The sequence below is a fragment of the Domibacillus aminovorans genome (genome assembly GCF_001643235.1).
Classification (GTDB): Bacteria; Bacillota; Bacilli; order Bacillales; family Domibacillaceae; genus Domibacillus; species Domibacillus aminovorans.
Map to the genome: position 1 here is coordinate 57,346 of NZ_LQWY01000001.1, position 49,852 is coordinate 107,197.

Below are 49,852 nucleotides of genomic sequence, written 5' to 3' on the forward strand. Positions count from 1 at the left end.
TCGGTACGTCATGAAAAGCTTTCTTGTCTACAGTGACTGGTTCCGCCATCATGTCGTACGTCTTGTCATCTGTCTGAACATCGCCTGCTTCTTCCGCTGCTTCTATCAGCTCATCTTGCAGTTCTTTCGTGCCTTTTTCAAGTTCAATAGATCCCGAAACAAGTTCTGCGGATCCATTCGCCAGCTTGTCGGCTCCGTCTGTCCATTCATGCGAGCCGCCTGCAAGTTCAGTCAAGCCGTCGGATAAATCTTTGGCGCCTTTCGCAAGCGTATCAGAGCCTTTTTTTGCTTCATTTAACTTCTCCGCCATCGTATTTAATCCTGTCACAAGATCCTGCTCACCAATTTGAAGCTGTGCTGCACCTGTATTTATACGCCCTGCGCCTGCTGCCAGTTCTCCGATTCCCGATTGCAGCTGCGTCTGTCCATCTTGTATATCACCGAGACTATTTGACAACTGGTCCATATTTTCTGTTAAGGCACGGGATACAGATTGATTGATCTCGTTTGCACCGGATGCAAGTTGACCGCTGCCCGTTTGCAATTCATCAAATCCCGCTTCAATGCTAGCATTCATTTTCTCCTGGTTCGCTTTCATGGATACTTCCATTGCTGCCATCTGTTCTTCCGTCATTACTTGTGCTAAAATTGGCTGCAACTGTTCCATCTGCTCCGTTTGAGCAGCGCTAATCTGATTTTTCAATTCTTCTTCAAACTGCGTCATGCCAGTAGTCAAATTAGCAGCACTGGCCGCGATCATGCCTGTACCTTCTGACAGAACAGGCAGTTTTTCACGAAGTTGATCCACACCTGTTTTTATAGACGACGTGCCTTCCTTTAATTCCGTCATTCTTCCATTTACCTTGTTAAGGCCTGTTTCAAGTTCAACAGCACCCGAAGCCAGCTTTTCTGTTCCCGTTTGCAGCTGTTTGCCACCATCGATAAGTTGTGATTGCCCTTCACTAAGTTGTACGAATCCATTGGATAACTGATCAGCTCCCATTGCGACATCTTTGGATCCTTCACTTGCTTTTTCAATACCTGATGAAAATGTTACTGAACTATTTGCCAATGTTTCTAGATTTTTTTTCAATTTATTCGTACCGTCTGTCATTTTCAACGCACCTTCATCAAGTTTACCTGCGCCGTCTCCTGCTTCTACGTAACCGTCACCCATTTTCTTTATGTTATCAAACATTGTTTCAGCATATGTTTTGGTTACGCTCTTCTGTAGTGATGCGCGAATTTCTTTCATCGCGGACTGGCCAATTTGTGACGAAACGAAATTATAACTTTCATTCGGAATATACGTTAATTCAAGCTTTTCCGGCTTTTCGTCCATTAACGTTGTCGCATTTTCCGAGAAATTTTTTGGAATTTCAATGACCATATAATATTCCTGCTGTTCAAGTCCATCCTGCGCTTCTTCCTGTGTCACGAAATGAAAATCAAAATTTCTGTTTTCGCGTAATTCCTTTTCCAGTTCGTCCCCGAGATCCAATTGTTCTCCTTCAAAGTCTGCGCCCGCGTCGCTATTGACAACCGCAACCGGCAGCCGGTCAAGATGTCCATAAGGATCCCAAAATGCCCATAAAAACACACCTGAATAAAGGAGTGGAATCATCATAACGGCAATCACGGAAATGAGCAGCATCCGGCTTTTCATGATCTCTTTTATTTCTTTTATAAACATATAAATACCTCCCAAATATAAAAATGACTATTTTGTTCATATGGTCATTTTTATTTAAAAATAAAAGGACAGGCATTAGATTGCCAACCCTTCAAAGACGTACAATTCAAACAAACGGGCAATTTCTTCTTTACTTAGCGCTCTGCCGCGCCGCTCCCAATCAACGACAAGCGTAACATAGAGCTTCAGCATAATAAACGCCGCAATTTCGGGGTCGCACTGCTTAATTTCATTCCTATCAATCGCCGCTGATACTTGATTCTTAATATAGCCGACAATGGCGTCTTCCATTTTTCTCACCGCGTCAATCACGGCCGGCGTACCCATTTCTTTTTCCTCCTGAAACAACTTGACAGCCAGCTGATGTTTCGTGCGGAACTGAAGCATTTCAAATAAAGCACGATGTACATTTTCATGAAAAGAATGCGTCTCTTGAACGACCGATTCTGCTGCCTGTTTCATTTCTTGGATAAGTATTGTCATAATGTCTTCAAATAGTTCTTCCTTATTTTTGAAAAACGTATAAATGGTTCCTTTGCCGACGCCCGCAAGTTTGGCGACTTGATCCATCGTCGTCGCTTTGTAGCCAAACAATGTAAATGATTTTGTTGCTGCTTCGATAATGAATCTTTTACGATCAACTGCCATTCATTTCACCTCATTTTGACCAAAATAACGAATTGGTCATTTCGTTCAAAATTTATTTTATGTCTTTTCTTATTTCTTGTCAATGTAAAAAAGGGCTATCCAAAAAGTTAGAGATTATCTAACCCGAACAGCCCTTTTTCACAACCCATTTTCTTTTTTTAGCGACGAATGGATACTTTTCTGCGACAAACATTTGGCTTAAGAAATAAGCTAATAAGCCTGCTGCCGGTATTCACTACTTTTTTACAATTGTATTCTACAAAATTCGCCTTTTTAACGTTCGGCGTGTTCTTTCAAATGTTTCATGACAATATCACCGAGCGCTTCAATAAACTCTGGACGCGCATTCGGCATAGCTGGGCGATAATAGGCTGCACCCACTTCATCTGTGACGACTTTGCATTCGTAATCATTATCATATAGTACTTCAAGGTGATCCGCTATAAATCCCGCAGGCACATACATAAACGCTTTATATTTATTCGTTTTATACAAATCACGCGTTAAATCCTGCACATCTGGGCCGATCCATGGCTCCGGCGTATTACCGGCACTTTGCCAGCCAACTGCGTAACGTTCGACGCCTGCAGCACCTGCCAAAAGATCTGCTGTCTCTTTTAACTGATCAGGATATGGGTCACCCGCTGCAATGATTTTTTCCGGCAAACTATGTGCTGAAACGATTAAGACGAAATGCTCTTTTTCTTCTTCTGTCATTGAATCGACCGTTTCTTTAATTTTGTCTGACCAGTATTGAATAAATTTCGGCTCATGATACCAGCTTTCAATCGATGTAATCGACGGTCCTCCAATTTTCGCTGACTCTTCCATAGCACGGTCATTGTATGACTTTACGCTGAACGTCGAGAAGTGCGGCGCAAGAACGATAGATACCGCTTCTTCAATGCCATCGTTTTTCATTTGCCCTACAGCATCTTCAATAAACGGTTCAATGTGCTTTAAGCCAATATACATTTTGAATTCAATTTCATCTTGCATCTTATTTAAAAACGCCTCAAGTTCTGTTGCTTGTTCTTCCGTAATTTTTGCAAGAGGAGAAATGCCACCTATCGCTTTGTAGCGGCTTTTCAAGTCATCTAGCATGTCATCTGACGGTTTTCGGCCGTGACGAATGTGCGTGTAGTAGCGTTCAATATCTTCTTCTTTATAAGGCGTGCCATACGCCATTACAAGTAGACCCATTTTTTTCTTTATCATATATATCCACCTCATTATTGATTAGTTCTCTTTATTTTGACACGAACGGACTTCTAGTTCAAAGAGGAATGCTTATTTTGCGCTATATTCATGAATAAATGATGTTAAACGCTTTAATGTATCCGGACTTACTTCAGGGAAAACACCGTGTCCAAGGTTAAAAATATGCCCTGGAGCAGCCAGCCCTTGATCCAAAATTGCTTTCACACGCTCTTCAATCACTTCCCAAGGAGCCAACAAAAGGGATGGGTCAAGGTTGCCCTGCAACGTTTTCGTTAAGCCCATCGCCCGTGCTTCCTTGATCTGCAGACGCCAGTCAAGGCCTACAACATCAACTGGGAGATCATGCCATTCTTTCGCGAGATGGCTCGCACCAACACCGAACGTAATAAGCGGTACATTTTCACTGCGCAGTTCGCTGAAAATACGCTCCATAATTGGTTTAATAAATGTACGGTAATCGGCAACGTTTAATGCGCCGACCCATGAGTCAAAAATTTGAATCGCTTTTGCGCCTGCCTTTACTTGCGCACGCACATATGTCACCGTCATGTCTGCAAGTTTATCCATAAGCGCAAACCAAGCTTTTGGCTCTGTATACATAAAAGCTTTCGTTTTATTGTAGTTTTTTGATGGGCCGCCTTCGATCATATAACTAGCAAGTGTAAATGGTGCACCAGCAAATCCGATAAGCGGCACATTTAGCTGCTCTTGCGTTAACAATTTAATCGTGTCAAGAACGTATGGAACATCACTTTCAGGATCGATTTGGCCAAGCTTTTCCACGTCTGCTACAGAGCGAACAGGATTCGAAATAACGGGGCCAATACCTGATTTAATATCGACATCCACACCAATAGCAGGCAGCGGTGACATAATGTCTTTGTATAAAATTGCTGCGTCCACATTGTACTCCTCAACCGGCAAACGTGTCACATACGCACAAATTTCCGGTTGATGGGTAATTTCAAATAATGAATATTTTTCTTTTAACTTTCGGTACTCCGGCTGCGAACGGCCTGCCTGTCGCATGTACCAAACCGGTGTATATTTCGTTTTTTCTCCCCGTGCCGCTTTTAAAAAAGTCTCATTAATTTGCCTCATCTTGATTAATTGCCACCTTTCACCGATTAACATAACTATTGCCTATTATAGCCCACCATCTCAATGTTTTCACTATAAGGATGCTTTGTTCGAAAATTTGCCAAATGAACCTGTCCACAAGTGTTAAAATTGGAAGAAAGGGTTTACATTGCGGTATAATACTTGTTGAGGTGATTAGGATGAATGTATACATTACAAACGGAACGTATGATTTCTTGAAAACGATTCAAACGAAGCATACAGCAGAAAAGATCGTGCTGATGGAAGGTACAGATGGAGCCGCTCTCGTTCATGAAACGAATGGGAAAAGCGTGTTTGAATCACCGCGCCGCTATGAAGTGGTCGATGGTGCCGGGAATATAGAGGATCGTGGCTATGTTGTGTTGAATAACATTCCTGTTACAGATGAAGGCCGTCCGTTATTTGAACATCGATTTAAAAACCGGGCTGGAGCCATTGAGAATGAACCTGGTTTCATCTCAATGCGTGTATTGCGTCCGCTTGACTCGGATACGTACGTCGTTTTCGCGCAATGGGAAGACGTAAAAGCGTTTGATAATTGGAAAACATCAGATGCCTTCAATCACGCACATAAAAAACGTGGAACACAAGAAGGTCCTGATAAACAGCCAAATATTTTCTCTGGACCCTCTTATTTGAAGACCTATACGATTCCTAATGAAGATTAATGACCAAAAAAGCTGCCCGCATTAGGCAGCTTTTTTGGGTAAACGACGGTTAAGGATCGAAGCGAGTAAGAAGAAGATGGCTGCACCGAGCAGCCAGCCTGCCGCTGCATCCGTTGCATAGTGCGCTTTTTCGGCGACCCGGCTTATGCCTGATAAAAAAGCTAAAAGCAATGCCGCACTGTACGCGATCCTTTTTTTATTTGTATAAATCGATAGAAAATATGCGAGCAGCAAATAGAAAATGATACCGACCATTGCATGTCCACTCGCAAAGCTAAATCCATCTTCACCGTGTGGGAAAGCCGGACGCTCTCTCGCGACCCATTCTTTTAATGCTTTATTTAATATGTTACCGCCACCCACACCGATCAAAATTGCAATGGCACCGATGATATTGCGCTTCCAAGCAAGAAAGCAAATAAGCAGAATGGCTCCCCCGCCCAGTATCATTTCTGAGCCTAGAAATGAAAAGATTGGTAAGAATGAGTTTTCGCCCAATATTTGAAATATCTGATCATCTAATATCCCTGCCCACTCTGACTCCCACCCTGTTAATATAATGACAAATAATATGAGGCACACCACTCCACCCCAAATCATCGGACACTACTCATTTTTTCCAGCCTAGAAGGAGCATATATTTTCGTAAAAAAGATAGAAAAGACGAGTGAAGCAGCGAGTACGATCACTGCACCGGACAGCGTTCCATTTATGCTGGAAAGCCCGCCGAAAAGAATAGACTGTATCAACATGACACGCATCAGTAACTTTTGCACCGCTGCTTTTTTTTCAGTATTACCTGCCGGATAAAGACGCGGCCAGATGATATAATCGTGACGTACCGCAATCGGCATCAGCTGAAAGCCGGTTAAATAGAGGAACAAAAGTGCTGCAATGAGCTGTACAGCCATCGTGCCGCTAAACAAAATAATAAAGACTGCAATAATCGTTAAGCGAATGTACAAGCCAAAATATTCATTCATCCGCACAAAAGTCCTGAATAGCAAGTACGTGTGTGTCCCGTTTTGTGGACCTGGTAATAGTCCGTCGAGCCACGCCCGCCGGCTCACAGTCCCGCGTAAATGCGGCACATCAGTAAACATATTAGCAATTCGGTAAAAACTAGCCAGCCTTTTTTCTTCCAGCTCTGCAAGCAATTCCCACTTAAGCGGACGATTGCCCTGACGACCCATATGGAAAAGCCAGAGCAGCATGAAAAAGACAGCTAGTCCGGCAATGGCCATATAGCCGGAAAACAAAGCATATAAAAGCGCAAAATTTTGCAAAAGTCGTACGACCAGATCAATCATCCGCTTTTCATTAGACGGTAAATTAAGTGCTTCCAGCCGGCAAAATAAATTCCAAAGCTTAGCAGCCAGAAGCACCACCAGAAAGACAAAAAAGCTTCCAAATCCAGTCTGTTTCACAGCGGCATACATCGGCATTGAAAACGCAAGTAATGCCACTAAAACATAAATTTGTGCGGCAAAGCTCGTCCATACAGCTTTTTGCAAATAGGGTTTCATTTCTTCTTCAAGTGGCAATAAATACACTGTATCCGGCCGCTTTATGTATGTATATACCGGACTCCACACAAGGACAATAGCTAACACAACCGCCATTAAAAGCGGGGCTGGAAACGTTTTATCAATTGTTTGTACCCAGCCGCTGTAATAATAAAGAATGGCACCGAGCCCGAAGACGAGGACGAATAATAAATGATCATTTAACATGTAGCGCGTATATTTGCGGACTTCAGCGTAATACGACGTGACCCGTTCTTTAAAAAGCGCATCTGCTGAAAACTTCATAGCGATTCTTCCTTCGTTAACTCTACATAAATATCATCAAGCGCGGCTCCTGGCATACTGAACTCACGGCGCAGCTCGTCCATCGTCCCTTTCGCCCGTACACGTCCTTCATGCAAAATAATAAATTTATCGCAATACTTTTCCGCCGTCGCAAGAATGTGTGTCGACATTAAAATGCCTGCACCGCCTTCTTTCATTTTACCCATCCAGTCGAGCAGTGAGCGAATACCAAGCGGATCAAGTCCAACGAACGGTTCATCAATAATGTAAAGCGCCGGTTCAGTTAAAAACGCGCCCATAATCATGACTTTTTGCTTCATTCCTTTTGAAAAATGAGCGGGAAACCATTTCATTTTCGATTCTAATCTAAATTCTTTTAAAAGGGGTCCAATTCTTTTTTTATAATCTGACTCCGACAATCCGTATGCCATCGCCGTAAGCCTCATATGTTCTTCCAATGTTAATTCATCATATAAAACGGGCGTCTCCGGCACGAATGAAAATTGACGGCGGTATTCAGACGGATTTTTTTCAAGTGTCTGTCCTTTAATCGTCACCTGTCCTTTTACTGGTTCCATCAAACCAATAATATGTTTAATTGCTGTACTTTTGCCGGCACCGTTCAAACCAATGAGTCCGACAATTTCATTTTTACTGACGTCAAATGAAACATCATGCAGCACCGGTTTACGTGTGTAGCCGCCGGTCAAATCCTTTACTGTTAATAAAGACATATCACGCGTCCTCTCCTTCTTATCCATTAACTGTATTGTATCAAATAGAGAGACAGTACACACAGTTTCCCGTCCTGTCATTGTGTGCTAAAATTTTGATAATGAACCTTAAAGGAGTGTTTGATAATGAATGATTGTATTTTTTGCAAAATTGTAAACGGTGACATCCCCTCCGCAAAAGTGTATGAAGATGAGCACGTTTATGCATTTCTAGACATTAGCCAAGTGACAAAAGGCCATACACTCGTTATTCCAAAAGTACATAAAGAAAATATTTTTGAACTGATGCCTAATATGACTGCTCCTTTGTTTGAATCCGTCAAAAAAGTTGCAGACGCGATCCAAGCTACTTTTTCACCGAAAGGGCTTAATTTACTTAATAATAACGGTGAAACAGCCGGTCAAACAGTATTTCACTATCACATTCATTTAATCCCGCGTTACGGATCCAATGATGGTTTTCATCCTGTTTTCAAAGAGAATGATGAATCATACGATTTAAAAGAAATCGCGGCATCCATAAGCGCTCACCTGTAACGAAGCAATTTTACACGTTTGTAAAAGATGGGATTCGGGAAGAGCTATTCTATACATGTATGCAGTTTGGCTATAGAAATGATTAATGAGGTGAAAGTATTGAATAAAAAGTCTTTATGTATAGGATTATTAACAGGCCTCGCAGCAGGTGCAGCAACTGCTCTTTTAAATACACCTTCGAGCGGTCGTGAAACGCGCGGTAAGATGAAAGATGCACAAGTCTCAGCGAAATTAACTGCGCTGGAAGTAAAAGATAATGCCGGTCAAGTAAAGGAATCCATTAAGCGCCTCATTGATGCCGCAAAACAGGATGTACCGGAAGTGATCAGTAATGTTAAAGTGAACGCCGCACTTTGGAAAGAAAGTATAGCACCAAACAAACAGGCGCTGCAATCTGAAATTGTTCGCCTTCAAAAAACAGTAGAAGATTTGCAAGAAAGTCTTCCACACCCTGCTCCAAAGAAGTAAAAAAGCGCGCAGAAGATGATGTAAATCCTCTGCGTGTTTTTTTGTTTTCATCTATTTCGAAAATTTCGTGAATTAAACTCTTTCTATTTTTTTATTTTATTGGCATAATATAAATCAATTAGTCTATTTGATTTGGAACGGGATAGGGAAAATAAAAAAAGAAGGTGCAAATATGTCAAATCATCAATATACGATGAAAGAAGCGTTTATGTTCAGTCAGCGTATGGCACAATTGTCTAAAGCACTATGGAAAGCCGTTGAAAAAGATTGGCAGCGCTGGATTAAACCGTACGATTTAAACATTAATGAACATCATATTCTTTGGATTGCGTATCATTTAAAAGGTGCCTCCATAACGGACGTTGCGAACTTCGGCGTGATGCACGTATCGACCGCTTTTAATTTTTCGAAAAAGCTGGAAGAGCGCGGATTTTTAACTTTTTCTAAAAAAGAAGAAGATAAACGAAACACGTACATCGAAATTACAAAAGAAGGCGAGCAGCTGATTTTCGACTTAATGGAGCAGTATGACCCCGAAACAAACCTTGTGTTTTCAGGCAATGAACCGCTTCGTGAATTGTTCGGGAAATTCCCAGATCTCGCCGAACTGATGGCTATTATTAAAAATATTTACGGTGATGACTTCATGGACATTTTTGAAACATCTATCCATAATATTGAAAAAGACTTTAATGAGGAGAGCGGAAAATTAAAGCAGGCAGCACAAACAAAAACATCCGGTTAAGCAACGAGCAGTCCCGATGTTTTTATTTTTATAAAAATTACACTTGCTTTTTAAGCTCTTCCGTCGTAAATTATGTATTATTATGTACGGCGGAGGTTATGTTTTATGAAGTGCTGGCGAATTTATAATTTCGAAAAAACATATGGTTTTAATAAACTGTTTTTCGTTTCATTCGTGACGACGATGATTGTTTTTTCACTCGCCTTTTCATCTATGCAGTCTTATTATTCAGAGCCACTATATGCAACAGGTTTTGCCTGGTTTGCTGCCGGCCTTCTCGCGGTTTATCCGCTTCATAAATTGATTCACCTCCTCTCAGTGGTCACACTTCGTCCAAAAATGACGTGGGAGCTAAAATATTCTTTTTTGCCAGTTTTAACCGTGACTACTCGAAAACCGGTCTCTAAAAACCGGTTTATTACTTGCTTAATATTGCCATTTCTCATTATGACGCCCCTTCTTTTAGCCAGTGCCGCACTATTGCCGCACTATTTGCACTATTTCACAATAGCTGCGGCTTTTCATACTGGCATTTGTTCATTTGACTTTCTTTATTTAAAGACGATTGTCTCATGCCCTAAGGACTCGATCATCGAAGAAGATATGGATGGATTTGAGATTTTAATTCCCGATGAACCACCCGCCTGGCGTTGACGCCGGCGGGTTCTGTTTTCATTTTAGACAACAGTTTGATATAGTAATTGATACAGGAGAAAAAGGGGGAGGTTATACTGTGATTGCGCTTATGATTACGTTTGTTATTTTTTCAATATTTATTTTGTTCCATATAAATCGAATGACGAACTTACTATGTATCCAAAAAGAAATTCCAGAAGAGCGCCATAAAAAAATTTTCCGGACAGTGAATATTTTAATCGTCATCTTGCTGTCCACTTCTTACATTGAAATACTATACGTCTAGATCCGCCTTTCCTTTTCCATGTTCTTGAATTATGTTATAGTTGTTTGTGATATCTAGACTAAAATTTCTGTCACGATACGACAGATGATAACTAGGGAGTTGTTATTTGGATGAAGAAATGGGCACTACCTCTTTCACTAGCAGCAGGTGTTCTCGCACTTTCTGGCTGCAATGGAGACGGCAACGTCATCGCAACATCAAAAGCAGGCGACGTTACCGACATGGAATTGTATGCAGAAATGAAGGAAAAATTCGGTCCACAAATGGAGCAGGCACTGCAAGAATTAATGCAGAAAAAAGTCCTCTCTGAAAAATATGAGGTAACGGATAAAGAGCTGGAAAAAGAAATGAAAACAGCAAAAGAACAGCTCGGCGATCAGTATGAAATGTTTTTAGCACAATATAGCCTTGACGAAGACGGCTTTAAAGAATTTTTGAAGCTTGAACTTCTCCGTGAAAAAGCAGCGCTCGCTGATGTAAAAATAACAGATGATGAAGTGAAAAAATATTACGATACTTGGCAGCCTGAAATTAATGTAAGCCACATTCTCGTTGAAGATGAAGCGAAAGCGAAAGAAGTACAGCAAAAGCTCGCTGATGGTGGGGACTTTGCCAAACTTGCTAAAGAATATTCAACCGATCCTGGTTCAGCTGAAAATGGTGGAAGCCTCGGCTGGATTGATAACGCAGGACGTGCACAGTTCGTTCCCGAGTTTACAAAAGCACTTGGCACATTAAAAGTAAATGAAGTGAGTAAACCTGTAAAGTCCGATTATGGTTATCACATCATTAAAATTACAGAACAAAAAGAAAAAGGCTCTTTCAAAGACATGAAAGATCAGATGACAAATGAATTGAAAAAATCCAAAATTGATTCTGATACTCTTCAAACAAAGCTTGATAAAGAAATGAAAGCAGCAGATGTGAAAGTCACAGATGAAGACTTAAAAGGCGCATTTGAAACAGAAGATGACGCAAAATCAAAAGAAGCAAAATAAAAAAGCACCTTCACGGGTGCTTTTTTATTTTATAAACAGTGGTTTATAAAAAGATCGGTTATCAAGTGGAAAAATACGCTCGGAAAACTCACCGGGCTTCGTTCGTTCCATCGCTCGGTCAAGCATATTCATTTTCGCATCGAGGTTATCAATATAATGGAGCATTTCTGCTTCCTTAATCATCGGCGGCTTCGGACTCCCCCATTCCGCTTTCCCATGGTGGGACAAGACCACATGTTGAAGGACCATCACTTCTTCTCCTTCAATGCCAAGCTCTTTCGCCATCTGGCCGATTTCATTTACCATAATGGAAATATGGCCAATCAAGTTCCCTTCCGCTGTATATGTCGTCGCGACTGGACCCGATAATTCCGTTACTTTGCCAAGATCATGTAAAATGACGCCAGCATAAAGTAAATCACGATCCAATGATGGATAAAGATCCGCGACGGATTTCGCTAGCTTTAGCATCGATACAACGTGATACGCAAGACCAGATACAAATTCATGATGATTTTTCGTAGCAGCTGGGTATTCAAGAAATGGTTGATAGTATTTTTTCAATAAAGAACGGGTAATGCGCTGTATATGCGGATTTTTCATTTCAAAAATAAACTGCGTAATCGTCTCGGCCATTTCTTCCTGGCTAAGCGGAGCTGTTTCGACAAAGTCTCCTGCATCCATTCCATCTTGCTGTGATGCCGGACGAATTTGACGAAGTTTCAACTGCATCCGTCCGCGGTAATTTTGAATGTCACCCGCTACTTTTACAATAGTCTGCGGTGCATACATTTTTACGGTCTCATCTTTTGCATCCCATAATTTCGCTTCAATTTCTCCACTCGTATCTTGCAGCATAAGCGTTAAATATGGATTTCCATTCACGGCTGTACTTTTGACAGCCGATCTGATCATTAAAAAGCAATCCACGCTTTCGCCTGCTTCATACTGTGTAATTCCTTTATCCAAGACGTCACCCTCCTCTTTACACTCTTCTGCTAATTATATCACAGATCATACGTTCTTTTAATAAAGATCATGCTTTTTTCTTCACTGAAAATCGTATACAATAATCGTATCACGTCTACAAGGGGATTGAAAATGTATAAACTAACTGTTTTTAAAAAAGACGGAAAAAAATTGCTTGATCAATCTTTTGAAGCCAAAACGGATGATGAAGCGAAAGATCGAGGTTCACAAATTTTACACGCGCATGCATATGAAAATTATACCTATCGTTGCACATCCCCCGAAGGAAAATTACTTCTTTTCCATGAATAGAAGGAAGCGCGTTCAAAAAAATTGAATGCGCTTTTTTACTGGTTGTTAAAGATCGGCTTGCGTTTTTCTAAAAAGGCGCGAAGCCCTTCATGATGATCGTCACTTTCGCGCATTTTCAACTGTCCATGTTTTTCAAGCTCAAGTGTTTTTAAAAGCTGTGGTCTGTTTAAGTCGGCTATTATTTTTTTCGTTTTAATCATTGCCTGAAGCGGCTTTTGATGAAGTTCATTGATCAGATAAGCTACTTCTTCCTTTATCGTACCCGATGCAACAGCACGATCTGCAAGCCCCATTTCTGCGGCTTCTGTCCCACTCATTACTTTTCCATCCCAGATCACTTTTTTCGTTTTGATCGGCCCGATACGTTTCTCAAGCATAAAGTGAGCACCACCATGTGGAATTAAACCGATATCAATAAAATTCATCGCCAATTTCGAATCCGTTTCGCATAAGATAAAATCAGCTGCAAGAGCAATGCTAAGCCCAAGACCAGCAGCTGCACCGTGAATAGCTGCTATGGTCAGCTTTGGCATTGAATAAAACGCCAATGCAATGTCTGTTACTGTGTCCTTAATACCATTAAACTGTGGTTCATCTATCGTTGACATCATTTCTTTTATGTCTCCCCCAGCTGAAAAAACGGGGCCCGCACCGGATAAAACGACGATTTTCACATCACTATTTCCACTTATCTCTTTTAAATATTCACACAGTTCTTTCATCAATGCAGTATTCAACGCGTTCATCGACTCCGGCCGGTTTAATTGAATGTATGCTGTTTCCCCTTCAATTAAACAAAGTAGATTTTCCATCTTTTCGCCCCCCGTCATTCTATTTTAAGCATATAAAAAAATAAAATGAAACTTTCTTCAATAAGTGTTTACCATCCATCCCTCTTCAGTAAACGATTTTTTGTCATTTTTCACGCATACGGGGAAAAGACGCTCCCCGATCATGTAGGGAACGCCATCACAATCAGTGCTTGTACAATACCGATCAAGCCACCAAGCAAAGCGCCGAGCAGTGTTATCATTTTTAATTCACGATATGTGATATCAAGAACAATCCTTTCTAACCGGGCTATCGAGAACGTTTCAATTTGCTTGCGGACAATATCGGCGATTTTCAGTTTTTTCATAAACCCCGGAATGTATACCATCATTTTCATAATACCTTTATCCATTATTTCCGGAATGAGTACGCCAATGATTTTTTCTTCAAATGGAAGCGCATAGGCTGATACTGGCTTATTTAAAATCATTTGAATATCTAGTTGTCCGATAACGAATTTCTTCGCTTTATTCTTAACTTTCTCATCAGAAAATTGATCAAATACGTCCGCCCATTTCCACTCATTTATTTTATCCCATTCATTTTTCAAAATAACATTCAATAAGTCTTTCGTGCCCGGGCTCGTTAAAAACTTTATCATTTCCGAACGAATTTTATCTTCAATCGGCGTGTTGCCTAGCACCATTTGGATCATCCCTCCAAACTTGCCTCTTTCTCGGAGAAAATTATTGGTCATTTTTTTCACACGATAACGGCCGACTTCACCAGAAAAATATTCAACACCTTTTTGTAAAATATAAGAAGACACTTCTGGAATTTTGCTTTCCATTTTATCAAGCCATTCGACTGGCAGCGATTCTTTTACAGTTTGATCGATATAAAAATCTTTAATGGAATTGTATTTTTGATCAATCCATTCATTTATTTTTACTTCTACTTTTAAGCCAGCTTCCGGAATGTGTACTTTTTCGAAAAATTCTGTTACCGTTATGTCAGATTGGATCCACTTTTTCACTTTTGCCTGCAAAAATGATTCCATTTCACTGCGAAATTCAGATTCGTTTAATTTTTGTTCAATCGTTTCCGGTGTTAATAACTGTTCATCAACAATTTTGCCCACCTGCTTTGCCAGTTCTGCACGTCGTTTCGGGATTAATCCTGGTGTGAATGGAATACGCCATTTGCCAATATAGCGGACCTTATGGGGTCTGAAGAGCATTTGAATCGCTACTGCATTCGTGACACCGCCAATCACCGCACCAATGACACCCATAAATAAAATAAGCCAAAGATCATTCAACATTTTTCCACCTTCCATGTATGTAAAAACGATACCGATTCCCAGACGGAACGGCATCGCTTCAGCTTTCTGCTTTTTAGCCACTATATGACGCTTCTTAAATCGCATTGCCTGCTTTTTATTCCATTAATAGGTAATTATATATGGATATTATAGCATATCACCCAAAAAAATACTTGTGAGGTCTACTCCCCATTAATAGGAAACAACTACCTGCTTATACTTTGTATAAATGATTGCGTACAATCCATACTACTAGCATAATCAACAACGGGTCGCACCGGCAGCTCCGGGCGATCAATCATACGCGGCGGTGCAACTCCGTCAGACCCGGCCAAAACAAGAAAAGGGAGATGAACAGTAATGGCAAACAACAACAACAGCAGTTCAAATCAATTGGTCGCTCCAGGTGCACAACAAGCAATTGATCAAATGAAGTATGAAATCGCGTCTGAATTTGGTGTTCAGTTAGGTGCTGACTCAACATCCCGTGCAAATGGTTCTGTTGGTGGCGAAATTACAAAACGTCTTGTTCAAATGGCCGAACAGCAATTAAGCGGCTTCCAAAAGTAAATATTTAAAAGGGGAGCCATCTCAAAAGCTAGACTTTTGAGATGGCTCTTTATTATTTTTTCTTCTTTTTCTTTTCAGACAGATTCACCATTTGCAGTGGATCAATCCAGCGGTCATATTCTTCTTCGTTCAAATAGCCTGATGCAAGTGCTGCTTCTTTTAGCGTTGTCCCCTCTTTATGTGCCGTCTTAGCGATTTTCGCTGCTTTTTCATAACCGATATGCGGATTCAGTGCTGTCACGAGCATAAGCGACTGTTCCATTAATCCACGGATGACGTCGAGATTCGCTTCAATTCCTGATGCACAGCGTTCATCAAATGATCGAATTCCATCTGCTAGCAGGCGAATTGATTGGAGCGTGTTATATACGATAACCGGCTTGAACACATTTAATTCAAAATTCCCCTGACTTGCAGCAAATCCGACGGCTGCATCATTGCCGAATACTTGAACAGCTACCATCGTGAGTGCTTCACTTTGCGTCGGATTCACTTTCCCTGGCATAATGGAACTACCCGGTTCATTTGCTGGAATCGATAATTCCCCAAGGCCGCTTCTTGGACCACTTGCAAGCCAGCGAACGTCATTGGCTATTTTCATTGAATCAGCTGCCAATGCTTTTAAGGCACCATGTACAAAGACCATTTCATCATGACTCGTTAACGCATGAAACTTATTTTTCGATGAAACAAACGAATAACCGGTCTGCTTTTTTAACTGTTTCGCTGTTTGTTCACCAAATGTTGAATCCGCATTAATACCGGTTCCGACCGCTGTCCCTCCGATGGCCAGATTTAGCAGCCCTTCTTTAGCCTGGTCAATCATTTCTTCACTGCGGACAATCATATGACGCCATCCTGAAATTTCTTGACCGAGCGTTAACGGCGTCGCATCCTGCAAATGAGTACGGCCGATTTTAATAACATCCATATATTTTTTTTCTTTCTTTTTCAACGTCTTCTTAAATTGCTCCAATGCCACTTTTAAACGTTTTTCAATCTCATCGTACACTGCAATATGCATAGCCGTTGGAAATGTATCATTCGAGCTTTGTGACATGTTCACATCATCATTTGGATGAATAAATCCCTCTTTTCCCGCAAGCTCTGAAGCACGTCTCGCCACCACTTCATTCACATTCATATTGGATTGCGTGCCGCTTCCTGTCTGCCAGACGACGAGTGGAAAATGTTGATCCCATTTGCCCGCTAAAATTTCATCACACGCTTCAATAATCACGTTCATTTTGTTTTCAGGCAGCTTGCCAAGTTCACCATTTGCGGCAGCCGCTGCTTTTTTTAAATGAGCAAAAGCATAAATCATTTCAATCGGCATTTTTTCCGTTCCAATTGGGAAGTTTTCCACACTGCGCTGTGTCTGTGCCCCCCAATATTTATCTGCTGGCACTTTCATTTCACCGAGAGTATCATGTTCAATTCGAAACTCCATTATTCATTCCTCCTTCAAAATTCATCTATTTACACGTTTCCCTTTTTCCGGCACATCATGCCTTCAAAATAGAATAACGGTATAAAAATTCCAAACAGTTCATAAATCTTTCTTCTTTTTATTACTTTTTCATAAAAGGTTTATGTAGTAGAAATGACGGGAACATGATTCAAAACAGGTGCTTATGAGGTGACGTAGATATGTTAAAAACAATTTTAATGATTATTGGTGCCATTGTTGTTATTTCATGGATTATTTCGATGTTTTAACATACAAAAGAAGGATTCCTTGACGGAATCCTTCTTTTTTAGCTGTATTGTTGGCCATACACTTTTTCTTCGTATTGACGAATGTAATCTTCCTCTGTAAGAGTAACAGAAATCTCATCCCATCCGTTTAAAAGCATTTTTTTCCAGTATGGATCGATGTCGAAGTGAGCTACAAACCCATTTTCATCTTTTACCGATTGCTCTTCAAGGTCAACGTGTAAACGGTAGCCTTCTTCTTTTGAACGCTCCATAATCACCGCTACTTCTTCTTCCGTTAACTTAAGAGCAAGAATACCGTTTTTCACACTATTGTTATAAAAAATATCAGCATAGCTTGGCGCAATGATAATCCGGAATCCATAATCAAGTAATGCCCATGGCGCATGCTCACGTGATGAACCACATCCGAAATTTTCACCTGCAACAAGTATTTCGGCGCCTTCATATTGTGGCTGGTTCATGATGAAATCTTCTCGTTTATTGCCATCGTCATCAAAGCGCCAGTTATAAAAGACAAACTGACCAAAACCTTGACGCTCAATTCGTTTTAAAAATTGTTTTGGAATAATTTGATCCGTATCAATATTTGTACGGTTAAGTGGACAAACGACACCGGTAAATTGATTAATTGGCTGCATAATAGACCGCTCCTTTATTATGATTAATTGACGCTTGATAATTGGCGAACATCCGTAAAGTGACCCGTCACAGCTGCTGCTGCTGCCATTGTTGGGCTGACAAGATGTGTTCTAGCACCATTACCTTGACGTCCTTCAAAGTTACGGTTTGATGTTGATGCACAACGTTTGCCTGCCGGAACAATATCATCGTTCATCGCAAGACACATAGAGCATCCTGAGTCACGCCACTCGAACCCTGCTTCCATAAAGACTTTATCAATTCCTTCTGCCTCTGCTTGCTGCTTCACTGTTTGCGAACCCGGTACAACAATGGCTGTTACATTGTCTTTTACTTTACGACCTTTCGCTACTTCAGCTGCTGCACGTAAATCGCTAAGACGAGAGTTTGTACATGAGCCAATAAAAACGAAATCAACAGGGATATCAGTTAACTTTGTACCTGCTTCAAGGCCCATATAGTCAAGTGCAAGGCGAACCGATTCTTTATCTGCTTCACGCTCAAATTGGTCAGGTGATGGGACAGTACCTGAAATACCGCTGCCCATTGACGGATTTGTTCCCCATGTCATTTGCGGCTCGATTTCTGTTGCATCAATTTCAAGTGTTTTGTCGTATTCTGCTCCTTCATCTGTTGCCAAAGCCAGCCACTTTGCTGCTGCGGCTTCAAATTCTTCACCTTGGGGAGCATAGCGGCGTCCACGTAAGTATTCAACAGTTGTTTCATCAGGGCTTACGAGACCTGCACGTGCGCCTGCTTCAATAGACATATTGCAAATCGTCATGCGCTGTTCCATTGTTAAACTGCGGATTGCTTCACCTGTATATTCCATCACATAACCTGATCCAGCATTTACGCCAAATTTCGCAATAATCGCAAGGATGATGTCTTTTGACTGAACACCAAATCCAAGTTTTCCATTCACTTTAATTTGTAACGTTTTCGGACGTTGCTGCCAGATTGTCTGCGTAGCAAGAACATGTTCTACTTCACTTGTACCAATACCGAATGCAAGTGCACCGAACGCACCGTGTGTCGACGTATGACTGTCTCCACATACAATCGTTTTCCCTGGTTGTGTTAATCCAAGCTGTGGACCGATAACGTGCACAATCCCTTGATCTGGATGATCAATATCTGCAAGCTCAATACCAAATTCACGGCAGTTTTGCTCAAGTGTTTCAATTTGTTTTTTAGAAACTTGGTCATTAATGATGTGACGGTCAATCGTTGGTACGTTATGATCCATTGTCGCGTACGTTAAATCAGGCCGTCTGACGCGGCGTTCACTAATCCGCAATCCTTCAAATGCCTGTGGAGATGTTACTTCATGAACAAGATGTAAATCAATATAGAGAAGATCCGGTTTCCCTTCTGCTCTGTTTACAACATGATTTTCCCAAATTTTTTCGATAACGGTTTTCTTCGTCATGCCCAGTCCCTCCTCTTACATATGTGTATTTTTGATAAAAAACGGGGACCCCTTCCTTTCCTGCAATATTTGCAAGTAAGAATAGAATCCACCGTGGCTTTTCCCTTTACATATAAACGATAGTATCAGTTAAAACATCTGATCCGTTTGCTACACGTTGTGTCACGAGTTCAATCATTTTATCCGTTCCGACCACTGTACTGCCTTCCATTTGTAAATCCGGTGTGCAATATCCGTCGTTTAAGACAGACTGTACAGCACGCTCAATCGCTTCTCCTTCTTCACGCATGTTGAATGAATATTTCAACATAAGCGCAGCCGATAGAATCATCGCAAGCGGATTTGCTTTATTTTGTCCGGCAATATCCGGGGCAGAACCGTGGACCGGTTCGTATAGACCGAAGCCGCTTTCTGACAAACTTGCAGATGGCAGCATACCGAGTGAACCAGTAATCATGGATGCTTCATCACTCAAAATGTCGCCGAATAAGTTTTCTGTCACGATGACATCAAATTGTCCAGGGCTTGAGATAAGTTTCATCGCCGCAGCATCGACATACATATGATCAACTGTCACACTCGGATAATCTGATGCTTTTTCATTGACGATTTCACGCCACATACGGCTTGATTCAAGAACGTTCGCTTTATCAACAGACGTTAATTTGCCTCCGCGTCCGGCGGCAAATTCAAACGCTTTGACAACGATCCTTTCAATTTCAGCTCGTGTATACTGAAGAGTATCCACAACGACTTCATTGTTCTCACCGCGGCGTTCACTCGGTTTCCCAAAGTAAAGGCCACCTGTTAACTCACGGACGATCAGCATATTTACATTTTCGGCAATTTCAGGCTTAAGCGGAGAAGATTGCACGAGTTTCTGAAATGATGGAATCGGACGTAAATTCGCAAACAGTCCAAGTTCTTTACGAATCGCGAGCAAACCGCGCTCCGGACGTTCTGCTGACGGCAAGTTATCCCACTTTGGACCACCTACTGCACCGAGCAGCACAGCGTCACTATTCCGGGCAAGCCCCAGTGTTGATTCCGGAAGCGGCGTGTTATGTGCATCAATCGCTGCACCACCGATATCGGCATACTCAATTTCAAATTCGTGACCGAAACGCTTACCTGCTGCCTGCAAAACTGCAGCAGCTCCTGATGCGATTTCCCGGCCAATTCCATCACCTGGCAATACGGCAATTTTCTTCTTCACGTAAACCCCTCCGTTGCATTAAATATGTGCTTTTTCAACTCCAGATTGTCGTGCTTGTAATGTGACCGCACGATTAACTGCGTTTAAATACGCAAGCGCGGATGATTCAAGAACATCCTGTGCGGTGCCGCGGCCACTTGATTCCATTCCGTTCAATTGAACGCGGACATGTACTTCAGCGAGTGCATCTCGTCCGCCGCCAACCGAGTTGATTTTGTAATCAAGCAATTTCACTTCTTCGTCTACTATTCTTTCAAGCGTATTATAAATAGCTTCAACGCTTCCTGAACCGGTACTCGCTTCAGTTACAGTTGTCCCATCAGGCAAGACAGCTGAAATCGTTGCTGTCGGAATATGCTCTGTTCCATACTGAACTTGTATGCTTGACAATTCATAGCCTTTTACATCCGTTGCTTGCGTTTGCTTGTCTGCAAGAATGGAGAATAAATCTTCATCTGTAATTTCTTTTTTACGATCAGCAAGTTCTTTAAACGTTTTGAACGCATCATTAAGTTTTTCTTCTGTTAATTCAAAACCAAGTTCTGCTGCTTTACTTTTAAACGCATGGCGGCCGGAATGTTTCCCCATTACGAGCTTATTGGCATTTAGTCCAATCAATTCTGGCGTAATGATTTCGTATGTTGTCTTTTCTTTCAACACACCATCCTGGTGAATTCCTGATTCATGAGCAAATGCGTTGTCGCCAACGACTGCTTTATTTGCTGGGACAATCATGCCTGTCAACTTGCTGATCAAGTTGCTTGTGCGCTTAATTTCATTTAGCTTCAAACCAGTTGTCGCTTTGTAAAAATCGTTACGTGTGTAAAGAGCTACTGCCACTTCTTCAAGCGCCACATTACCCGCCCGTTCACCGATTCCATTAATTGTTCCTTCAACTTGACCCGCGCCGCCTTCAATCGCCGCAAGCGAGTTTGCTGTTGCCATGCCAAGATCATCATGACAATGAGTGGATAAAATCGCTTTGTCGATATTGCGGACATTTTGCGTCAAATATTGGAAGATTTCTTTAATTTCCCGCGGCGTAATATAACCGACCGTATCAGGGATATTAATAACCGTTGCACCAGCATCGATTGCTGCTTCTGCTACCCGTGCAAGGAAATCGAGTTCTGTTCGGCACGCATCTTCTGCAGAAAACTGTACTTTTGCAAAATTTTGTTTCGCATATTTAACAGATTCCACTGCACGTTCAACCACTTCTTCTTTACTCATCTTCAATTTATACTCTCGATGAATGGGGGAAGTTGCGATAAAGACATGAATGCGTGGTTCTTCTGACCCTTTTAACGCTTCCCATGCTGCATCAATATCTTTTTTGTTTGAGCGGGCAAGACCAGTTACAGAGCTGTTTTTAACGGTATTCGCAATTTGCTTAACAGCGTCGAGGTCACCGGGAGAAGCGGCTGGAAAGCCCGCTTCGATGACATCTACACCTAATCGTTCTAGTTGCTTTGCAATTTCGAGTTTTTCGATTGTATTTAAGTTTACACCTGCGGATTGTTCTCCATCACGCAAAGTTGTGTCAAAAATCTCAATTTTTTGCACCAGAACCCACTTCCTTTTTGCCTTGTTTAATAAATGGCATTAATGCACGTAGCTCTTTTCCAACAACTTCAAGTTGATGTTCACTTTCACGACGAGTGATTGCTGTAAACTCTGGACGGTTTAATTGGTTTTCCTGCAACCAGCCTTTTGCAAATTTACCTGTTTGGATATCAGTCAATACATCTTTCATGCGTGCTTTCGTTTCAGATGTAATTACGCGTGGTCCTGAAACGTAGTCACCCCATTGTGCTGTATCTGAGATTGAATAGCGCATGCCTTCAAGGCCGCCTTCATACATTAAGTCAACGATCAATTTTAATTCATGCAGGCATTCGAAATAAGCAATTTCCGGTTGGTATCCAGCTTCAACAAGTGTTTCGAAACCAGCTTTAACTAGTTCTGCTGTACCTCCGCAAAGAACGGCTTGCTCACCGAACAAATCTGTTTCTGTTTCTTCACGGAATGTTGTTTCAAGAATACCTGCGCGTCCTGCACCTACACCTTTTGCATAAGCAAGTGCGATATCTTTCGCTTGTCCTGTTACATCTTGATAAATAGCGAATAATGCAGGTACGCCTGCGCCTTGCTCATACGTGCGGCGAACAAGATGGCCCGGACCCTTTGGTGCAGCAAGGAATACGTCCACATCAGCCGGAGGTACGATTTGGTTAAAATGTACGTTAAAACCATGAGCAAATGCAAGAGCTTTTCCTGCAGTTAATTCAGGCTCGATTTCTGCTTTGTAAACAGCAGTTTGATATTCATCTGGAAGAAGGATCATGATAAGATCTCCTGCCGCACTTGCCTCACGTACTGTTTTCACGTCAAATCCGTCTGCAGTTGCTTGATCAAATGATTTACCTGGGCGAAGTCCTACCACTACATTTACGCCGCTTTCACGAAGGTTCAAGGCATGTGCATGGCCTTGAGAACCGTAACCGATGATTGCAACCGTTTTGTTAGAAAGAACCGCTTCGTTAATGTCACCATTGTAATATACTTTTGTCATTTTCTTCATCCTCCAAAAATTGTTTGATTTTTTTTATTTTAATTTAAAATAGAAAACGGTTTTGATTCCGACACAAGGCGCTGTGAACCGCGTTTAATCGCTGTTTGTCCTGTGCGGGCTACTTCTTTAATTCCATAAGGACGAAGAAGTTCAATCATCGCTTCGATCTTTTCGAAGTTTCCGACAACTTGAATAGTAACACTATCTTTCGCCACGTCAATAATCGTTGCACGGAACGGCTCGATAATGACGTTAATTTCAGCACGCGTCTGCGGCGTCGTCATTACTTTGAGAAGCGCAAGTTCACGCGTCACAATGGCCTGATCCGTAATATCATTTACTTTTAATACATCAATTTGCTTGTTGAGCTGCTTTAGAACTTGCTCAACCATGCGGGCATCTTCCACATGAACGACGAATGTCATTTTTGACACGCCTTCCGTTTCCGTTGCACCGACTGTAATACTTTCAATATTAAACTGGCGGCGTGTAAATAATCCGGTAATCCGGTTTAAAACACCGCTCTGATTAAACACAGTTGCTGTTACAATTCGTTTCATTGCGGTTTCACTCCGATCATTTCATGAAGTCCTTTACCTGGCGCGATCATCGGATAAACCATTTCTTTCGGCTTAATGCGGCAGTCAATTAAGACTGGCTCGTTATCCGTCAATGTTTCGCGCAATACTTTCTCCGCTTCTTCCTCAGTCGAAACTTTGTAGCCTCGAATTCCGTATGAATCAGCCAATTTTACGAAGTCTGGCTGTACCGGGATAAGCGACTGTGAATAGCGCTCTTCGTAAAATGTTTCCTGCCATTGACGAACCATGCCGAGCGCCATGTTATTATATACAATAATTTTAACTGGCAGCTTTAATTCAGCAACAAGACCTAGCTCTTGCAGCGTCATCTGGAATCCTGCATCACCAGCAATCGCTACAACAGTTTTATCTGGTTTTGCAATTTGTGCACCGATCGCTGAAGGGAAACCGAAGCCCATTGTACCTAAACCGCCTGATGTTACCCATTGATCTGGTTTGTTGAAACCATAATATTGCGCTGTCCACATCTGATGCTGTCCAACGTCTGTCGTCACAATGGCATCGCCTTCTGTAATTTCGTGAATCATCTTCATTAAGAGTTGCGGTGAAATCCCTTCGCCATCTTCCGTATTCCAGAGTGGATTTTCCACTTTGTCCTGCTGCAGTTTTGCACGCCATTCATCTGCTTTTGGCGCTTCAAAATCAAGGCTCATAATCTTTTTCAATGCCGCACGGGCATCCGCAACGATCGGAATGTGTGTTTCAACATTTTTACCGATTTCAGCAGGATCAATATCAATATGAGCAACCGTTGCACTAGGTGCAAAATGAGCTAAATTTCCTGTCAAACGGTCATCGAATCGTGCACCGATATTAATAAGCAAGTCTGTTTCATAAAGGGCCTTATTCGCTGTATTTGTGCCATGCATGCCGCCCATGCCGAGGAACAATGGATGATTCGCCGGGAATCCACCAAGGCCAAGCAATGTGTTAACGACCGGAATTTGCATTTTTTCAACAAATTGAAGCAACTCTTTAGATGCTTTTGCATGCAACACTCCTGCTCCGGCCAGAATAACCGGTTTTTTCGCCTGTGCAAGCGCCCCCCGAAGCTTTTTCACTTGCAGACTATTCGGTTTAAAGTTCGGCTGATAGCCTGGAAGATCAACTTCCGTTACAAATTCAGGCTCACCGATCATGCCCGCAATATCTTTCGGAATATCGATTAATACTGGCCCCGGACGTCCTGTTGTCGCAATATGAAACGCTTCATGAACGATTCTTGGCAAATCATTCATATCACGAACTTGATAATTATGTTTTGTGATCGGCATTGTAATCCCAATAACATCTGCTTCCTGAAATGCATCTGTACCGATAACGCCTGTCGCAACCTGGCCTGTAAAAACAACAAGTGGAAGGGAATCCATCATTGCGTCCGTAATACCCGTTACAAGATTTGTCGCACCTGGACCGGACGTGGCAAGAACAACACCTGGCTTGCCGGATACACGTGCGTATCCTTCAGCTGCATGAATCGCTCCCTGCTCGTGTCGGGCTAAAATGTGACGAATTGGATTTTTATATAATGCATCATAAAGTGGAAGAACGGCTCCGCCTGGATATCCAAACATTACTTCTACATTTTCTTTTTTTAATGATTCAATGAATATATCGGCACCGTTCATCGGACCTGCTGACGCTGCTGTTGTGTCTACTTTCAATTCTTTTACCTTTGCATTTTGGTTCATTATTATTCTCCCTCCAAATATTGGTTTTTTCCGTATTGGCAAGAGGTGACTTCTTCAGGTCCTCAAGATAGGGGCACAAAAGCGTTACGACGGCTGGCTTGGTCGTCGGGCGAGTACCCATACACAGGACGCGGCAGCTCGCGAGCGTTGTCTTACTTAAACAAAAAGAAAAGTCTCTTCACGCCTGCGCCTGCCTAAACAGTATACGCAGGGGTGAAAAGACCTCATCACTTTTCACGGTACCACCCTGATTCACGGCACTTTTCTCAAATGCCGCCTTATGGACCATCGACCAACCGACCGGTCCTTTTGATAACGGGTGACTTGCACCCGGCTCTCCCTACTGGATGACGTTCAAGAAAGCACTCAGAGGGGATGTCGCGGTAGGATACATTCCCGGCTCTCAGCAATAACCGGTTCTCTGTGAAATGTAAGTTCCTACAACTTTTTCCTCGTCAACGTGTTGTATGTTCTGAATTCATTAAATTTTCATGACGCCGCCTGTATTAGCGGATGTAACAAGTTTCGCATAGCGTGCTAGCCAGCCTTTTTTAATTTTTGGTTCAGGCTGTACAAAGTCGGCTTTACGTGCTGCCAATTCTTCATCTGTTAAATCAACATTCATTGTACGATTTGTTAAGTCGATAATAATTTTATCACCATTTTTGATGAATGCAATAGGTCCACCTTCCGCTGCTTCCGGAGATATGTGTCCAATTGAAATACCGCGTGATGCACCGGAGAAACGTCCGTCTGTCATCAATGCAACTTGTTTACCTAGACCTCGTCCGGCAATAGCAGATGTTGGTGTTAACATTTCCGGCATACCCGGACCACCTTTTGGTCCTTCATAGCGAATGACAACAACATGTCCTTCTTTTACTGTACCATTGTTAATATTTTCAACTGCCTCATCTTGCGATTCAAAAACAATCGCTTCTCCTTCAAATACTTTAATGGAAGGATCGACGGCTCCAACTTTAATTACTCCGCCATCAGGCGCTATGTTCCCATACAGGATAGACAAGCCGCCAACTGGGCTGTAAGGATTTTCTTTCGGACGAATTACGTTTTCGTTTTTAATCTTTGCCTCTTTTACGTTTTCATAAACAGATTTACCTGTGATCGTAATCCGATCGTTATCGAGCGCGCCTTCGATTGAACAAAGCTCGTTAATAATCGCACTAATTCCGCCAGCATTATGAACATCGGCCATTGTGTAATCCGATGCCGGGCTGATTTTCGCTAAATATGGAATTCGTTTTGCCACTTCGTTAATCTCATTTAAATCATAATCAATTCCTGCTTCATTTGCAATCGCCAATGTGTGAAGTACCGTATTCGTTGAACCACCCATTGCCATGTCGAGCGCAAATGCATCGTCAATTGCTCTTTTCGTCACAATATCGCACGGTTTTAAGTCGTTTTCAATTGCATTCATTAAGTATTGTACCGCTTCTTTAATAAGACGATGACGCTCATTTGATGTTGCTAAAATCGTTGCGTTGCCCGGCGGTGTCAAACCGAGCATTTCCATCAATGAATTCATTGAGTTTGCAGTAAACATACCCGAACACGAACCACAGGTTGGACAGGCATTTGTTTCAATATCATTAAGCTCTTCTGCTGTAATTTTTCCTGATAGATGAGCGCCGACGCCTTCAAATACAGATGTCAGTGTAAGCGGCTGGCCTGTTGATGAGGTTCCGCCTTCCATCGGTCCTCCGGAAACGAAGACAGATGGGACGTTCGTTCTTACAGCCGCCATCAACATACCCGGTGTAATTTTATCACAATTTGGAATATAGAATACACCATCAAACCAGTGTGCATTAATAACGGTTTCTGCTGAATCCGCGATTAGTTCACGACTCGGAAGTGAATAGCGCATTCCGATGTGGCCCATTGCGATCCCGTCGTCGACACCAATTGTGTTGAATTCAAACGGAACACCGCCCGCTTCACGAATTTCTTTCTTTACGACTTCGGCAAATTTATTTAAGTGGACGTGACCCGGAATAATGTCTATATACGAGTTACACACCCCAATAAATGGTTTGTGTAAGTCTTGCGTCTTAACACCGGCTGCATAAAGCAAACTCCGATGTGGGGCGCGTTCGATCCCTTTTTTGATCATATCGCTGCGCATTGTATCTCCTCCAAGATGACTGGCCATGCATGCATGTATTCATTCATGCTTTTGACATAGTGGTAAAATATTTTTTAATCTGAAAATTAAATTTATATTGTGTTCAATGATAACGTGCTTTTCCACTTTGGTCAACACCTTTCAACCATTTTTCCGCCATAATTAGACTTATTTTTCAACCTTTTATGTCGAAAGCGGTTTCGTTTAAAACATTAATAAATAAGGCCGAATGGAATTCCATTCGGCCGCATGATTAAAACCATTCATTTAACTTATCAACAAATCGATCATACCAATTTTCTTCTTCTGTTTTTGCGTCTTGATCTATTGTATCGACATCAAATGACGTTTCTCCTATATCGGGCATTATTTCTTCGACAATTTCTGCAAACAATGGAACAGCACCATCCGAACTGTTGCCAGATAAGTAATTCGTTTCACTTACTTCTTCCACGCCTACCCAAACAGCCCCAACTAAATTTGGTGTATACCCGACAAACCATTGATCTTCCGTTCCGGTAATCCCTTCAATTGGCACTTGCGTTGAACCTGTTTTACCAGCAATATCAATACCGTCCACTTGCGCTTTTCGTCCCGATCCCCGCTCAACGACCCCAAGAAGCATCGATGTCATCGTATCTGATACTTCTTTTGTTGTAACTTTCACTTCTTTCGTTTCCCATTTGGGTTTAATATCGCCCTCTGGTCCAACAATTTTTTGAATAAAGAAGCTTTCTTTTCGAATCCCTCTATTCGAAAACGTCGTATATGCTTCAGCCATTTGAAGCGGTGACACTCTCGGTTTTATATCTCCGAGTGCGATCCCCAATGTTTCATCTTCCGTTTTAAAACCGAACCGGTGTAAGGCATTGAGTCCTTTTGTTAAACCTATTTGATCGAGCAGCCAGACAGTCGGGATATTGAGTGACTTTTCAACAGCTCGGTACATTGGTACTTCCCCTTCGTATGTGCCGCCGAAATTAGATGGAGAATACCCGCCTGCTCCTTCACCAAATGTCATTGGTTCATCTTTCAACATATCTGTCGGCTTGTACCCAGCTTCAAGAGCTGGCGTGTAGACAACAAGCGGTTTAATTGTAGAGCCCGGTGACTTTTTCATCTGCGTCGCAAAACTGAAACCACGGAATACATGTTCACCCCGCCGGCCAACAACAGCCAGTACACCACCTGTTTTCGGATCCATTAAAACAGTGGCACTTTGTGCATCTTCCCCACTTACCGTTTGAGGAAAAACGGAGCTGTTTTCGTATACATCTTCAAGTCCCGACTGTATATTCTGATCAAGTGTTGTATAAATATTGTAGCCTTGTGTAAGCAAATCATCTTGTGTTAAACCAAAACGCGAAATCGCTTCATTAATCACAGCATCTGCAAAATGCGCATATTTTCCTTTTAGCGGATCACCGCTCGTATCTTTAAGAACGACACTTGTATCCGCTGTTTCATCTGCCTGCTGCTGCGTTATATATCCGTATTTGACCATTTGATTTAAAACTACTTTCCGCCGGCCGAGCGCATTTTCCATATTGTCAATTGGATTGTAGCGTGACGGTGCTTTCACCATCCCCGCAAGCATCGATGATTCTGCTCTCGTTAAATCTGACACATCTTTTCCAAAATATTTTTTCGCTGCATTTTGAACGCCCCATGCACCATTTCCAAAATAGCTCGTATTTAAATACATCTCTAAAATTTCTTCTTTTTTATATACTTTTTCAATTTCAATCGCGAGAAATAGTTCCTCTATTTTTCGTCGATATGTTTTTTCTGGCGACAACAGCGCATTTTTCGTCAACTGCTGTGTAATTGTACTCGCTCCCTGCACGCGTGATCCTGCCATGACATTTGTAAAAGCGGCTCGGAATATGCCTTTCACATCAAATCCGCCGTGTTCATAAAAGCGACTATCCTCAACAGCGACGATCGCTTCCTGTAAATGCTCGGGTATCTTGTCAATGGATACACTATCTGTTCGGTTCGCAGAAAGTTTGCTTGCTTTGTCTCCGTCACGATCATAAATGATTGTCGACTGCGACAACCCTTGCTTTAATGTCTCCACATCCGCGGATTTCATAAAATAAAAACCAAATCCAAGTCCCACAAGTAAGACAATGGATGAGAGCAAAATTGTAATCTGCGTCATATGAAACTTGTGCCAAATATGTTTTATAAACCTTTTTATTACTTTCATTTCTGTCTTTTTCCCTTCTAAAAAATGCGGTACGGACTGTTCTCATTTTAAGCACACTCTGTCAAATTGCAACAAAAATGACTAAAAACAAGGCCTATCCCTATACGAATCGGGTACGTAATAAGTTCCACTCTATCAAAATAAAAAGATAAAAAAATAAGCGTGGCAGCTGCCCGCTTATTTTATTTCTGGTTTCTTTTTATCGTCATCGTCTTCCATAACATTTTTCATGCCACGTTTAAACTCGTGTAATGTTTGACCTGCTGCACGGCCTAGCTGCGGAAGTTTCGACGGTCCAAATAATAAAAGCGCCACAATTAAAATGATAGCTACTTCGCCAAATCCAAGATTCATTATGCATCAGGCTCCTTTGCGATGATTGTGCATATCCAGTATAATCGAAAAACATTTTTTTGAAAACAAAAAGGAAAATAATCGATATGCCCATTTTCTTTTTATCACTATTCATTTCATCCCTTTTTTCTGTTACTCGTATAACATGTATTTGAATGAAATATGTATACAATCACAAATATTATATATATTTCATTGCTGCTACTCCTCTTCAAAATTCAATCAAAAAATTTTTTCGAGTATGCTAAGATGAAAAACGTGTTAATTTTGCATACTACGTTTAACCTTCCACGAAGTTGGTAATATAGTACTGTTACGTTCGCATTATTGTCTAGCGAGTATTTTAGTTACTGATGCTTAATTTCTATAGGGACTGGGTATAAAAAGTATAACCATCATACTAAAGGGGTCAGCAGTCATGAAAAATAAAACAATCTTATTTCTGTCGCCTATTAATCATCTGAGCATGATGGCAGAAGGATGGGCAACCCGCTTAAATAAGCCATCCTGGAATGTGATCAGTACTTCTTGTATGAATGCTGATTACGATGTCTTACCTGTTGAAGCGATGAAAGAAGTTAATATTAACATTGAGAGTCAGACACCACATTCGCTTAAACCTCAGCTTGTTCATGATGCTGATGTCGTTGTTGCTATTTATGATTTTCAGCGTGACAGTTTACCGGCGCTTCCTGATGAAGCAGGACGGAAAGTATTACGCTGGAATATACCCAATCCAGTATATTATGAAAAAATGCCCGAGCGATGGGCGGCCTATCAGATCGTCTGTGATGAACTTGCCGTCAAAATAAAAGGGCTCGAAAAAGAGTTAATTATGGCCCCTTCTTCGAAATAACATTTGTCGAAGCAGGGGATTTTTTTGAAACTTCTTACGATTTTTGTACGTACATATTGTTGAAAGGCAGGGATTATATAGATGGAAACGAAAGAACAATTATTAGAAGAACTTGAATCGATTAAACGCTGGGAAAACGATCAAAAAGGATTATGGATCTGGGATAAACTTGCTCGTCTTCCATTTGCTTTTCTCGATCGAATGACTCCCTCATTTATCCAAAAACGAATCGGTGCCCTTCTGGATGAAATAGGTTACTACATTCAAAGCGGTGGCAAATATTTAACACAGCAGCGCGGTACTTTGAAAAAACTGGAACGCAATGCAGGAATGCCTGTTCATGCTATTGAAGATGTTACAAGTATTCCACTGAGAGCAATGGATGAAACAGCCCTTTCTATTCAGAAAACTCACGCAAGTGCTGCAACTGTACAAGGTGCCACAACCGGTGTCGGTGGGTTTTTAACACTTGCTGTAGATATTCCAGCAACGCTTGCTATTTCATTGAAAACATTGCAGGAAATCGCGGTTTCATACGGATATGATCCAAACGAACGTGAAGAGCGCATCTTTATTATTAAATGTTTGCAGTTTACGTCATCGGATGTAGTGGGCAAAAAAGCCATTTTACAGGAACTATCTGATTATACGAACCGCAGTAATAACAAACAAATCATTTCCCATTTGCAAGGCTGGCGTGAAGTCGTTCTTGGTTATCGAGAGCAATATGGCTTTAAAAAATTATTCCGTCTCGTACCGATTGTCGGCATTGTGTTCGGAGCCATATCAAACCGTTCCATGATTGAAGATATCGCCGATGCTGGCATGATGCTGTACCGGAAACGCCGTATTTTAGAACGGATGATATCTCTAGATGCAAAAAATGAATCTGAAAATCGCCTTTAACGCGGTTTCTCAGATTCGTTTTTTTTTCGTTAATTTGTCTATTTCATTTTTATCCCCGTATAAATAAAGCTTATCACCTCCTTGGATCATTTCTTCGCGGAGGTCTTTGCGCACATTCATTTCACCTCGCTGAATAAATAACAAATTCACATCTTGTCCTTGACCAAATACATCACCGTTGTGTATCTTTTTCGGTCCCGTGTATTTATTTACGTAATCGCTTTTCCATATTTCCGCTTAATCCCGTCTTTTCCATGTGTAAAGACTGTCGTCCGTCCATCTACAACCGTTTCGATATGAACTGGTCTTCCCCACAGTGTATATATGTGTGGCATCGTATGCTCTAAATAACTAAGATCAAGCTCTGTACCTTCATACGAATGAACGATATATAACTCACCTGCATTTATATAATTGCTGTCTGTCACACTTAAATATGGAAAGCCGCTATTCACTTTGGATGCGGTCAAATGATCCCGAACATTCTCCCAGTTTTTTTCTGTAATCGTCCAATGACTCCCCTTTTTTTCGTACAAATACATCTCTTCTTTTTCTACAAATTCTTTCGTCATGTAATTTCGTAAAAACGATAGATCCGATTCCATCGCACGTACCTCAAACAGTTTGTCACGGCTTCCGTACTGTTCTTCAATGTGCTCGTACAGCTTCACACCGACATAATATGGATTTAACCCCATTTTTGATGGCTGAACAACTTCTGCGTTTAAACGAGCATAGTCAATGGCTTCTGCCTCAGGCAAATCAAGCTCACGCATAATTCGCATGTGCCAGTAAGATGCCCATCCTTCATTCATAATCTTCGTTTCCATCTGCGGCCAAAAATAAAGCATTTCTTGACGCACGATCATAATAATTTCTCGCTGCCAATCTTTCAAAATAGGGCTGTTTTCCGCAATAAATTTAAGTAAGTCTTTTTCACGTATAGGTACATCAACTATCGGTTCTCTTTCTACTAAAGGGTCCCATAAGTCATCATACAAATGCTTTCTTGGAGCCGTTATTAATTGATCACCGCCGCCAATTTCTCCATGCGGATCCACATGCTCTTCAATTGACAGCACTGCATCTAAAAATGTTTCCACTTGCTCAATACCAAACTCATCTGTCAACGCTTGAATACGGGCAGCAGCCGACTCCATCGACGTCACCATTTTCCGATTTGTTTTTTTGAAGTGTGCATTGTTTTTAAAAAAGTCGGCGTGAGCAAGTACGTGTGCCACAATTAATTTGTTTTGAACAAGTGAATTCGTATTTAACAAAAACGCACTGCACGGATCCGTATTAATAACCAGTTCATATATTTTACTGAGCCCCATTTCATACTGGAGCTTCATTTTGTAAAACCGTTTTCCAAACCGCCAGTGCGAAAAACGGGCGGGCATCCCGTATGCACCGAACGTATATATAATATCAGCCGGACAAATTTCATAGCGCATCGAATAAAAATCGAGACCAAAACCGGCGGCAATATCCGTTATTTCATCAATTGCATATTGAAGGTCGTTCTGTTTCATCCACCATCCCCCCTGACTCATTTTATGCAGAAGGATCATAAACATGAAAAAAGAGAGACAGAAATAACCTGTCCCCCTTTTCCCTATCCTAGCAAATTTTGAATTTTTTCCATAAATTGTGCTTGGATACGTTCAAGTTTTCTAGATACACCTTCAAATGATTGATCTCTCACACCGAAATAAAATTTCACTTTTGGTTCGGTTCCAGATGGACGTGCACATACCCAGGTACCGTCTTCAAGGAAATATTTCAATACATTTGATGACGGCAGGTCAATTGTTTCTTTCACCTTTGTCATGATGACCGACCGTTCACCCGTCTGGTAATCTTCAATCGATGCGATAGGAATGCCTGCAATGTCAGCTGGTGGATTCTCACGGAATGACGTGAGAAGCGCATCAATTTGTTCAGCACCGTCTTTTCCTTTCAATGTCAGCGATTGTAGTCCTTCTTTGTAATAGCCTACACGCGTATATAAATCCATTAGTGCATCGTGAAGCGTTTTGCCTTGCTTTTTATAATATGCACATGCCTCAACAGCCATAAGCGCTGCTTGTACTGCATCTTTATCGCGGGCAAAATCACCGATTAAATAACCATAGCTTTCTTCATATCCAAATAAAAATGTATACTCGCCTGTTTCATTATATTTTTCAATTTTTTCCCCAATAAATTTAAAACCGGTTAATACGTCTTCACATGAGACACCGTATTGTTCCGCCGTAACGCGTCCGAGTTCAGAGGTCACAATCGTTTTAAATATACGGCCATTTTCAGGGATAGTCCCTTTTTCTTTTTTCTGGGAAAGAATATAGTCAACCAGTACAGCACCCGTTTCATTCCCCGTTAAAAGTACGTATCCGCCTTTGCCATCTTTCACCGCAACGCCAAGCCGATCTGCATCCGGATCGGTTGCGATTAAAATATCTGCATCGACTTTCTGTCCATCGCGGATCGCCAGTTCAAAGGCTGCTTTTTCTTCTGGATTCGGTGATTTCACCGTTGAAAAATTCGCATCCGGCTTCTCCTGTTCCGCAACGACTGTTACGTTTTTATAGCCGAGTGCATCGAGTGCCTGGCGAACCGGCTTATTGCCTGTCCCGTGTAATGGAGTATATACAATATGAATATCTGTTTCTTCTGCTGCCTGAGGCCATTCAGAAATCGTAACGAGCTTATCTACATAGGCGGCATCCATATCCGCGCCGATCATTTTAATCAGCCCATTTTCTTTCAATACCGCCTCATCTTCTACTTGAATATCAAGCTCGTCGCCTGCTGCATATACTTTTTCAATCACACGGTCGGCCGCAGCCGGCGCCAATTGTGCTCCATCCGGACCATATACTTTATAGCCATTATATTCAGGTGGATTGTGGCTCGCTGTAATAACGATCCCTGCATATGCGTTTAGTTGACGTACCGCAAATGACAGTTCAGGTGTTGGCCGGAGTTCATCGAATACGTATGTTTGAATGCCAGCAGAAGCGAGTGTTTTGGCACTTTCGATTGCGAATTCAGGTGATTTATGACGCGAATCATACGCAATGACGACACCGCGTTTTTTTGCTTCAATTCCCTGCTCTACTATGTATGCAGCAAGACCTGCCGATGCTTTGCGGATCGTATATACATTCATGCGATTTATACCGGCACCAATTTCGCCGCGCATTCCACCTGTACCAAATTCAAGATTTTTGTAAAAAGCGTCTTCTAAACTTTTTTCATCCGTTTCAATCTTCACAAGTAATCCATTTATTTCTTGATCAAGCGCCGGATGATTTTTCCACCGGCTATACTCTTCTTTCCAGGCCACAGGCAATCCCTCCAAACTCGTATTTCCACTATCATACCACCAGTTTACGGAATTTTACAGTATGAATTTAGCACACATTGTTTTACTTTTTATCGTAATTCAGACTATAATGCTATTGTTCACAAATTAAATTCATAACGGGCAGGGATAATGATGCTAAAAAAAGACAATTTACTTTTCATCGCATGGGCTACATCTTTTACAGCGATGCTCGGCAGTCTTTATTTCTCGGAAATTGTCGGATATGAGCCGTGCGAACTTTGCTGGTATCAGCGTATTTTAATGTATCCGCTCGTTCTTCTACTAGGACTTGCTGTCGTAAAAAAAGATATAAAAGCAGCGATGTATTCTTTATTGATGTCTGGAATTGGCGGACTCATCTCGCTTTACCATTACGGCATTCAAAAAGTGACCTTTTTAACAGATGCTGCCCCGGCATGCGGACGTGTTCCATGTACGGGTATGTATATTAACTGGCTCGGGTTCATTACGATTCCGTTTTTAGCCTTTACGGCATTTACAATTATTTTCATTGCTAGTTTATTGATTTTAAGAGGAAAAGGAGAATAAACGTTGAAAAAAGTAATAATTTTTGCAGCGGTGCTCGTACTGATTTTCGGTGGGATTGCCTTTATTACACAGTACCAGAAAGAAAAAGCTTCAGAAGGAAATCCGTACGGCAAAGATGATCTTGATACTGAAACGGTGAAACAGCTTGATGATCCAAACTACCAAAATATCGTACAGCCTGACGATCTGGCAGAAAAACTTGAAAATGGTGAAGATGCCGTTGTGTATTTCTTCAGCCCTACTTGCCCACATTGTCAAGAAACGACACCTGTGTTAATGCCTATTGCAGATGATGAAAATGTAGACGTTCTTCAATACAACTTGCTTGAATTTGAGCAGGGATGGGAGGATTATGAAATTGAGTACACGCCAACGCTTATTTACTTCGAAGGCGGGGCCGAAAAAGACCGTCTTGTCGGCAGTCAGCCGGATAGTGAATGGCAGTCATTCCTCGGAAAAGCGAAAGAGCAATAATAAAAAAAGCTGTCTTCTGCAGTCAAAATGCAGAAGACAGCTTTTTTATTAAAGAAATTCAGCATGTTTTCGTTCATGAAAAAACGATAATGGGAACGGGAAATCAATCTGATAACTCCGCAGCGTGTTCACACTTTCAGTGAATAGTTCCTCATATGAAGAAGAAATATGCGTTGTTTCCAGGATAGAAACAATCGTGTTTAACGCTGTAATCACACGGGAAGCATCTTTTAATGACTCCACATAAGCAAGCGTCTCGTCTTCAATATGAAAAAACTTTTCTACTTTTATCACATCAGCCATTGTCGAATCGATATAACGAGGAAAGACATGATGCGACAAATAAGTACTTAAACTTTTTATTTTTTCTTCCTGTTCAATTGTAGAAGACATGATCATCGTCATGGGACAGCCACCTTTACTTGCAGTCTCCTATAAGAATACCATACAATCTTATTACACTGCATCGTTATTTTTCAGAAAAGGATGAATGTAATGAACACAATTCGACAAGGTTCGATATTAACCGTGAGTATCCCAAACGAATGGGCCAATATAACGGTAGAAGAACTGTTTTTAACGATTTGGAAGCTGCCAAAAAAATTGCTGCATCGCTGGCGAATGGATCACCTGGTCAAATTGGATGGAAAGCTGATCGATTGGCGTGTCCCGATGTCGTCTGGTTCCCGCCTGTCCGTTCCTTTTTTTCAGCCTGGTCCATTTGGGGCTGATCCCGTTTATCCAGCTCCCTCTATATTATATGAAGACGATCACATGATCATCGCCAATAAGCCGGCTGGCATGAAAACACACCCAAATTCAGATAATGAAACAAATACGCTACTAAATGGTGTCTGTTATCATGCTTCACTCTCAGGTGACACACTGCCTGTCCGTCACGTTCATCGCCTTGACGAAGGGACAAGTGGTGCTGTATTATTTGCGAAGCATGAAGCGGCCTATGCCGTTTTTTCACGTCTTCTTGAAGAAAAAACGATTTATCGGACGTATTTTGCCGTTGTAGATGGAGCGATTAAAAGAAATTCTGGAATCATCAATCAGCCGATCGGCAAAGATCGTCATCACCCGACACGGCGGCGCGTTTCACCGACCGGTCAAAATGCCGTGACACATTATAAACGAATCGCTGTACAAGATGGGCGTTCACTGCTTGAATGCCGTCTTGAAACAGGGCGAACCCACCAAATACGCGTTCATCTTGCATCACTCGGTCATCCGATTGTAGGTGACACCCTTTATGGCGGATCCGGATCCAACTCATTTGATCATCCGTTGCTTCACGCGGTGAAATTGACAGTGCCTAACCCTTTTACGAATGATTGCATTGCCACTGAAGCTCCTGTACCTATTATATTGAAAAAGCTTTTTCCTCAGAACTACTTCAATTAAAATAAATCTTTTGCTCAAAAAAATTTTATTTTTCTTAAATTTGTTCTGATAAAATTGGAAGGATCTGTTTAACATTTCCTGATTCATCACTTGCATCGACTGTTTAAAAAGAATAGTATTAACATGGATTTTTAAAAGTTCTTATTTTGGAGGTGTTTGATCCTGTTTAAATTAACTGAACATGGAACAACAGTGAAAACGGAATTATTAGCCGGTTTGACAACGTTTTTAACAATGGTATACATCGTAGTCGTCAATCCGCTCATTTTGCAGGATGCCGGTGTTCCGTTTGAGCAAGTATTTACGGCAACCATTATCGCTGCCGTTGTCGGGACGCTCTGGATGGGGTTGTTTGCTAATTACCCAATCGCCATTGCCCCTGGGATGGGAATGAATGCTTATTTCGCCTACTCGGTTGTCGGTTCGCACGGCGGGATTACGTATGAAACGGCTTTTTCAGCTGTCTTTATTTCTGGATTATTGTTTGTCATTTTGTCTCTAACGCCACTCCGGCAAAAACTAATTGAAGCGATTCCGGAAAATTTAAAGCACGGTATTTCAGCCGGAATTGGTCTTTTCATTGCCTTTATCGGATTGCGATTAACCGGTATTATTGCTAGTGATGCGAACAATCTAGTCAAGCTCGGTGATCTGCACAGTCCGTCGGCACTTCTTGCGCTGTTTGGATTAGCCATAACGCTTGTCTTACTCGTACGCCGCGTCAACGGTGCTTTATTTATCGGCATGATCGTGACTGGCCTCGTTGCTTTTTTCACCGGACAGCTTTCGTTCGAAAATGGCTTTATCGAAGCGCCGTCTTTGCCGGAAGGACTTCTCGCTGCGAATCCGATTACAGCGTTTGGCGATGTTATTCAGTACAGTTTGTATGCTGTTGTCTTCTCTTTTTTGATGGTGACTATTTTTGACACGACCGGTACAATGATTGGCGTTGCCCAGCAAGCGGGATTAATGAAAGGCAATACAATGCCACGTGCACGACAAGCACTCTTAGCCGATTCAGTTGCGACGTCTGTAGGCGCAATGGTCGGTACTAGTCCAACAAGTGCGTATATTGAATCATCTACCGGTGTCGCAGCCGGTGGACGAACTGGTTTAACGTCTGTCACTGTCGCTGTTTTATTTATTCTAGCCGCTTTTTTCGGACCGCTCGTCGCGTCCGTATCCGGTATCTCAGCGATTACCGCACCGTCACTCATTATCGTTGGCTGCCTCATGATGGGAAACGTTGCGAAAATTAACTGGAATGAACTCGATGAAGCATTCCCAGCCTTTCTCATCATTTTAAGCATGCCGCTCACCTCAAGTATCGCAACTGGTATTGCACTCGGATTCGTATCATACCCACTCGTGAAAATAGCGTGCGGGCGCTATAAGGACGTTCACCCGCTCCTTTATATTTTTGCTGTATTGTTCTTTTATCAACTTGCCTTTTTGCCCCATTAAAAGACCTCTTCAAAGCCGAGATATTGGTTTTGAAGAGGTCTTTTTTTTGTCTGCTCTGAAATGGATTAAAACGTTCTTTACTTTTCAGGTGTGAAAAAATACGTTAATGCTGGGTATACTTCCTCACGCTTTTTGATCACATATGAACGAAACAGCGGATTCTGTACTTTTCGAAAAGCTGACATAAGCGGTGTCGTCCGGTTGTATTGATTCACTTCACCGTAACCAAATAGCCGACAATGCGGCAATAATGTCTCCAGAAGCTTCACGCACTGTGAATTATCCGATGCTAAGTTATCACCATCAGAAAAATGAAATGGGTAAATGTTGTAGCGATCCGGTGAGTACGTTTTCTCTATTAGATCGAGCACAAGTGAATAAGCAGATGAACAGATCGTACCTCCACTTTCTCCTTTTGAAAAAAAATCATTTTCTTCTACAATCTTAGCTTCTGTATGATGCGCAATAAACACAATATCAACGGCCATATATTTTTTTCTCAAGAACCGTGTCATCCAAAAGAAAAAACTACGGGCAATGTATTTTTCAAATGGCCCCATACTGCCGCTCGTATCCATCATCGCAAAAATAACAGCTTTTGACTGCGGTGTTTTTTCTTCCGTAAACGAGCGAAATCGCCTGTCTTCTGGCAGCACCGGAAAAAAAGATTGTGTGCCCGATAATGAATTGCGCTTAAAGGAGGCCATCAATGTTTTTTTCTTATCAATACGTGCGGTCACGCCTGTTTTGCGGATATCATTTATTTTCCAGTCCGTAATGAATGACGTCGATTTTTCTTTTTCAATTAAACGCGGCAGTTCCATTTCTGAAAACAACGCTTCTTCAATTTCAGCAAGGCTGACGTCTGCTTCGTAATAGTCTTCACCACGCATATTCCCTGCTTTTTTCCCTTGTCCGGGTGCCGGCTCTCCCCCAGCTCGGGCAATCTGATCCCCAACATCTCCTTTTCCCTGTCCTGCATGACTGCTTTTTTCTTCCGCATACCGAATTCTATATTCTTGAAGTGAACGGATCGGCAGTTTCACAACTCGCTTGCCATCCGACATAATAATTTGCTCTTCTGTTACCATATCGGCCATATTTTTTTGAATAGCTTCTTTCACTTTTTGACGATGCCGTTCTTGATCGTCAAACCCTTTACGATGAAGCGACCAGTCTTCTTCAGTTAGATGATAAAATTTCTCCAATTACTTAGCCTCCCGTTTTAATTTTTCAAACGACGGGTAAACTTACAGAAAATGAAATATGAGGTGACTTATCATGAATTTTAAAGAGCGTGAAGTCGAGCCTGTCAATTCTATGGTCACTAATTTTGAAGATATGGAACAACTTGGACGTCAAATGGAGCGCCAGCGCACAAATGATGAATTAAAACAGCATGATCGCCAGCCCGATCCTGTTCAGTATGATAAACAAACAGATGGAAAACAATAACCCGGTTAGCAGTTAACCGGGGTTTTTTATTATCGATTCAACAAACCACCAACGTAACGAAGCAGTTCATTTGCTGAAACGGAATTATAGCCGCATTCATCAATAAGCCGCGCGGTTACGTCATTCATCTTTTTCATATGCTGTTCATCTGGTGCAACCGATGATGTCGTAATCTTTACAACATCTTTCAAATCAGAAAACAGCTTTTTCTGGATCGCTTCACGAAGTCTGTCATGCTCGCGGTAATCAAATTTTTTCCCTTTTCGAGCGTAAGCTGAAATCCGAATGAGCATTTCTTCACGGAATGATTTTTTCGCGTTTTCCGAAATACCGATTTGTTCTTCAATCGAACGCATTAACCGCTCATCTGGGGTCATTTCCTCTCCAGTCAACGGATCATCAAGCTTTGTTTTGTTACAATACGCTTCCACATTATCAAGATAATTATCCATCATGGCCCGCGCAGATTCTTCATACGAATATACGAATGCTTTTTGCACTTCTTTTTTTGCTGTTTCATCATACTGCTTACGCGCTTCTGAAATGAACTGCAAATATTTATCCCTTACGTCTTTTGAAATAGACGGATGACTATCAAGTCCATCTTTCAATGAGCGCAGTACATCAAGCGCATTGATCGAATTTGTTTCTTTTTTAATAATCGCCGCGGAAATCCGATTCATAACGTAGCGTGGATCAATGCCGTCCATTCCTTCATCAGAATGCTCTTTTTTTAACTCTGCCGCATCTAAACCAGTCAATCCTTCCACAGCAGCTCCATCATACAGCTTCATTTTCATCACTAAATCAATATTCGCACGGCTTGATTCTTTCAAACGCGTTAAAATAGTAAACATCGCAGCTGTTCTAAACGTATGTGGAGCAAAATGAACGTCTGTCGCTTCGCTTTCATGCACCATTTTCTCATAAATTTTCTCTTCTTCCGTCACCTTTAAATTGTATGGAACTGGCATAACAATCATCCGTGAATGGAGTGCTTCATTCTTTTTATCGGCAATGAATGACCGGTATTCCGTTTCATTCGTATGCGCAATAATCATTTCATCGGCTGAAATAAGTGCAAATCGGCCTGCTTTAAAATTCCCTTCCTGTGTGAGCGACAGCAAGTGCCATAAAAACTTCTCGTCGCACTTCAGCATTTCCTGAAACTCCATCAATCCTCTATTCGCAATATTTAATTCTCCATCAAACCGGTAAGCACGCGGATCTGACTCTGATCCAAATTCAGCAATCGTCGAAAAATCAATGCTGCCGGTTAAATCGGCAATATCCTGTGACTTCGGATCAGACGGACTGAATGTTCCGATCCCTCGGCGTTTGTCTTCCGAGAAAAAAATACGCTCTACAGGCACATCTTCAATACGTCCGCCAAATTCATGCTCAAGCCGATAAGCATTTAGCGGTGACAGTGATCCTTCAATACGTATTCCATACTCGTCAAAAAAGTCATCACGCAGCTCTCGTGGAATTAAATGAAGCGGGTCTTCTGCCATCTGGCACTGTTTAATCGCATATACAGCGCCCGCATCCGTTCTCGTAAATTGTTCCATTCCTCTTTTAATCTTCGACACAATCGTTGACTTCCCGCCTCCAACCGGTCCCATTAACAATAAAATCCTTTTCCGTACATCGAGCTTCTTCGCTGCTGGATGAAAATATTCTTCTATAAGCCGTTTAATTGCTTCATCCAGTCCAAACAGTTCATCGCTAAAAAAGGAATATTGACCACCTTCAACGCCGGCAGACCGAATCATTTCATATATACGTGCATGGGCCGGCATGGCAATATGCGGATGCTTTTTGACTAACTCCAAATACTCGCGAAACGTCCCTTCCCAGCGTAGCTTTTCTTCTTCAGCACGACATAATTGAATTTTTTCTAGTATTGACATTAATAGCTCCCTCCGCTCCGCTCATAATGGGCGTATTTAACGGATTTTATGCAATCGTATCTTCATTTATGAAAAAACAAACGTCACGATTTTGAAAAAAAGAAGCGTTCACAATGCCGCCCATATCCGCTATAATGAAAACAGATCTGTACTTTCACGTTGAAGGAAGGAGTATGAATCCATGAGACTATTAGGTGTTCTTGTTGTTTGTGTGGCATTTTTATGGGCCATTTTTACATCAGGTTATGATGACAAACCAGGTACTAAATAATAATAAAAAGGCTGTACCGAATGAATCGGTGCAGCCTTTTTAATGTAAGCCTGGGAACTTTTGCTGACGGAGTGCCTCATACACAAGAATCGCTGCCGTATTCGACAAATTGAGTGAACGCACATGATCGTTCATCGGAATGCGCAGGCAACGATCAATATTGGCTTGAATCAGATCTTTCGGCAGGCCAGTCGTCTCTTTTCCAAACATAAAATAATAGTCCTGCTCCGGATCACTATAATCAAAACTCGCATGATCCTGCGTGCCGAACTTCGATAAATAAAACATATTGCCATCCTTATTTTTCCTAAAAAAATCATCGAGCGAATCATAATAGGTAATATGAACATACTCCCAGTAATCAAGACCAGCCCGCTTTAACATTTTATCATCCGTCGAAAAGCCAAGCGGTCGAATTAAATGAAGCTGTGTACCGGTCGCAGCACACGTTCGTGCAATATTTCCCGTATTTGCCGGAATTTCTGGCTGATACAGCACAACATGAACAGTCATTAATCATCACCTCTTTTCAAACACTCATTATAGCATGGAACGCAGCTTTTGAAGTGCTTTTTCCATTTCAAAAAGGACTTCTTCGTCCTTTTCCCGGCTAAGCGCCTCCTTCAAAGCCCGTTCTGCTTCCACACCGCCAATTTGCCCGATTGCATATGCCGCTGTTCCCCGCAAAACAGGGCGTGGATCTTCTTCAAGCACATGAATAAGCGCTCCGAGTGATGATTCTTCTTTAAAGTGGGCAAGTGCAATGATCGCATTACGCTGAATCGGCTTTTTCCCTCGCCACGAACCGGACATCTGACCGAATCGCTCTTTAAATTCTTTGTTGCTAATAGATAATATCGGCTCTAGAAGCGGTTTTACCTGTTCCAGCTTAGGTGTCATTTCCTCATGAATCAGTACATGCTTTCCCTTGTTTTCCGGGCAGACCGTCTGACACGTATCACAGCCGTATAAACGGTTACCTAGATGTTTGCGAAACTGCTCCGGCAGGGAGTCTTTCGTTTGTGTTAAATAGGCAATGCAGCGCTGTGAATTCAACTGGCCGCCTTGTACGAGTGCACTTGTTGGGCATGCATCAATGCATTTCGTACAGCTTCCACACTGATTCTCCATCGGCGTATCAGGCTCAAATGGCACGTTCGTCAACATTTCACCAAGATATACGTACGAACCAAACTCTGGCGTAATGATCGCACAATTTTTTGCACTCCAGCCAATACCTGCACGCTCTGCTACCGCCCGATCCGATAATTCACCCGTATCGACCATCGAACGAAATTGGACATCTGGCAGACGCTCTAATAAAAACGATTCAAGCATGGCAAGTTTTCGTCGAAGTATCGAATGATAGTCTTCGCCCCACGACGCCCGGCAAAATAAACCGCGCCGCTCGCCTTTTTTTCCTTTCGGCGCATTCTCAAGCCTCGATGGATAAGCAAGTGCAATAGCGATAATGGATCGCGGCTGATCAATCAAAAGCGCTGGATTCACACGCTTTTCAATGTCTTTTTCTTCAAAACCAGAAGCGTAGCCAAGCTCTTGCTGATTGATCAATTTTTGCTTCAACTCCAGAAATGGATCGGCCGCCGCAAATCCGATTTTATCAATGCCGATTTCTTTGCTGTAGTTGATCAGTTCCTTTTTTAATTGCCGATACATTTCTTCACCTCTTCACAGAAAAAACAAGCAAACGGAACGCAGTCCGCTTACTTGTTTAAACGTTCTTTTATTTCCTCAATTTGCTGTAGGTGACGCTTTTCATGAAGGCCGATAAATGGCACCCACTGACTGAGCCGCATTGGTCCAAATGACGGATGCGGATATGATTTTTGTTCAAGTTGGTCTTCATCAGTCTGATCAAGAAGCCGTATGAGCTGATCGCGTGAAATATATAGACGATCTTTCATTTGCTGAAGCGTCCGATACTCATACATGGGGGTCGCAAAATCAGGTGCGACTTTTTTATTGGAGCGATCGGTTGTTTTTTCAATTGGCTGTGGATCAACTTTTTCGCTGCCCGGATTTTTCAGCTCCGATGCAATCGCTTTTGTAATCCCCTGCTCCATTAAATATAAATGATCAAGCACTTGCATAATCGTCCAGCTATCGCTGTCAGGGCGTTTATTTAACTTATCGTCTGTTAGCCCGTCCACTGCTTCTAGTACTTCATTTCGGTACTGTTCATTTTGCTTTATATCTTTAGAAAGCATATTGTCTTCCTCCAGAATCAGTGAAAATCCCTCATAGGGGTACATAAAATTATTTCACAATTCGAAAGAAAAGTCGACTAATGTGTGTCAGCTGTAAATTTTACTTCCTGTCTCGATAAATTCTTCTGATTTTTGTTTCATGCCGATTTCCATAAAATCTTCGTCTTCTGCCGCTTGTTTGCGAAGATCATGTGAAATGCGCATCGAGCAAAATTTCGGTCCGCACATAGAGCAAAAATGAGCTGTTTTTGCGCCTTCTGCCGGTAGTGTTTCATCGTGGTATTCACGCGCCCGGTCTGGATCGAGCGATAAATTAAACTGGTCATGCCATCTAAATTCAAAGCGTGCTTTGGACAATGCATCATCGCGTTTTTGCGCACCCGGGTGACCTTTAGCAAGATCAGCCGCATGAGCCGCAATTTTATAAGCAATAACGCCTTCTCGAACGTCTTCTTTATCGGGCAGTCCAAGATGCTCTTTTGGCGTCACATAGCAAAGCATCGCCGTCCCATGCATCGCAATCATCGCCGCACCGATCGCCGATGTAATGTGATCGTAACCCGGTGCAATATCCGTTGTCAATGGACCGAGTGTGTAAAACGGAGCACCTTGACAAATCTCGATTTCTTTATCAATATTTTCTTTGATTTTATGGAGCGGCACATGACCAGGTCCTTCAATCATAACCTGGACATCATGCTTCCAGGCAATTTTTGTTAATTCACCAAGTGTTTCAAGCTCCGCAAATTGTGCTTCATCGTTCGCATCAGCAATCGATCCCGGACGAAGACCATCGCCGAGTGAAACCGAAATATCGTACGCTTTTAAAATCTCACATATCTCTTCAAAATGCGTGTAAAGAAAATTTTCCGTATGATGGGCAAGACACCACTGTGCTAAAATGGAACCTCCGCGCGAAACAATACCCGTTGTTCGTTTAATCGTCAATGGAATGTAACGAAGCAGTACACCGGCGTGAATGGTAAAGTAGTCAACACCTTGCTCAGCCTGTTCAATTAATGTATCACGGTACACGTCCCACGTTAAATTTTCAGCTACTCCGTTTACTTTTTCAAGTGCCTGATAAATCGGTACTGTTCCAACTGGCACCGGCGAGTTGCGAATAATAAACTCGCGCGTCGCATGAATATTTTTCCCGGTTGATAAATCCATGATGGTGTCCGCTCCCCAATGCGTCGCCCACGTCATTTTTTCTACCTCTTCTTCAATCGATGAGCTGACAGCTGAGTTCCCGATATTCGCATTCACTTTCACATGAAAATGGCTGCCGATGATCATCGGCTCATTTTCTGGATGATTTATATTCGCTGGAATAATAGCCCGTCCTGATGCCACTTCTTCTCGAACGACTTCCGGGTCCATATTTTCACGAATCGCAATGTATTCCATTTCCGGTGTGATCACACCATTTTTCGCATAATGCATTTGTGTTACATTTTTACCAGGCAATGCACGTCGCGGAATGTGGTCAAAGTCCGGTTGAAACATCGACGCTGCCTCTTTCGCTCCGTTATCTTCCGGTTTTACCGTGCGGCCTATATACGTTTCTGTATCATTCCGTTCTTCCACCCAACGCTCTCTCTTACGTGGCAGACCTTTGTGTACATCCACAACAAATCCCTTTTCTGTATACGGCCCGCTTGTATCATATACAGTAATCGGTTCATTTTTAAATGTACCTGCATCTGTCGCAGTATCACTTAGCTCAATTTTCCGAAACGGCACACGCACATCTGAACGCGTACCTTCCACATATACTTTTTCACTTGCCGGGAACTGCGATTGAAGCTCAATTTTTTCACTTTCCAGTCGATTCATTTCTATTTCCCCCTCATTATTGCTGAACCGGATCTGGAAGACACACAATGCAAACAAAATAAAAACGGGTTCTTTTAATAGATAAAAGAACCCGTGAAATAGTGTTGTAAACGACGCATAAGCCGTCTCTCCCTACTTCCCTACGCTGGTATCAACCAGATCAGGTTCGAAGGGTCAAAGAGCCTTATTCGCGCTCTTCTCTCAGTCCGGCTAACGGACACCCCCAGCAGATATCAATATGAAACTGTACACAACCTTACCATAGACAAAATAGTCTGTAAAGTTATATTTTTCTTTTAATGATCTTTAATGACTTATTTTTCAAAAAAATAAATGCTAACGTCTTCATATTATATATGGGCATTGCGAATAACATTTGCCATGTTTTGATTTGGATAGTCTAACTCTTCATACTGTCTTATTACTTTTTCTAAATCAAATTCTACCCGTTCAATCGATGTGCTCACGCACTTATCTTCAATGTCAACAATTGCGTAAGAAGATTTTTTCACACCATCAAATGGCAGCCCAACACTTCCAATATTAATGATGACTTTCCCATTAATATAACGTATATACGGCTTGTGAATGTGGGCATACACATAAATATCCGATTCTGTCGATGTCATTAACTTTGTTTTGATCGTATCATCCGATTCAACTGGAAGAACAACGTCAAACAAACTATCCGGTGTCGCATGAAAAGCATTAATCGTAAGTCCTGCTTCTTCAAAATGAAGTTCTGTTGGAAGTTCATTTAAATAATCAATATCTTCTTTATTTAATTTCGATACAATCCACTCTCTCTCTTTATTCATCATCTCCAATGACTGATCCGGCACTTCACCCTTTTTTACACCTCGCACAACCCACTCGTCTGCGTTTCCTTTAATCACATTCACATTTAATGACTGCACTAGCTGCAAAGATCGTTTCGGTTCTGGGCCACGATAACAAATGTCTCCTAGAACATAAATCGTATCTACCTGTTTTTTTTCAATATCTTTCAAAACAGCTTCAAGTGCAACAGCATTGCCATGAATATCAGAAATAAAGGCCATCTTCATTTATAAAACACCCTTTCATGCTATGTAGTTCTTCCATGTTAACATGTTTTTTATCAGTTAGTGAAACCGCATAAAGAAAAGAGCTCCTACATAAAGTAGAAACTCTCTTCTTTGACGTCTTAAAACGTTCTTTTATACCGGTGGCCGGGGTCGAACCGGCACGATCTTGCGATCACAGGATTTTGAGTCCAGCGCGTCTGCCAATTCCGCCACACCGGCAATACTTTATGGAGGCGGCAACCGGAATCGAACCGGTGATAAAGGTTTTGCAGACCTTGGCCTTACCGCTTGGCTATGCCGCCTTAAAATAATATATGGAGCGGAAGACGAGGTTCGAACTCGCGACCCCCACCTTGGCAAGGTGATGTTCTACCACTGAACTACTTCCGCATAATAAAATGGCTGGGCTAGCTGGATTCGAACCAGCGCGTGACGGAGTCAAAGTCCGTTGCCTTACCGCTTGGCTATAGCCCAATAAAAATTAAAACATGGGGCGATCGAGGGGAATCGAACCCCCGAGTGTCGGAGCCACAATCCGATGCGTTAACCACTTCGCCACGACCGCCATTATATTGTTCAATTAATTGGCAGGGGCAGTAGGAATCGAACCCACACTGGAGGTTTTGGAGACCTCTGTTCTACCGTTAAACTATGCCCCTTTAGATGGTGGAGGGGGGCAGATTCGAACTGCCGAACCCGAAGGAGCGGATTTACAGTCCGCCGCGTTTAGCCACTTCGCTACCCCTCCATTATACACTGTAAAAAAACAGTGGTGCCGGCAAGAGGACTTGAACCCCCAACCTACTGATTACAAGTCAGTTGCTCTACCAGTTGAGCTACACCGGCTACATAATGGCTCAGGACGGAATCGAACCGCCGACACAAGGATTTTCAGTCCTTTGCTCTACCGACTGAGCTACTGAGCCAAACGAAAATATGTAATAAATATGGCGGTCCGGACGGGACTCGAACCCGCGACCTCCTGCGTGACAGGCAGGCATTCTAACCAACTGAACTACCGGACCAACGATTGCGGGGGCAGGATTTGAACCTGCGACCTTCGGGTTATGAGCCCGACGAGCTACCGGGCTGCTCCACCCCGCGATGATTAAAGCATTATATGGTGGAGGATGACGGGATCGAACCGCCGACCCTCTGCTTGTAAGGCAGATGCTCTCCCAGCTGAGCTAATCCTCCAAATGGTGACCCCTACGGGATTCGAACCCGTGTTACCGCCGTGAAAGGGCGGTGTCTTAACCGCTTGACCAAGGGGCCAATCTTTTATCTATGTATAATGAGAGTATTCTGGCGGAGAGCAAGGGATTCGAACCCTTGAGACAGTGGTAACCGCCTACACGATTTCCAATCGTGCTCCTTCGACCTCTCGGACAGCTCTCCAAAATGGCTCCGCAGGCAAGACTCGAACTTGCGACCGATCGGTTAACAGCCGATTGCTCTACCACTGAGCTACTGCGGAATAATTTGTCCAGCAACAGTGACCAAACTCCAAGCTATAAGCCATCACACCTATGTGATCAAAAGTCACTCCAGCGATCTGTCTTATGCCTGCTAGGTTTATTAATCGATCACTTTTACTTTTTTTTAACTGCCAGGCGGCGTCCTGCTCTCACAGGGGGAAACCCCCAACTACCATCGGCGCTGAAGAGCTTAACTGCCGTGTTCGGGATGGGAACGGGTGTGACCTCTTCGCTAATGCCACCTGACTGTTTAAGACATCTATTATTATAACATAATAAATGCGTTTGACAAGAACTTTTTTGTTCTTTTAAAACTGGATATCAGGGATTCGTATGATACGTATAACACCAATTATTGTTTCGTGTTGTCAAGCCCCAGCCATCCCAAATGGGCCAGCTGGCACTTTTCGTTATTGGTTAAGTCCTCGATCGATTAGTATTCGTCAGATCTATGTGTCGCCACACTT

47 protein-coding genes, 15 tRNA genes, 1 rRNA gene and 1 riboswitch (1 of these 64 cut by a window edge) are annotated in these 49,852 nt (G+C 42.1%); of the genes, 16 read left to right on the forward strand and 47 right to left on the reverse strand.

Annotated elements, in window-relative coordinates; all coding sequences use genetic code 11:
• The 4 genes from AWH49_RS00305 to hemE form a co-directional block, all read right to left on the reverse strand.
• On the reverse strand, positions 1-1,693 hold the 5' portion of the coding sequence (locus AWH49_RS00305) for a YhgE/Pip domain-containing protein (protein ID WP_063964291.1). 590 nt of this gene lie to the left of the window's left edge; 1,693 of the gene's 2,283 nt are visible here — the first part of the coding sequence; its start codon is at positions 1,691-1,693; its stop codon lies off the left edge, out of view.
• 75 nt (positions 1,694-1,768) lie between these two features.
• Positions 1,769-2,341, reverse strand: coding sequence for a TetR/AcrR family transcriptional regulator (locus AWH49_RS00310; RefSeq protein ID WP_063964292.1), 573 nt, complete (start codon positions 2,339-2,341; stop codon positions 1,769-1,771).
• Between the two features lie 273 nt (positions 2,342-2,614).
• On the reverse strand, positions 2,615-3,559 hold the full coding sequence (gene hemH, locus AWH49_RS00315) for a ferrochelatase (protein ID WP_063964293.1): 945 nt from the start codon (positions 3,557-3,559) through the stop codon (positions 2,615-2,617).
• Between the two features lie 72 nt (positions 3,560-3,631).
• Positions 3,632-4,663 carry a uroporphyrinogen decarboxylase gene (hemE, locus tag AWH49_RS00320; protein WP_063964294.1) on the reverse strand — a complete coding sequence of 344 codons (1,032 nt, stop codon included), beginning with the start codon at positions 4,661-4,663 and terminating at the stop codon, positions 3,632-3,634.
• A 179-nt stretch (positions 4,664-4,842) separates the two neighbouring features.
• Here hemE and AWH49_RS00325 point away from each other — a divergent pair, with 179 nt between their 5' ends.
• Complete coding sequence (locus AWH49_RS00325) at positions 4,843-5,352, forward strand: antibiotic biosynthesis monooxygenase family protein (RefSeq protein WP_034289156.1); 510 nt, start codon at positions 4,843-4,845, stop codon at positions 5,350-5,352.
• Between the two features lie 21 nt (positions 5,353-5,373).
• On the opposite strand, the gene AWH49_RS00330 is transcribed toward AWH49_RS00325, so the two are convergent.
• From AWH49_RS00330 to AWH49_RS00340, 3 genes are read right to left on the reverse strand one after another with little or no spacing between them, the layout of a single operon-like run.
• A complete protein-coding gene (locus AWH49_RS00330; RefSeq protein ID WP_169815958.1) occupies positions 5,374-5,934 on the reverse strand; it encodes a phosphatase PAP2 family protein in 561 nt (186 codons plus the stop codon).
• Positions 5,935-5,948: 14 nt separating this feature from the next.
• Positions 5,949-7,163, reverse strand: coding sequence for an ABC transporter permease (locus tag AWH49_RS00335; protein ID WP_063964296.1), 1,215 nt, complete (start codon positions 7,161-7,163; stop codon positions 5,949-5,951).
• Complete coding sequence (locus AWH49_RS00340; RefSeq protein WP_034289150.1) at positions 7,160-7,897, reverse strand: ABC transporter ATP-binding protein; 738 nt, start codon at positions 7,895-7,897, stop codon at positions 7,160-7,162. The genes AWH49_RS00335 and AWH49_RS00340 overlap by 4 nt, the downstream gene beginning before the upstream one ends.
• Before the next feature lie 126 nt (positions 7,898-8,023).
• On the opposite strand from AWH49_RS00340, the gene AWH49_RS00345 reads away from it, so the two are divergent.
• From AWH49_RS00345 to AWH49_RS00370, 6 genes are all read left to right on the forward strand, one after another.
• Complete coding sequence (locus AWH49_RS00345) at positions 8,024-8,434, forward strand: HIT family protein (RefSeq protein ID WP_034289147.1); 411 nt, start codon at positions 8,024-8,026, stop codon at positions 8,432-8,434.
• A gap of 99 nt (positions 8,435-8,533) precedes the next feature.
• Positions 8,534-8,902, forward strand: coding sequence for a YtxH domain-containing protein (locus AWH49_RS00350; RefSeq protein WP_018391745.1), 369 nt, complete (start codon positions 8,534-8,536; stop codon positions 8,900-8,902).
• A 172-nt stretch (positions 8,903-9,074) separates the two neighbouring features.
• Positions 9,075-9,647 (forward strand): HTH-type transcriptional regulator Hpr, encoded by a 573-nt coding sequence (locus AWH49_RS00355; protein WP_063964297.1) that lies wholly within the window; start codon positions 9,075-9,077, stop codon positions 9,645-9,647.
• Between the two features lie 105 nt (positions 9,648-9,752).
• Positions 9,753-10,301: a DUF3267 domain-containing protein gene (locus tag AWH49_RS00360; RefSeq protein ID WP_034289142.1), complete on the forward strand. Its 549-nt coding sequence runs from the start codon at positions 9,753-9,755 to the stop codon at positions 10,299-10,301.
• Between the two features lie 79 nt (positions 10,302-10,380).
• Positions 10,381-10,569, forward strand: coding sequence for a hypothetical protein (locus AWH49_RS00365; protein WP_018391742.1), 189 nt, complete (start codon positions 10,381-10,383; stop codon positions 10,567-10,569).
• A gap of 110 nt (positions 10,570-10,679) precedes the next feature.
• Positions 10,680-11,567 carry a peptidylprolyl isomerase gene (locus tag AWH49_RS00370; RefSeq protein WP_063964298.1) on the forward strand — a complete coding sequence of 296 codons (888 nt, stop codon included), beginning with the start codon at positions 10,680-10,682 and terminating at the stop codon, positions 11,565-11,567.
• Positions 11,568-11,591: 24 nt separating this feature from the next.
• Here AWH49_RS00370 and yhaM read toward each other — a convergent pair whose 3' ends face one another.
• Complete coding sequence (yhaM, locus tag AWH49_RS00375) at positions 11,592-12,536, reverse strand: 3'-5' exoribonuclease YhaM (protein WP_018391740.1); 945 nt, start codon at positions 12,534-12,536, stop codon at positions 11,592-11,594.
• Positions 12,537-12,668: 132 nt separating this feature from the next.
• Here yhaM and AWH49_RS00380 point away from each other — a divergent pair, with 132 nt between their 5' ends.
• Positions 12,669-12,848 carry a YhzD family protein gene (locus AWH49_RS00380; RefSeq protein WP_018391739.1) on the forward strand — a complete coding sequence of 60 codons (180 nt, stop codon included), beginning with the start codon at positions 12,669-12,671 and terminating at the stop codon, positions 12,846-12,848.
• Between the two features lie 35 nt (positions 12,849-12,883).
• Here AWH49_RS00380 and AWH49_RS00385 read toward each other — a convergent pair whose 3' ends face one another.
• Positions 12,884-13,660, reverse strand: coding sequence for an enoyl-CoA hydratase (locus AWH49_RS00385; RefSeq protein WP_018391738.1), 777 nt, complete (start codon positions 13,658-13,660; stop codon positions 12,884-12,886).
• A gap of 140 nt (positions 13,661-13,800) precedes the next feature.
• Positions 13,801-15,024 (reverse strand): DUF445 family protein, encoded by a 1,224-nt coding sequence (locus tag AWH49_RS00390; RefSeq protein ID WP_157723646.1) that lies wholly within the window; start codon positions 15,022-15,024, stop codon positions 13,801-13,803.
• A gap of 279 nt (positions 15,025-15,303) precedes the next feature.
• Between AWH49_RS00390 and AWH49_RS00395 the strand changes: the two genes are divergently transcribed.
• The gene (locus tag AWH49_RS00395; RefSeq protein ID WP_018391736.1) at positions 15,304-15,513 is read left to right on the forward strand and encodes an alpha/beta-type small acid-soluble spore protein; all 210 of its coding nucleotides are present in this window, start codon (positions 15,304-15,306) and stop codon (positions 15,511-15,513) included.
• Between the two features lie 52 nt (positions 15,514-15,565).
• Here AWH49_RS00395 and fumC read toward each other — a convergent pair whose 3' ends face one another.
• The 11 genes from fumC to AWH49_RS00450 all read right to left on the reverse strand — a co-directional run bounded on the left by fumC (position 15,566) and on the right by AWH49_RS00450 (position 30,102).
• Positions 15,566-16,963: a class II fumarate hydratase gene (gene fumC / locus AWH49_RS00400; protein WP_063964299.1), complete on the reverse strand. Its 1,398-nt coding sequence runs from the start codon at positions 16,961-16,963 to the stop codon at positions 15,566-15,568.
• 307 nt (positions 16,964-17,270) lie between these two features.
• Positions 17,271-17,870, reverse strand: a complete 600-nt coding sequence (leuD, locus tag AWH49_RS00405) for a 3-isopropylmalate dehydratase small subunit (protein ID WP_018391734.1) — start codon at positions 17,868-17,870, stop codon at positions 17,271-17,273.
• 23 nt (positions 17,871-17,893) lie between these two features.
• Positions 17,894-19,303, reverse strand: coding sequence for a 3-isopropylmalate dehydratase large subunit (gene leuC / locus AWH49_RS00410; RefSeq protein WP_063964300.1), 1,410 nt, complete (start codon positions 19,301-19,303; stop codon positions 17,894-17,896).
• Between the two features lie 106 nt (positions 19,304-19,409).
• The gene (gene leuB, locus AWH49_RS00415; RefSeq protein ID WP_018391732.1) at positions 19,410-20,519 is read right to left on the reverse strand and encodes a 3-isopropylmalate dehydrogenase; all 1,110 of its coding nucleotides are present in this window, start codon (positions 20,517-20,519) and stop codon (positions 19,410-19,412) included.
• A gap of 18 nt (positions 20,520-20,537) precedes the next feature.
• Positions 20,538-22,085, reverse strand: coding sequence for a 2-isopropylmalate synthase (locus tag AWH49_RS00420; protein WP_063964301.1), 1,548 nt, complete (start codon positions 22,083-22,085; stop codon positions 20,538-20,540).
• Complete coding sequence (gene ilvC / locus AWH49_RS00425) at positions 22,072-23,094, reverse strand: ketol-acid reductoisomerase (RefSeq protein WP_018391730.1); 1,023 nt, start codon at positions 23,092-23,094, stop codon at positions 22,072-22,074. The genes AWH49_RS00420 and ilvC overlap by 14 nt, the downstream gene beginning before the upstream one ends.
• Positions 23,095-23,132: 38 nt before the next feature.
• Complete coding sequence (ilvN, locus tag AWH49_RS00430) at positions 23,133-23,654, reverse strand: acetolactate synthase small subunit (RefSeq protein ID WP_018391729.1); 522 nt, start codon at positions 23,652-23,654, stop codon at positions 23,133-23,135.
• Positions 23,651-25,387, reverse strand: a complete 1,737-nt coding sequence (gene ilvB / locus AWH49_RS00435) for an acetolactate synthase large subunit (protein WP_063964302.1) — start codon at positions 25,385-25,387, stop codon at positions 23,651-23,653. Before ilvB ends, ilvN begins: the two co-directional genes overlap by 4 nt.
• 481 nt (positions 25,388-25,868) lie before the next feature.
• Complete coding sequence (ilvD, locus tag AWH49_RS00440; RefSeq protein WP_034289123.1) at positions 25,869-27,536, reverse strand: dihydroxy-acid dehydratase; 1,668 nt, start codon at positions 27,534-27,536, stop codon at positions 25,869-25,871.
• Between the two features lie 253 nt (positions 27,537-27,789).
• Entirely contained in the window at positions 27,790-29,700 is a 1,911-nt protein-coding gene (locus AWH49_RS00445; RefSeq protein WP_244886754.1) for a transglycosylase domain-containing protein, read from the reverse strand.
• A gap of 225 nt (positions 29,701-29,925) precedes the next feature.
• Positions 29,926-30,102 carry a twin-arginine translocase TatA/TatE family subunit gene (locus AWH49_RS00450; RefSeq protein WP_018391725.1) on the reverse strand — a complete coding sequence of 59 codons (177 nt, stop codon included), beginning with the start codon at positions 30,100-30,102 and terminating at the stop codon, positions 29,926-29,928.
• A 418-nt stretch (positions 30,103-30,520) separates the two neighbouring features.
• Between AWH49_RS00450 and AWH49_RS00455 the strand changes: the two genes are divergently transcribed.
• Together AWH49_RS00455 and AWH49_RS00460 are read left to right on the forward strand one after the other, a co-directional pair.
• Entirely contained in the window at positions 30,521-30,958 is a 438-nt protein-coding gene (locus AWH49_RS00455) for a low molecular weight phosphatase family protein (RefSeq protein ID WP_063964304.1), read from the forward strand.
• Positions 30,959-31,039: 81 nt separating this feature from the next.
• The gene (locus AWH49_RS00460; RefSeq protein ID WP_063964305.1) at positions 31,040-31,864 is read left to right on the forward strand and encodes an EcsC family protein; all 825 of its coding nucleotides are present in this window, start codon (positions 31,040-31,042) and stop codon (positions 31,862-31,864) included.
• 209 nt (positions 31,865-32,073) lie between these two features.
• Here the strand turns inward: AWH49_RS00460 and AWH49_RS00465 are convergent, their stop codons facing one another.
• Together AWH49_RS00465 and AWH49_RS00470 are read right to left on the reverse strand one after the other, a co-directional pair.
• Positions 32,074-33,399: a SpoVR family protein gene (locus tag AWH49_RS00465; RefSeq protein ID WP_063964306.1), complete on the reverse strand. Its 1,326-nt coding sequence runs from the start codon at positions 33,397-33,399 to the stop codon at positions 32,074-32,076.
• Between the two features lie 83 nt (positions 33,400-33,482).
• Positions 33,483-35,216, reverse strand: a complete 1,734-nt coding sequence (locus AWH49_RS00470) for a phospho-sugar mutase (protein WP_063964307.1) — start codon at positions 35,214-35,216, stop codon at positions 33,483-33,485.
• 150 nt (positions 35,217-35,366) lie between these two features.
• On the opposite strand from AWH49_RS00470, the gene AWH49_RS00475 reads away from it, so the two are divergent.
• Complete coding sequence (locus AWH49_RS00475) at positions 35,367-35,786, forward strand: disulfide oxidoreductase (RefSeq protein WP_034289107.1); 420 nt, start codon at positions 35,367-35,369, stop codon at positions 35,784-35,786.
• 3 nt (positions 35,787-35,789) lie between these two features.
• Positions 35,790-36,260 (forward strand): thioredoxin family protein, encoded by a 471-nt coding sequence (locus AWH49_RS00480; RefSeq protein ID WP_063964308.1) that lies wholly within the window; start codon positions 35,790-35,792, stop codon positions 36,258-36,260.
• A 48-nt stretch (positions 36,261-36,308) separates the two neighbouring features.
• Here the strand turns inward: AWH49_RS00480 and AWH49_RS00485 are convergent, their stop codons facing one another.
• Positions 36,309-36,665 (reverse strand): DUF5365 family protein, encoded by a 357-nt coding sequence (locus tag AWH49_RS00485; RefSeq protein ID WP_018391717.1) that lies wholly within the window; start codon positions 36,663-36,665, stop codon positions 36,309-36,311.
• A 90-nt stretch (positions 36,666-36,755) separates the two neighbouring features.
• Here AWH49_RS00485 and AWH49_RS00490 point away from each other — a divergent pair, with 90 nt between their 5' ends.
• The gene (locus AWH49_RS00490; protein ID WP_034289101.1) at positions 36,756-37,670 is read left to right on the forward strand and encodes an RluA family pseudouridine synthase; all 915 of its coding nucleotides are present in this window, start codon (positions 36,756-36,758) and stop codon (positions 37,668-37,670) included.
• Between the two features lie 162 nt (positions 37,671-37,832).
• A complete protein-coding gene (locus tag AWH49_RS00495) occupies positions 37,833-39,134 on the forward strand; it encodes an NCS2 family permease (protein ID WP_034289937.1) in 1,302 nt (433 codons plus the stop codon).
• A 77-nt stretch (positions 39,135-39,211) separates the two neighbouring features.
• Here the strand turns inward: AWH49_RS00495 and yhbH are convergent, their stop codons facing one another.
• Positions 39,212-40,342, reverse strand: a complete 1,131-nt coding sequence (yhbH, locus tag AWH49_RS00500; RefSeq protein WP_018391714.1) for a sporulation protein YhbH — start codon at positions 40,340-40,342, stop codon at positions 39,212-39,214.
• A 73-nt stretch (positions 40,343-40,415) separates the two neighbouring features.
• Here yhbH and AWH49_RS20245 point away from each other — a divergent pair, with 73 nt between their 5' ends.
• Positions 40,416-40,589: a hypothetical protein gene (locus tag AWH49_RS20245; RefSeq protein WP_018391713.1), complete on the forward strand. Its 174-nt coding sequence runs from the start codon at positions 40,416-40,418 to the stop codon at positions 40,587-40,589.
• Between the two features lie 29 nt (positions 40,590-40,618).
• Here the strand turns inward: AWH49_RS20245 and AWH49_RS00505 are convergent, their stop codons facing one another.
• The 22 genes from AWH49_RS00505 to rrf form a co-directional block, all read right to left on the reverse strand.
• Positions 40,619-42,502, reverse strand: a complete 1,884-nt coding sequence (locus tag AWH49_RS00505) for a PrkA family serine protein kinase (RefSeq protein WP_063964309.1) — start codon at positions 42,500-42,502, stop codon at positions 40,619-40,621.
• 310 nt (positions 42,503-42,812) lie between these two features.
• Positions 42,813-43,286 (reverse strand): tRNA (uridine(34)/cytosine(34)/5-carboxymethylaminomethyluridine(34)-2'-O)-methyltransferase TrmL, encoded by a 474-nt coding sequence (trmL, locus tag AWH49_RS00510; RefSeq protein ID WP_063964310.1) that lies wholly within the window; start codon positions 43,284-43,286, stop codon positions 42,813-42,815.
• Positions 43,287-43,313: 27 nt separating this feature from the next.
• A complete protein-coding gene (queG, locus tag AWH49_RS00515; RefSeq protein ID WP_063964311.1) occupies positions 43,314-44,450 on the reverse strand; it encodes a tRNA epoxyqueuosine(34) reductase QueG in 1,137 nt (378 codons plus the stop codon).
• A 47-nt stretch (positions 44,451-44,497) separates the two neighbouring features.
• Positions 44,498-45,001, reverse strand: a complete 504-nt coding sequence (locus AWH49_RS00520) for a DinB family protein (RefSeq protein ID WP_063964312.1) — start codon at positions 44,999-45,001, stop codon at positions 44,498-44,500.
• A gap of 87 nt (positions 45,002-45,088) precedes the next feature.
• Entirely contained in the window at positions 45,089-46,840 is a 1,752-nt protein-coding gene (gene thiC / locus AWH49_RS00525) for a phosphomethylpyrimidine synthase ThiC (protein ID WP_018391707.1), read from the reverse strand.
• 120 nt (positions 46,841-46,960) lie between these two features.
• Positions 46,961-47,075: riboswitch (TPP riboswitch) on the reverse strand.
• A 115-nt stretch (positions 47,076-47,190) separates the two neighbouring features.
• Positions 47,191-47,907, reverse strand: a complete 717-nt coding sequence (locus AWH49_RS00530) for a metallophosphoesterase family protein (RefSeq protein ID WP_063964313.1) — start codon at positions 47,905-47,907, stop codon at positions 47,191-47,193.
• 135 nt (positions 47,908-48,042) lie between these two features.
• A tRNA-Leu gene (locus AWH49_RS00535) sits at positions 48,043-48,126 on the reverse strand.
• 9 nt (positions 48,127-48,135) lie between these two features.
• Positions 48,136-48,209 (reverse strand) — tRNA-Cys (locus AWH49_RS00540).
• 13 nt (positions 48,210-48,222) lie between these two features.
• Positions 48,223-48,297, reverse strand: a tRNA-Gly gene (locus AWH49_RS00545).
• 9 nt (positions 48,298-48,306) lie between these two features.
• A tRNA-Gln gene (locus AWH49_RS00550) sits at positions 48,307-48,381 on the reverse strand.
• Positions 48,382-48,396: 15 nt separating this feature from the next.
• A tRNA-His gene (locus AWH49_RS00555) sits at positions 48,397-48,472 on the reverse strand.
• A gap of 20 nt (positions 48,473-48,492) precedes the next feature.
• Positions 48,493-48,566, reverse strand: a tRNA-Trp gene (locus AWH49_RS00560).
• A 5-nt stretch (positions 48,567-48,571) separates the two neighbouring features.
• Positions 48,572-48,655 (reverse strand) — tRNA-Tyr (locus AWH49_RS00565).
• Between the two features lie 22 nt (positions 48,656-48,677).
• Positions 48,678-48,753 (reverse strand) — tRNA-Thr (locus tag AWH49_RS00570).
• Positions 48,754-48,760: 7 nt separating this feature from the next.
• Positions 48,761-48,833: transfer RNA gene (locus AWH49_RS00575), tRNA-Phe, on the reverse strand.
• A gap of 22 nt (positions 48,834-48,855) precedes the next feature.
• Positions 48,856-48,932 (reverse strand) — tRNA-Asp (locus AWH49_RS00580).
• 5 nt (positions 48,933-48,937) lie between these two features.
• Positions 48,938-49,011 (reverse strand) — tRNA-Met (locus AWH49_RS00585).
• A 17-nt stretch (positions 49,012-49,028) separates the two neighbouring features.
• Positions 49,029-49,104 (reverse strand) — tRNA-Val (locus AWH49_RS00590).
• 3 nt (positions 49,105-49,107) lie between these two features.
• Positions 49,108-49,182: transfer RNA gene (locus AWH49_RS00595), tRNA-Glu, on the reverse strand.
• A gap of 31 nt (positions 49,183-49,213) precedes the next feature.
• Positions 49,214-49,305, reverse strand: a tRNA-Ser gene (locus tag AWH49_RS00600).
• Positions 49,306-49,309: 4 nt separating this feature from the next.
• Positions 49,310-49,384, reverse strand: a tRNA-Asn gene (locus AWH49_RS00605).
• A gap of 131 nt (positions 49,385-49,515) precedes the next feature.
• Positions 49,516-49,631 (reverse strand): 5S ribosomal RNA (rrf, locus tag AWH49_RS00610).
• Positions 49,632-49,852: the final 221 nt, after the last annotated feature.

Coding starts and splice junctions, on each gene's coding strand:
- AWH49_RS00310 (WP_063964292.1), bottom strand. CDS start 2,341: ATGGCAGTTGATCGTAAAAGATTCATTATCGAAGCAGCAACAAAATCA.
- hemH (WP_063964293.1), bottom strand. CDS start 3,559: ATGATAAAGAAAAAAATGGGTCTACTTGTAATGGCGTATGGCACGCCT.
- hemE (WP_063964294.1), bottom strand. CDS start 4,663: ATGAGGCAAATTAATGAGACTTTTTTAAAAGCGGCACGGGGAGAAAAA.
- AWH49_RS00325 (WP_034289156.1), top strand. CDS start 4,843: ATGAATGTATACATTACAAACGGAACGTATGATTTCTTGAAAACGATT.
- AWH49_RS00335 (WP_063964296.1), bottom strand. CDS start 7,163: ATGAAGTTTTCAGCAGATGCGCTTTTTAAAGAACGGGTCACGTCGTAT.
- AWH49_RS00340 (WP_034289150.1), bottom strand. CDS start 7,897: ATGTCTTTATTAACAGTAAAGGATTTGACCGGCGGCTACACACGTAAA.
- AWH49_RS00345 (WP_034289147.1), top strand. CDS start 8,024: ATGAATGATTGTATTTTTTGCAAAATTGTAAACGGTGACATCCCCTCC.
- AWH49_RS00355 (WP_063964297.1), top strand. CDS start 9,075: ATGTCAAATCATCAATATACGATGAAAGAAGCGTTTATGTTCAGTCAG.
- AWH49_RS00360 (WP_034289142.1), top strand. CDS start 9,753: ATGAAGTGCTGGCGAATTTATAATTTCGAAAAAACATATGGTTTTAAT.
- AWH49_RS00370 (WP_063964298.1), top strand. CDS start 10,680: ATGAAGAAATGGGCACTACCTCTTTCACTAGCAGCAGGTGTTCTCGCA.
- AWH49_RS00380 (WP_018391739.1), top strand. CDS start 12,669: ATGTATAAACTAACTGTTTTTAAAAAAGACGGAAAAAAATTGCTTGAT.
- AWH49_RS00385 (WP_018391738.1), bottom strand. CDS start 13,660: ATGGAAAATCTACTTTGTTTAATTGAAGGGGAAACAGCATACATTCAA.
- AWH49_RS00395 (WP_018391736.1), top strand. CDS start 15,304: ATGGCAAACAACAACAACAGCAGTTCAAATCAATTGGTCGCTCCAGGT.
- fumC (WP_063964299.1), bottom strand. CDS start 16,963: ATGGAGTTTCGAATTGAACATGATACTCTCGGTGAAATGAAAGTGCCA.
- leuD (WP_018391734.1), bottom strand. CDS start 17,870: ATGCAGCCAATTAATCAATTTACCGGTGTCGTTTGTCCACTTAACCGT.
- leuC (WP_063964300.1), bottom strand. CDS start 19,303: ATGACGAAGAAAACCGTTATCGAAAAAATTTGGGAAAATCATGTTGTA.
- ilvC (WP_018391730.1), bottom strand. CDS start 23,094: ATGACAAAAGTATATTACAATGGTGACATTAACGAAGCGGTTCTTTCT.
- ilvN (WP_018391729.1), bottom strand. CDS start 23,654: ATGAAACGAATTGTAACAGCAACTGTGTTTAATCAGAGCGGTGTTTTA.
- ilvB (WP_063964302.1), bottom strand. CDS start 25,387: ATGAACCAAAATGCAAAGGTAAAAGAATTGAAAGTAGACACAACAGCA.
- ilvD (WP_034289123.1), bottom strand. CDS start 27,536: ATGCGCAGCGATATGATCAAAAAAGGGATCGAACGCGCCCCACATCGG.
- AWH49_RS00445 (WP_244886754.1), bottom strand. CDS start 29,700: ATGACGCAGATTACAATTTTGCTCTCATCCATTGTCTTACTTGTGGGA.
- AWH49_RS00450 (WP_018391725.1), bottom strand. CDS start 30,102: ATGAATCTTGGATTTGGCGAAGTAGCTATCATTTTAATTGTGGCGCTT.
- AWH49_RS00455 (WP_063964304.1), top strand. CDS start 30,521: ATGAAAAATAAAACAATCTTATTTCTGTCGCCTATTAATCATCTGAGC.
- AWH49_RS00460 (WP_063964305.1), top strand. CDS start 31,040: ATGGAAACGAAAGAACAATTATTAGAAGAACTTGAATCGATTAAACGC.
- AWH49_RS00465 (WP_063964306.1), bottom strand. CDS start 33,399: ATGAAACAGAACGACCTTCAATATGCAATTGATGAAATAACGGATATT.
- AWH49_RS00475 (WP_034289107.1), top strand. CDS start 35,367: ATGATGCTAAAAAAAGACAATTTACTTTTCATCGCATGGGCTACATCT.
- AWH49_RS00485 (WP_018391717.1), bottom strand. CDS start 36,665: ATGACGATGATCATGTCTTCTACAATTGAACAGGAAGAAAAAATAAAA.
- AWH49_RS00490 (WP_034289101.1), top strand. CDS start 36,756: ATGAACACAATTCGACAAGGTTCGATATTAACCGTGAGTATCCCAAAC.
- AWH49_RS20245 (WP_018391713.1), top strand. CDS start 40,416: ATGAATTTTAAAGAGCGTGAAGTCGAGCCTGTCAATTCTATGGTCACT.
- AWH49_RS00505 (WP_063964309.1), bottom strand. CDS start 42,502: ATGTCAATACTAGAAAAAATTCAATTATGTCGTGCTGAAGAAGAAAAG.
- trmL (WP_063964310.1), bottom strand. CDS start 43,286: ATGACTGTTCATGTTGTGCTGTATCAGCCAGAAATTCCGGCAAATACG.
- queG (WP_063964311.1), bottom strand. CDS start 44,450: ATGTATCGGCAATTAAAAAAGGAACTGATCAACTACAGCAAAGAAATC.
- AWH49_RS00520 (WP_063964312.1), bottom strand. CDS start 45,001: ATGCTTTCTAAAGATATAAAGCAAAATGAACAGTACCGAAATGAAGTA.
- thiC (WP_018391707.1), bottom strand. CDS start 46,840: ATGAATCGACTGGAAAGTGAAAAAATTGAGCTTCAATCGCAGTTCCCG.
- AWH49_RS00530 (WP_063964313.1), bottom strand. CDS start 47,907: ATGAAGATGGCCTTTATTTCTGATATTCATGGCAATGCTGTTGCACTT.